The following is a 57,671-nucleotide window of genomic DNA, read 5'->3' as shown; positions in this document are numbered from 1 at the left end:
CCTCCTTCCCTATTGTGTGGATAACGTGTTGAAGAACAATCGCTAATGAGTAGCGGCAAGAGACAAATCCAGTAATGGTTGGGTTTTCCAGCAAGAATTGTTGGATTTTTTTAAGCTCTTCTTCAAATGCGGCCCCCTGTTCCTTGAAAACTAAATAATCTGTAACACTGCTCGTTAATATAATTTCTGGATTATACGGATACTGCTGCTGATGAAAAGCTTGCTGGTAACCCGTTAAGCGATCTGCCAATACTGTTGTCCCATCATCTGGAGGAGTAATATAGGCAACTTCCCTATGTCCCAGAGAGAACAAATAATTTGTCGCTACGGTAGACGCGCGAATATTATCTGTTAAAACCGCACTTGCTTGAATTCCCCGTAGATACCGATCGATGAGGACAAGAGGAAACTTTCTTAATACTAGCTCCAATATTTTCATGTTGTAATGTTCACCATGAACAGGCAGAATAATCAAGCCATCTACTCCGATATCCAAAAGTTCCTCTATCGCCTTTTCTTCTTCTACTACATTTTCTAATGACAATTTAAGGTATAATAATCCGCCGAGCTTCGTAATTTCTTTCTCAATTTGTTTCACTAACGTCACACCAAAGCTTTCTGAGAAGTCGGAAATAATCAGCCCGACAGTAAAAATATCCTTCCTAAGCTGGGAATTTGCTTCTAACGTTACAGAAGAGTTACTTGCTGCCCCCTTCGTAACAAATGAGCCTTTCCCCTGAATACGCTTAATCCGTTTTTCTTGGGAAAGTAAATCCAAAGCTTTTTTAGAAGTAATTCTGCTTACGTTAAATTGATCTGCCAATTCCTTTTCTGAAGGAATTTTATCTCCATATTTCCATTCCCCTTCATTAATTTTGTTAAGAATACTTTCATAAATCTCTCTGTACAATGGCTTGTTCACACATTTCACCCTTTAGTCTTAGATTATTTATCCTGCATTATAAATGAATTTAACATAAATTTTTCTCTTCTCATGAAAAAACAGAAAAAACGATTATAAATTTTATAACTCTCAACTTGATATAACAACCACATCAACTTTAAAACATGTATTAAGGCAACCCTAGCACGCCCGAATTTAATTCAGAACAAAAGCGCAAGCGCCTGTTCAGCGACGTACAAATTTAAAGGCTTCTGACGAGATAAAGGAAACACGGTGAGGACGAAGAACGAACCGATATTGACTTATCGTAGGAAGAAGACGTAAATTTGCTAGTCGCTAGGCGCTGGAGCTGGATGTCAACCACAATATAAGCAGCTTATCCACAAGCTAGGATTTTATAAATTCCTAAGCAACAAAAAAAACAAGAGCCTCGCGATTGAACGAATGCTCTTGTTTTTATACTCGATCATCATAGCGACTATTTTGAGTTCTAGGTCGCATGAATTTTAAGATTGGTTTGTAGTCTTTTCCAGCAAGTCCTATGAGCTCTGCAAATAATTCAATGAGCAGTAGCAGGAGGGCTATGATGAGTAACGATCCCCAAATGGTTGCCATGGAGAAAATGATGGCTGCTAGACTAAACATAATGGCAATACCATAAATGATCAACACTGTTTGACGGTGCGAGAAACCAGAACTTAGCAGACGGTGGTGTAAATGGAGCTTATCAGCTGATGACAATGGTTTCTTTTGCATAAATCGGCGCATCATCGCAAAAAATGTATCGGAAATGGGAACACCGAGAATAATAATTGGGATGACGAATGACAGGAACGTAACATTTTTAAATCCGAGTAGGGATAATACAGCTATCATATAGCCTAAAAATAAGGCACCTGAATCTCCCATGAAAATTTTCGCTGGATAAAAGTTATAAGGTAAAAATCCAAGTGTACTGCCCAGCAATACAAGAGCGATTGTTAAAACGAAAAAATCTCCTTGGATTAAAGACATAATACTCAATGTTACAAGGGCAATCGACGAAACTCCAGCTGCCAGCCCATCTAATCCATCAATAAAGTTAATGGCATTTGTAATACCAACAATCCACAGAATGGTAAGTGGGACAGAAAGGTATCCGAACTCCATTTGTCCGCCGAACGGGAGGTTGATGAATTCTAAGTCAAAGCCTCCAACTAAAGCAACGATAGCCGCAAGGAGCTGGCCGATGAATTTATAGCGTGGAGCAAGGTCATAAATATCATCCAGAATGCCCGTGATGATAATAATCCCACTTCCGATGATAATCGGCCATAAATATGGACTATCTTCATGAGATAGGATCAGCCCTAGAATAAAACTTATATAAATAGCAAGCCCACCCAGGTAAGGCATGGCTTTACTATGTACTTTCCGATCGTTCGGTTTATCGGTTACATTCCATTTGATTGCAAATTTTTTGACGATAGGTGTTAAGATGATTGAGGCAACAAAGCATATAAAAAAATAAAGCAGATCCAATTTGTAACCCCCTTGCCCTTACTATTGCACATTTTATCGTAACTAGACATATCGATTAATGACATTTATCCCATTATTAGGAATTATTGCGTATACGCCCTTTTCGTAGCTGAGCATGGCTTTATTGCTCCACAATGTATCATTGTATTCAATAAAAGATCAAAGGCTAGATTCGCGACATTCTGTCGCAACGCCTTTGTGAGCAACATCCTGTTAGCCACATGGAAGCATTTACGCTATATTTCTTTACAAGTATCAGCTGTCATAAAATAATCATTTTCTGCTTAAAAAAGCCGAATTTTGCCTAATCACATAATAGCCGAAATAAAGCTCGTTTTCAACTAATCTTATATTCTTTGACGATCGGAAAAAGAAAAAGTTACATATTATCGGAACTTTTTCTTCTATATTGAAACATTTTTTTCACAAAAGTCGGCAATGCGAGCATTCTCTTCCAACGTGTTGGCTGTTGAATCAGCCGATATAACCATTCCAGATTTAAATTCCGCCAAAATCCAGGAGCACGTTTCACTGTTCCTGCTAAAATATCAAAACTACCACCAATTCCCATAAAGATCCCTTTTTCAAAGGAATCTATATTTTTCTGAATCCATTCTTCTTGTTTTGGGTATCCTAAAGCAACAAAAACAAGATCTGCTTTGGCTTCTTTTACCATCTGCTTCACTTTATGCTCATGTCCTTTGAAAAATCCGTGATGATAACCTGCAATCACTAATTTTGGATAATCCCTTTTGATCTTGGGAATCATCTTCTCCAGTGTTTGCTCGCTTGCACCGAGAAAAAAGACACGTAACCCTTTTTGATTGGCGATAGATAGTAATTCTATCATTAGATCAAAGCCTGCAATTCTTTCCGGCAGAGGCTGGCGAACAATTTTCGAACCTAATATCACTCCGACTCCATCTGCAATGATATGATTGGCGAACTGTAAAGTATGCATATATTGAGGATCCTTATTAGCATACATGACAATCTCGGGATTCGCAGTCACAACAAAGGCTTTTTTATTACGCTCGATTTTATCCTGTAAAATATTCAATATTTCCTGTTGAGTGGTAAAGTCAAACTCCACCCCAAGGATATCCACTTTTTTCAATATGGTTAACTCCTGTATCACAATTTATTGACATACCTTTATAGTATATCATTTCTAAACCAAGTATGGATATGGTAGAACTTCACTCATCAAAAATATTATTTCCTTATTGCGCACATCATCTTTCAAAGTTTGTTTTTGCTTCATCCTCAAGGATCAAAGGCTAAAGTCAAGGATGAACAGCTAAGTACGCGCCGTCCTGGCGCAACGCTGTTCTGACTCACATCCTGTGAGCCTCCGTTCTGGCGCAACGCCTTTGTGATCAACGTCCTGTTGACCTTAGGTCCCTTTCATTCTATCTTATTTTTATGTCTATTTAATGACGAATTGTTTAAATTTCAAAGTTTTTTTGCTTGGAAATAAACGAGCTGAATCGTTAGAGCAAGCACTTTTTTCCAATTATTCAAGGCGAACGTTAAGCAAGGGGCATAAAAGCCCCTTTATATATCATTTTAGCGCTTTCATTTATAAAGGATAATGCTTACTCATAATATGTTTCCGCGCGGCTAATGCATCGAGGGTCAGAGTCTTTTGTTGACATTGAATACTAAAGGACGAAAAGATCAGCACTTTTATTTCGTCCGGCATACATAAGCCTTCACCTATATCTTCTATGTAAAAGAGCCAATCCTTTAAATCAATGATCATTCTTATATCCCATTCCATGTCTTTTACTTTTACCGTTAAATCAAGGACTGTTTGGACAAATAAGGATGGTGATAAAAGCACAGTAGTTTTTAGAATAGATCTCATGGAGTTCTGTAAAGGATCTACGAAGTAAGTCACGGGGCTTAATATTATTTCTCTATGATTCTCCACGTCTCCGTGGCAAACCAGTCGATATCCCCTTCCCGCAATTTTTCCATACGTCATTATTCGTCTTATTTCAACATGCATACTCAAAGTTCATTCCTCCTCTAAGGTTAAAAAGACCTATCTTTAGTTAAATGTACCTATATATTAACTTCCCTGTATGTCATTTACTTCCTGTTATCAACTTGTTATGTTATTTTTCATTATGTTTTGTTATAAAGCCCTCTTCTTTCCTCTATTGTCGGTATCTTTAACAAAAAAGCTAAAATGGGGGAAGTAGTATGGCATTCCATCAAGAACTAAAAAAATATCGAGAAGAAATCTTGGGAATTAGTCAAGATGAAGCAATCAAACGACTCCATATGACACAGGCTGCCCTTTCCAATTACGAACATGGGAAACGCCAAATCTCTATTGAAACATTACAACAATTCCAGCGTGCCTATGCCATTCCACAAGACCATTTAATGCGCATTCTATTTGGTGAAGAGACAGGAAAGGATTACACCCCGATGATGCTGCGAGAGCACACGAAGGATTCAGAGCTAAATAAGATTCTTGACATGATTGAAAACAACGAGAACCTATATAAGTTCCTCGTTTCCCTCTCTTATTCCGACGAAAAAACGCAACGAGACGTAAGTGCTTTTCTTCCACAAATACTGAAACTCGTCCAACGCTAATCGTAGTTGGACGGGCCCATTGCTTCCAATCCGGAAATCACTGCTATCAAGCACTCCTTTCATCCTATCATTCCTATTCATCACCTTCGAAAGTCCCTGTTTTGAGAATAATAGAAAGAATTTTAACATCTTTGTGTGAAAATCATTTAAAATAGAGATGTCGACTTTTGAAGCGGGGGATTTCTTTGATCTATGAATTAAGAATTTTTAAAGGATTGTTTTATCCAAATCAGAGTTTCTTTAAGCTAGCGAAAGCGGAAGTAATCGAAGGGCTACGCTTACGTATTTTTTGTCTATTATTGGTGAGTGCGGCACTTTTCGCTTTTTCTGGGTGGTTTGGAATTGGAAGTCATGTTCTTTCTCCAACATTATTGCGTGAGTCGCCGATCGAATATGAAAGTTTAAAAGGATTTTTTGTCATAGGTCGTTTCTTGCTGGGACTTTTCTATGGAGGGATGATTTTAACATTACCTTCCCTTTGTTTTTGGCTTTTTTCGCAAGAGATTTATGCAAAATTTGTGGTGATTCAAGCCTTTATCTTGCCGATTTTATTATTGGAACAGGTTTCATTTATTATTTTAGCGATTGGCTTTGATCTGCCATGGTATTCTTCTCCTTTATCTTTAGGCGTGATCGGGCAGTATCTTTTAACACATAAATATGTGATTTTTTTACTCGGTTCTATTTCTATTTTTAAAGTATGGGCCATGGTCATACAATATCGAGGGATAAGAACGATGAGCTCTTTAACTCCTTTTCCCCTTGTGCTCATGGTTTTAGGCATTCATTTGGTTTCGTGGTGTTTCACTTCTGCTGTGGCTGTTATTAATTTTGTAATCCTTTTATAATTATCGCCCTACTACATAAAAAGCTGGTGATTCTTGTGAAAAAAAGCTTGCTCTTGCTTATGGTAGTACTTTTTATCGGCCTCAATATCTTTTTAATCGAGAAAGATGAGGGCAAGGTCAAACGTGTGACACATCTTTCTGAATGGAAGCCTTTAGTTACTGGGAATCTTGAGAAAACCCTTCAGACAGAAGGGGTCGTCGTCGCCGATGAAAAACACCCTGTTTTTATTGATACACACGTTCCGTTTAAGCAGTTCTTGGTGAAAAAAGGTGACGTCGTAGAAAAAGGGACACCGCTCTTCGAATATGAAAGCTCTGACCAAGAAGAACAGACAGCATTGTTAGAAGCAGAGATCACACGTTTGGAAGCAGAGAAGAAAAATGTGATGACCTATATTGAAGAGCTTGTCAAAATGAAATCAAATATATATCCAGTGAATTCTTTCAAAAGAACGAATGACGACGCAGAGGATACTCGTACGGCAGATTCCGTGGAGGCAGCTTCAATCCGGGAGGTCTCTTTATCGATTGATCAAGTGATCGCTGAAAAAGAACTGGATCAAAAGAATATAGAGGAACTGATCCGCCAATATGAAACACAGCGAAGCTCGATTCAAGAAGGGATAAAAGGTTTGACCGTTTTCAGCCCGTATGAGGGGAAAGTGGAGACCCTTTCTTTTGAATTGGAAAATCCCATCATGACTGTCACATCTGAAAATCCGATCATAGAAGGACGACTATCAGAGAATCTGGTTGAAAAAGTGGAACCTGATATGCCAGTAAAACTTCACTCTAGCCAATCCGCTGGGCCAATTCCTGGGAAAATAGGCATCATTGAAGATCTTCCTTTGGAGGAAGTAGCCTTGGACCAAGAGAGTTTTTACCGATTTACAGTGGATCCAGAGTCTACAGAGGAAAAATGGCGGATCGGTCATCATCTCCAAACTGAAATTATTTTAGCCCAAGCAAACAATGTCCCTGTTGTTTCAAAAAGGAGTGTGGAAAAGTTAGAAGATCAAGCTTTTCTATGGGTTCTCACGGAGGATGGAAAAATTGAAAAAAGGATGGTCAAACTAGGTTTACACGTTAACAATCGCCAAGAATTAACGAGCGGCATTGAAAGCGGTGAATACTACGTTCCCGACCCTAAAGAAGTCAGTGAGGCTACCCCCTTTATTACAAGTTTCCAATGGGACAAGCAAATTCTTAGTACTTGGAAAAAGGCCAGTTCAAGAAAAATAATCAAATATTTATTAGTTGGACTGTTACAAAAATAAGGGGACGGGCTTCTCACGCTGTCCCCCTTGTTACACTTTTCTGCAAATATAGGGACGGCCAGCCTTCGCGCTGTACCCCCTTTTACACTTTCCCACAAATACGGGGACGGCCAACCCTTTCGCCGTCCCCCTTTTTACACTTTTCCGCAAATATGGGGACGACCAGCCTTCGCGCCGTACCCCCTTTTACACTTTTCCACAAATAGGGGGACGGCCAGCCTTCGCGCTGTCCCTCCTTTTACACTTTTCCGCAAATAGGGGGACGGCCAGCCTCCTCGCTGTCCCCCCTTTTACACTTTCCCACAAATACGGGGACGGCCAACCCTCGCGCCGTACCCCTTTTTACACTTTTCCGCAAATAGGGGGACGGCCAGCGTAGATACGCCCGCGCTCACGCCCCTAATTTAGAAAGAGTGGCGAGGTTCGCTCACCAACTCACGATTATTTTAGTTTTCCTGCTGCCGCCTCATCTAAAATGATCGTTACATTTGGATGTTTTTGTAGAACGGAGGCGGGGCATTCCTCTGTCACTGGACCTTCGACCATCTGCTGAACGGCCTCTGCTTTGGCTTCCCCAAATGCCAGTAGAACAATGCTTTTCGCAGCCATAATCGAGGCAATTCCCATGGAAATCGCATGAGTTGGCACGTCTTCTACTTTTTCAAAAAAACGTTTATTTGCTTCAATTGTTTCCTTCGTCAGCTCAACGACATGTGTTTTTGTATCAAAAGAGGTTCCAGGTTCGTTAAAGCCAATATGTCCATTGGTTCCAAGACCAAGAATTTGCAGATCTACTGGGTGCTCCTTTAAAATTTGTTCGTAACGTTCACATTCTGCATCTAAATCAGCAGCCATCCCATTAGGTAAGTGAGATGCTTTAAAATTCAAGCTGTTAAACAACTTATTTTCCATATAATAATGATAGCTTTGTGGATCATCTGCTGCTAAACCGATATATTCATCAAGGTTCACCGTTGTGACATTTTCAACGTTTGGTTTTGCTTCACGCATTTCAGCGTAAAACTTTAATGGTGTGCTGCCTGTTGCTAATCCTAATGTTTGAATCGTTCCGTTTTCTAATCCTTCTTGCACCAAATTAAATGCTTTTACAGATGCTTCTTCAACATTTTTTGCTGTAATAATTTTCATTCTCCATCCCCCTCATATTGATCATTTTCCTGAATCATCCAGTAGTATTTTAATTGATTTTGCCAAAACCTGCATTTACTTTTTAAAGCTTTTTCCAAGCTGATACGTGTTTTCAACTTCGAATTGCGGGTTCATTAATACAAAATCTGCATCCTTCCCAGCTTCTAAAAGACCTTTTTGGGTTAATCCAAATTCACGTGCTTGGTTACTAGATGTCATTTGTACAGCTTCAGCAATCGAACAACCGGTGAACTCGATGATATTGCGAAATGCGCGATCCATTGTTAGAACACTACCTGCTAGTGAACCATTTTCCAAACGGGCTTCTCCACCAACCACGATCACCTTTTGACCGCCTAACTCATAATCACCATTTTCCATCCCTTTCGCCATCATCGCATCAGAGATTAAAGAAATACCTTCTGCCCCTTTAATGAGATAGGCCAGTTTAATCATATCTGGATGAATATGAATGCCATCTGCAATGATTTCTACTTGCAAACCTTCCGTAATTAACGCATGGCCAGCAACACCCGCTTCACGATGATGAAGCCCGCGCATGCCATTATATAAATGTGTGGCATGTGTTGCTGCACTTTCAAGAAGTTCTGCACGAATAGCATCAGAATGTCCGACTGATGGAATAATTTCCCGCTCTTTCATCACTTGTTCGAACTCTCGGGCTCCTTCTAATTCCGGTGCATATGTCACAAGCTTAATCTGATCACCGGACGCTTCATACCATTTTAGAAATGTATCAATCTGGGCAGGCCCCATAAACTGAGGATCTTGGGCTCCGGCCTTTTTTGGATTAATAAAAGGACCTTCTAGATGAACCCCCTCGATGTGCGCTCCCATCTTTTTAGCTGTTTGAATGGTCTCCATTGCTCTGGTAATATTATCATACGTCTGTGTCATCGTTGTCGCAAAAAAGGAAGTGACCCCTTCCTCCATTAGCTTATCACTTAACTCTACATTTGCTTCAGGGTTGGCATCCATAAAATCAATGCCATGTCCACCATGAATATGAATATCAATCATACCAGGAATAAGGAGATTTCCTTTGGCGTCTATAACCGTTTCGCCTTCCTGTTCTTTATACTCATTCATAGTGCCTACTTCTTTAATTTGTTCAGAAAAACGCATATACCCCTGCTTAATTAGCTCAGCTTTTCCTCCTGGGTAAATCTCAGCATTTATAACAACCTTTTGCTTCAAACTTTTTCACCCTACTTTCTCCAACAAGTTTATTTACTTCTATTATAAATCTAGTACGTTATTATGACAAACATCTCTCTGAAAAATGAAATAAGACGCATTATAGGTTTAATATGAAAATTTTAGGGGAAAGGAGAATGTAGTTTTACAAAAAATGGCTTTTAAGTTAAATTATTGTTACAAATTGTATACATAACATTATTCATGGGTCGTTTGTGCTAAAATTGGTATATATTGTATATGATAGGGGGATTACATAGTGCGCAAGACTTTAGTAGGTACAGCTACGGCTATTATGCTAACAACATCTTTCACTGGCACTGCGCTTGGCGCAACACATGAAGTTAAACCTGGAGACTCTCTATGGAAGATTGCATCGAAATATCAAACATCTGTCTCCCAATTAAAAGATTGGAATCATTTAAAAAGTGACTTAATTTATCCTAAGCAAGTCATCATTGTCACTCCTGATGAGGCGAAGAAACCGCAAACGCAAAAACCAAAAGCGAATTCGACAAATGGAAACAAACAGGCTGCTCCTTCAACTTCAGCTAAGACCTATGTCGTGGTCTCTGGTGATAGCTTATTTAATATTGCGATCAAACATAACATTTCTTTAGCTGATTTAGTAGCTTGGAATGGTTTAAAAGGTGACTTAATTCACCCAGGGCAAGTTTTAAAAGTTTCAAACTCATCAGCAACTGTAAAACCAAACGGATCATCGAATGAAAGTTCAAATCAGACAAGTCAAAAAACAGATACATATAAAGTCGTAAGTGGCGATACGTTAAGTGGGATTGCTGCTAGATATGGTACAACGGTAAGTAAATTAAAGTCTCAGAATGGATTAAATTCCGACTTAATCCGCGTTGGACAAGTTTTGAAAGTTTCGAACTCAACAACAACCAAACCGGCTGAAACAGTAAAACCAAATGAATCAAAGAATACTAGTTCCAATAATAGTAGTCAAAATACAAGTACGTATAAAGTCGTAAGCGGCGATACGTTAAGTGGAATTGCTGCTAGATATGGTACAACGGTAAGTAAATTAAAATCCTTGAACGGCTTAAGCTCTGATTTCCTTCAGGTTGGTCAAGTTTTGAAAGTAAATGCTAGTTCATCTGCTACACCTGAAAAATCACAAACAAAACCCTCACAAGGTAAGAATACAAATACGGGTTCATCATCTAAAACCGAAGCTACTAACGCAGCAAAACTAATTAGTACAGCAAAAGGTGTACTTGGAAGCCCATATGCTTGGGGCGGTACCTCTCCTTCGGGTTTTGACTGCAGTGGTTTTATCTATTACGCATTTAGCCAAAGTGGACATAACGTACCCCGTACAAGCTCTGAAGGGTATTATGATCGTTCTTACTATGTAAAAGATCCTCAACCTGGCGATCTTGTCTTTTTCAGAGATACATATAAGCCTGGAATCTCGCATATGGGCATTTATCTAGGAAATGGTGACTTTATTCATGCCAATGATAAAGGTGTAAACATCATCAATCTCAGCAACCCATATTGGAAGAGTAAGTTTGACGGGTATAAGAGATTCTATTGATCTTGTTCATATCCATCTTGAGTCAACTAGTTAATTCTACTCATAGAAACTAGGTTTGAATAGCTTTTACCAATAAAACAAGGGAAAAACACTGCACGGTGTTCTTCCCTTGTTTTTCTTTGCTTCTGCTCGTTATTCGAGCGTCAAAATGGTCTCGACCGTATTTGTTGAGTCATTTCCTACCATTATTTTTATGTTTCCGGGTTCTACTACAAACTTCATTTCAGGATTCCAAATAGCTAGTTCTTCCTTGCTTAATTGCAGGGTGACCGTTTTTTGTTCGTTCGGTTCCAACCAGATCTTCTGAAATCCTTTTAATTCTTTTACTCTTCTGGTGATACTTGCTTCCATGTCTTTAATATATAGTTGAACAACTTCCGCACCAGCTAATTGGCCGATATTTTTCACATCTATCTGGACCTCAATAGGGGTACCTTCATTTACCTGTTTTAATGTAATATCTACTGGACTGATTTGAAGATTACTATATTCATATTGCGTGTAGCTTAGTCCATAGCCAAATGAAAATAACGGTGTTCCAGGTGAATCGATATATTGTAGCTCTCTCCCTTGGTCTTTCTGGTTATAGTAAACAGGTAATTGGCTGGATGAGCGTGGCAAAGAAACGGGCAGTTTTCCACTTGGGTTCACTTCACCAAATATTATTTCAGCCAAAGCTTGTCCACCTTCTTGACCAGGGTACCAACCGCAAAGAATAGCATCACAATCATCCACGATATCTGTGATCGCATGTGGTCGCCCTTGGATTAATACCGTGACAATCGGCTTTCCTGTTGCCGCTATTTCCTTCACCAATTGCTCCTGAACGCCACCTAGCTTTAAATCAGCAAGGTCAACACCTTCTCCACAATCCATATCTGTCGGATTGTTAGAAACAATCGCCGCTCCATTGGAATCAAATTCAAGATCAAAATTCCGCATACTACTGCCACCTAACACAAGAATCACGACATCCGAATTTTTAGCAGCGGCAACGGCTTCTGGAAAGCCTGCTTTTGATTTCCCCCGTACAGAACAGCCCTTTACATAGGTGACTTCTCCCTCAGCCATATTTTTTATCCCTTGAAGGAGCGTGGTCCCTTTTCCATCCTTTTGAATGGCTGTATAATCGCCTAGCTGATTATAAATTTGATTTGCATTTGGACCAATTACGGCAATTTTCCCCGTTTGCTTGCTTAGTGGTAAAAGCTGATCTTGATTCTTCAGCAATACGGCCGACTCCCGTGCGACTTGGAGATTTGTTTTTCTAAAAGATTCATTCCCCACGATCTGCAAAGCTTTTGTCTCGTCTGTATAAGGCTGGTCAAATAGGCCTAGAGCAAATTTCAAGTGCAGGACTCTTCGCACGGCACGGTCAATCCATTCTTCGGTTGTTTTTCCTTTTTCAACGGCCTGTTCTAAAGTTGTAAAAGCTGTATCCCATAAACTAAGGTCAACACCTGCTGAAAGGGCCAAAGCAGCGGCTGATTCATAGTCACCCGCAAGCTGCCTTAAGCGATCAATGGCGACTCCATCCGCCATAACCATTCCTTCAAAACCCCATTCCTCGCGAAGTATATCTGTTAATAATGTTGTATTCGCATGGCATGGGATTCCATCAATTTCATTATAGGCTGCCATACACCCAAGGGCACCAGCTTCTACCCCAGCCTTCATTCCAGGTAAGTGGATTTCTCTTAACTCTCTTTCCCCGATATTGGCTGGTCCAGCATTATGTCCTCCTTGGCCTTCTCCTTGACCAGCGAAATGCTTTAATACTGCCACAATTTTATTATCTTGGATTAATTCTTCTCTGCCTTCCCCCTGCAGGCCTTTCACAGCGGCCTCTGTCATTTTTGCGGCCAAATAAGGATCTTCACTGTAACATTCCTCTGATCTTCCCCATCTTGGATCACGTAAAATATCCAACGTAGAAATTAACCCCAAATGAGCGCCTCTAGAGCGTACCTCGGCCGCAACAAATTGATAAGCTTTTTCCATTAGCTCAGGGTTCCAAGTACTCCCCGCTCCAATATTTGTCGGGATCAAGGTCCCATCTAAAGCTTGGTGTCCATGGGGGCATTCTTCCGATAATAAGACTGGGATTCCTAAACGAGTATTTTCAATAATATATCGCTGAATTCTATTGGCTACTTTAGCATTTTCATGGGTAGGAATGCCATTTTCATACGTAACAGCTGACCAGGGATCCGAACGAAATAACCCATAAAGCGCCCCCATACCATCTCCTAATGCCACTTGCTCTTTAAACGCTTCTGTGAGTTCAATGCCTTTATCTGTTTTTTTGTAAGCTTCCCATCCATACATTTTTTGATTAAGCTGGCCAACTTTTTCTTTTACTGTCATTCTTTGCAATAAATCTTCTACCCGTTCCTCGATAGGGAGTGAACTGTTTTTATATTTCACCAACTCACCTCCATTTCCTATGTTTTTATATCACCCGTTCCTATTTGGAACTTTTTTTACAAAACCAGCCATGGACTGGACTGTTATTGCTCCCGGGTTTTCTAGTACAAAGGCAGATTGACCATTATCCCGTGCCGAAAATGTGATCTTTTTCGAAATGCCAGGAATTAAATCAAAATAATTATCCGAAAAAATTCCTTCCTTTTCGGCATCCAACCAAACATTTTTGGCTAACACATTGGTTGTAAGGACGAAAGCATGATCTTGGTCCTTTACTTGTTCGATTAAAATGAGCGGTACTTCCAAGTCTATATCTTTCGTTTTCACAAAATAATGCTCTTTTTGATCGATGGTTTGCCCCTTTGTTTCCAATGAAGCCTGCAGGACAACCTTGTTTGCCTCATGGTTCTGTAAGATGTCTTTCACAGCTAGTTTATCAACCATTGTGACTGTATTACTTTTCACCTGAATCTCTTGATCATATGTCCAAAGCTTTTCCCCTGAAAAGTCATATAATGTCATCTGTAATGAGCCGTCAATATCTTGAAGTCGATCAGACACAATCATAAGATTCAGCTCTTCATCTACTTGATCCAAAAGAACGATGACATCTCGATAACTCCTCTTAGCAGTATATTGCACTGCTTTCCATCTTCCGTAATAATCCATGCTGGACCATGAAGCTACAGGCCAACAATCGTTCATTTGCCAATATAAGGTTCCCATGCAATAAGGCTTTTGGGCTCGGTGCGCTTCAATGGCGGTTTTGATCGCATCTGCCTGTAAAATATGGCTCATATATAAGAAGGCTGGAAAGTCTTTCGGCTCTTGATAATACTGATCCATATACTCCTTAATGAGTTGATTGCCACGGCCATTTTTTTGATGATGAAGCATTACAGGCGATTCTAATTCAAGCTCTGTTTCTTCCGCATAGGTTTGAACCGTTTTTAGCTCAGGGAAGGATTGGAATCCATATTCACTCATAAAGCGGCCGACGACTTTTTTATAATCCTCTAACGGTTTCGCGCCATGCCAGACATCCCAATAATGCATATCCCCACTAGTTGATGTATACGTCGTATGCTGGTGTTCATCTCCTGTTAATTCACTCATTGGAGAGGATGGCCAATAATCAATCTCAGGTGCATGATCTTGCACGACTTTCGGTAATATATGATGGAAAATTTCCTCATAATCAGCCCAGATTTTCTCGCGGATTTCTTGCGTATATTCTTGCTTCCAACCCCAGCCAATATGTTCAATATAATGGGCCCAAGCTGAATCCATTTCATTATTGCCACACCACAACGCAAGTGAAGGGTGATTTCTCAATCTTTTTACATTCTCTTCTGCTTCTCGTTTCACATTGTCAAGGAAGGCTTGGTCTCCAGGATACATGCTGCAGGCAAACATAAAATCTTGCCAAACCATAATCCCGTATTCATCACATAATTCATAAAATGTATCATATTCATAAATGCCACCGCCCCAAACGCGCAACATGTTCATATTAGACTCCGCCGCACTGGCAATTTCATGACGATAGTGTTCATAGGTGATATTCGTTAGAAAACTATCATTTGGAATATGATTCGCACCCTTGGCGAAAACAGGCACACCATTCAATTCAAAGTAAAAGCTTTTTCCCACTTCATCTTTTTCTTTCACTAAGCGAATCGTACGCAATCCTGTTCTTACCTTCTTCTCGGCAACCGTCTTTCCCGCCTTTGAGAAACTGATTAGAAACTGATAAAGATTTGGCTCCCCAAGGCCGCGACACCACCAAAGTTTAGGGTTTTCAAGCTCGAATTCTAGCTCGATCGTATGATTTCCTTTTTGGATCGATACTTCTTTCTCTAAGTTTAAGCCTTCCGTTGCCAGCTGCAACTTTCCTTCCCACTCTTGGTCTGCTTCTATTTCCACTTTTGCAGTCAATTGGGCTGTCTGAGTGGTTACTACGTTTTGCTGAATATAAAGATCTGTTATTTGCACTTCAGACCAACCATAAATTTGCACGGGTTTCCATATTCCACTTGTGACAAATCTTGGTCCCCAATCCCAGCCATAATGGTAGGGAGCTTTACGAGCAAAAATACTAATCCTCTTTTCTCCTAACCCGCCATCCTCTGAATGATCATTGGATGCTGGTAAACCATATCCAAGACTTTCCAACTTCGGAAGGTCTTCTTTTACTGGAGATCGAAAGGATACAAGCAATCGATTCTCCTCTTTTTTCGCATAAGGCTTTATATCTGCCTTCCACGTACGAAACATATTATCCGCAGATAGAATTTTATTTCCATTGAAATAAACATCCGCATACGTATCTAGGCCCTCAAACACAATTTCTAGATTTTTTTGCTGAAAAAGCTCCTCTGTTAGATCAAAGGTCGTTTCATACTCCCAATCTTGCTTATCAATCCATTGCAAATCTAATTCGTTTTTTCCATAAAAAGGATCTTCTATTTTTCGATTTTCCCATAAATCTGTATGTACACAGCCAGGTACTTTAGCTTGAAGCCAATTGTCTTCGCCGCTCTGCCTGAAACGCCAATTTTCCGCTAGAAACATAGAATATTTCATTTGTCTCTCCTCTCTTGTTTAACGATTGTCTTCTAATAAATCCTATTGAAAACGAAATACATGGGCAATAGGGGCATTTTTACTTTTTTCTGCAGCAGGAAGGATAATCGCTACTCCTGTATCCGTTTGTTTAAAGTCTACTTGTCTAGAACCTTCTACCATTTCTACACGATGAACTTTTTCAGGATAAGGTATAAAAACTTCCTGCTGTACAGGTGTATCCTCATTCTCATACATATAAAAACAGTAAACGGTATTGTCTTTTTTGGTGAAAGCTATATTCCCTTGGAAGTAAGGAGCACACATTCTCGTACCGTATACGGCTTCACCGTGTACTTTTAACCAGGCTCCCATTTCTTTCATTCTCTTAATAGCCCCTCTTGGTAAACGTCCATCAGGTTGTGCTGCCACATTCAAAGCAAGATTGCCACCTTTGGAAATCACTTCGATTAATAAATGAATTAATTCTCGCGTTGATTTATAATCATCTTCATATCTAAACGAAAAGGCTGATCCCATTGTAATGCAGCTTTCCCATGGTACATCCATTGGCTTCTCTGGTACCGCTTGTTCTGGAGTAATAATATTTTCATAAGGACCACCGATCAGTCGATCAGCTGCCAGTAGCCATGGCTGTTTTTCCCGGGCTCTTTCCACTAATTCCCCTAGACGTATATCTTGCTTACTCTTTGCAGATACCCAACCTGCATCTAACCAAAGTACTTCAATTCGTCCATAATCCGTTAGTAATTCCATCATTTGCTCATGTGTGAATTGCACGAATTTCTCCCATAATTCCGGATGTTTTTCTGGATCATAGGAAGGCCCTCTCCACATTTCTGTTCCCCGCTCCATATTCGGTGCCCAGTATGTCGGTGTATGCCAATCCGCTTTCGAGAAATAGGCAGCAATCGGCAAACCTTTGTCACGGAATGCGTTAAAAGCATGTTTCACAATATCGGCATATTGATGTGTATGGAATGGACAACTTGGATCTGTGATTTTGTAATTCGTTGTCTTTGTGTCCCACATACAAAAGCCATCATGGTGCTTTGTCGTAAAGAGAAAATATTTAAACCCTGCTTCCTTCGCTAACTCTGCCCATTCCTCCGGCTGGAAGCGGATAGGATTGAAACTTTTATTCAAGTCCACATACTGGCGCTTAAAAACCTCAGGATCTGATTCCCAATCGACATCCTCTCGTGACCAATCAGCATCATCATCACTCAGCGCCCACGATTCGACTAATCCTAATTGCGAATAGGGACCCCAGTGCATCATAAAGCCAAGCTTTTGGTCCTTAAACCATTCTAATTGTTGCAAAAGCGCAGGTTCCTCTGGTTTTATCCAGTTTTTTTCGCTACTGTAATGATGGACACCGTTTTCAATTTCCTCCGTTTGTTCCGTTTTATCGATTTCATCATGTGTGTTTGCCATTTTCATTCCTCCTTAAGATTCCCAAATTTTATAACGCTTCCATCTTGCTGTAAATATGATTTTTTAATGCTTATTTTAGCTTTTGAAGGGAAACACCCGCCTTCCGCGGCAAGGTTGCGTTTCCCTTTTAAAGTCTAGCTTATCTATTTCACACTTTCATACCATTCGTGTAGATCAGCTTTCATTTGCGCGACCAATTCAGGATATTGTGCAGCTAAATTGTTGCGCTCACTAGGATCTTCTTCAAGATTGGACAGATGAACTGTATCCTCCACTACTTTCTCAAAATCTAGTTTTCCATTTAAAACGAGTTTCCATTTTCCTTGGCGCACAGCAAGTTGGTCATTGTATTCCCAAAAGACCTGGTCATGCGGGCTTTTTCCATTTTTCGTGATCATCTCGACAATCGTATCGCCATCAATCGTTTCTTTGTCAATGGAGATATCGGCAAAGGACATAAAGGTTGGGAAGATATCCATCATCACGCCAATTTCATCGGAAACTTGCCCGCCAGGGATAAGGGATGGACAGCTTAAAATCGCGGGTTCCCGGGTGCCTCCATCAAATAAACTTCCTTTGTGACCTCTGAAAATCCCAGCGCTTCCACCATAATACTTATCTTCTGTACCATCTAGCCAGTTTCGTACTTCTGCAGATGGGCCGTTATCACTGGAAAAGAAAATCATCGTATCTTCATATTTCCCTACTCTTTTTAGCGCATTGACAATGTCACCGACCCCATCATCGACAGCGGAAATCATCGCAGCCATGACTTGGCGATCCCATGGCAAATGAGCAAATCGTTCCATATATTTTTCTGGAGCATGCATAGGATAATGGGGAGCATTATAAGGAACATATAAGAAGAATGGTTGCTCCTGTTCACGCTCATTTTGAATAAATTGGACCGCTTTTTCCGTAATTAATTCTGTCATATATTCGCCATTGTTCCAGACCTCTTCTTCATTATGCCAAAGGTCATGAACAGGTGGGTTTTCCCAATAAAAAATATGAGAATAGTAATCTATGCAGCCCGCATGAAAGCCATAGAACTCATCAAAGCCATGCGCATTGGGCCGCGTTTCTGGAGTCGTTCCCAAATGCCATTTACCGAACATGGCTGTGCGATATCCATTGGCTTTCAATTTGGAAGGGAGGGTTTCATGGTCTGCTGATAATCCAGCTGCCCCCCTTTTCCCACTTAAAATTTGATCGACCTCTGTACGGGCAGGGTATTTTCCCGTTAACAAAGAGGCTCTAGATGGTGAGCATACCGGAGAATTGGAATACCAATTCGTAAATCGAATTCCTTCTTCCGCGAGCTTATCGATATTCGGCGTTTTCACATGTTCTGAACCATAACATCCTAAATCACCATATCCTAGATCATCACAATAAAAAATAATAAAATTTGGTTTCGTCAAAATGAACCACCTTCCGAATTATATTGAGGCCAACAGGATGTTGGTACAATGGCGTTGCGCCAGGACGGAGGCCCACAGGACGTGGGTCAAAACGGCGTTGCGCCAGGACGGCGCGAACTTAGCCGTTTATCCTTAAATTTTAGCTGCTCATCCTTGTGGTTAGCCGTTCGTCCTTATTATTTAGTTTGTACGCCGCTAAACAGGCGCTTGCGCTTTTCTTAATGGTTAAGGAAATTATAAAATTTGTCGCTTGTGGATAACTGTTTACGTTGCGGTTTGACATCCAGCTCCAGCGCCCAGCGACTAGCAAACTTTCGGTGCCTTCCTACGATAAGTCAACATCGATTCACCCTTTGGGTTCATCGTGTTTCCTTTATCTCGTCAGGCCCCTAAAAAGTTTGTACGTCGCTAAACGGGCGCTTGCGCTTTTGTTCTTAGAAACGTAAATCTTTGTATTGCCCTAAAGCAAGATCATTATGTTCTTCCATCCAACTTGCCAGTAATTCTCTCATGTTTATAAGAGTATCTTGATAGTCTTTATTATCTATTTCGTTGCTAAGTTCATGGGGATCTTTTTCCAAGTCATATAATTCATCGGTATCTCCACAATTAAAAATATATTTCATTTGCCCGTGGCGAATCATCCGTTGGGTATATAGGATTTCGGCAAGGCCATTGCCTTCAGTTACAGCATAATCTGGCCAATCTTTTATATCTTCATTATCGATCAGTGGGACAAATGATCGGCCATCACGGGATGTTTCCGTTGGATCTGCTCCAGCCCAGTCTAAAATACTTGAATAGTAATCACAAGTGCCCACAAACCGATCCACATATTTCGTTTCCGTTAACTTTTCCTGAGGCTTTACAATCAATGGAATCCGGCAAGTTTCTTCATACATAAAGAAGTTTTTATCACATAACCCACCGTGAATCCCTAAGGACTCGCCATGGTCAGCAGAAAAAATAATAATCGTATTATCATATAAATCATGCTTTTTTAAATAGTCGATTAAGCGGCCAATTTGTTCATCAATTAAACTGACATTCGCAAAATAATGCTTCACATAGGGTTCAAACGTTTTCCAGTCCGTAGACTTGGCCCTTTTCAAGTTATGAATGGCCGGCTTATTGGTCGATTCATCAATAAAATTAGGCCATGGTTCCAGATCGAGATCACGATAAAGATCTAAATGTTTCGTTGGTGCTACATAGGGTTCATGCGGCCCCCAAAAGTTTAGTTGAAAATAAAACGGATTTTCTCTTTGTCGGAATTGATCGATATAGTGAATCGCTTGATCGGTTAAGAAGTACTCCACGGTTGTTTCAACAGGTGAGACAACTTCTGCTGCCCAATGACCTTTATAATGTCCGGATATTTTATTTTCAAGCTTTACTTCTAGTCCCTTTTCTTTTAAATAATTATGATATTGTTCATAACCATGCCCTCCAGCACCATGGCCTGGAAAATCATCCCCCTCATAGCCAACCTTCGTTGGGCCCCAACCTAGATGCCATTTGCCCGTATAACCAACACTGTAGTTTTGCTCCTTTAGTTTGTTGCTAAGCAAATCACTTGAATTCGGCAAGCTGTCATATTTACATGCTGGTTCTGAGGTGTTATTTCTCATTTCATGATTATGTGGATACAATCCTGTTTGTAAGGATGCACGTGCTGGCGTACAAACTGGGCAACTGGCGTATGTATTGTTAAAAACAACACTTTCCGCTGTTAAACGATCAATATTAGGTGTTTGACATACTTTTCCACCATAAGCCTTTAATGTATCCACACGTTGTTGGTCTGTTAAAATAAAAAGGATATTCGGCTGTTTACTAGACATATTCATCCTCCTGTAGTTGATTACACTCAATCATTCCTAATAGGCATTCCCGTAAAATGAAATAGCAATCAGCGAGGAGGGTCTTGCCTTTCTCACTGATTGTCCATTTCTACTTTAGTTTACCATGTTTACCAAGGTGTTTTCCTTCAGATTAGAAAACGCTTTTGCAGATTTTTAGCTTTCTTTCCAACGATCATAGGCATCTTGATGGATTTTTACGTATTCATCAATTTTCATGTTTTCGATTGTTTTGACGTATTTATCCCAGTTTGATAGTGGCTCGACCCCTGTGATAAATTTCGCTTCCATCTGTTCGACATACGATTCCAAATCGACTTGAATATTATTCGCTGTTTTCTGTTCCTCTTTAGTTAAATAGACGAGCGGGAAAGGAACTTCTGCAAAGGGTTCTATTTTTTCATTTGTTTCCGTTTCGATGAATTTGTCAAAATCAGACTGCTCTTTTCCTTCAATTGGACCAGTAAGGGCAGGTGCTGAAATACCATAATTAGGCGTGATGGAACCGCGGTAATCCTCCATTGATTTGAAACCTTTAGGTGGTTCTTCCAAGTACTTCTTCTTACCATCTTCTCCTTTTTCCCACAAATGTCCTTCAGGTCCCTCTGTCAAGAACTCAAAGCCTTCGCTTGAGTAAAAATAATCAATCCAACGCATGGATGCTTCCGGATATGGATTATTTTTCGTAATCGAGAACGTCCCTCTTGAAATAGCTGGATTCCTTGGAACGACTGTTTCAGGCGAAACTGAGCTTGTCAATGGATGGAACATTGGGTTGTTCATCGCTTCCTCTTCTGTTTCACCCGTTGTAAAGAAGGAAAAGAAATCTGTGAATGCACCTAATCGATTATCTTGCCCTTTGGCTTTCTTCTGTTCAGGAGATTGCGAGAATGTTTCTGGATCAAGCAATTCTTCTTTATAAAGCTTATTCATAAAGGTTAAATATTCCTTGTAATTCTCTGTGATTGGTGTATATCTTACTTTGCCATCGACCTCCTCAATGCCCCATTCTTTCATACCAAAGGCTGCGAGTAGCCATGGGCGCATCGAATTCAATTTGACATCTGTTAATGGCACTTCATCGGCTTTACCATTTCCGTTAGGATCTTCATTTTTAAACCGTTTTAAAAGTTCATAAAATTCATCTGTTGTTTTTGGCAATTCTTTCACATCAAGAGCTTCTAGCCATTTTCCGTTATACCAGATGGGGCCGATATACCAAGAGGAGGTTGCACCTTCCGACACTCTAGGAATCGAATAAATATGTCCATCAATGGTAGTGGCTGATTTTTTGACATCAGGCCGCTCTTCAAATAGTTTTTTAATATTGGGCGCATATTCATCAATTAAATCTTCCAGCGGAATTAAGACGCCCTGTTCTCCATAATCGACTTCCATTCCTGGCGTTAGATTGTTTGTGCCAGCTCCATAAATGATGTCGGCAATATCTCCACTTGCAAAAGCCAAATTCAATTTTGTTTGGAAGTCGCTTATTGGGGGTGTATTGTATTTAAAATCAATATTCGTCATTTTTGCATATTCTTGCAGGGTCGGCATGTCTTTCCATTCTGCCAGGCCTGTTCCTGGCGCCATCATGCTTAATATGATTTTTTCATCGACGATCGGGAATCCTTCCTTATGGACTTCCACATTTTTTGCTTTTGATGTCGCATCCTTTTTGTCGTTATCTCCTGATGATCCACAGGCACTGAGTAGAAGTGTGGCTGATAATACACCAGTCAGAGCTAACTTAAATGATTTTCTCATCTATATTCCCCCTTCTTAAAGAGCAATCAGTGGGATGTAAGTGGTTTTCCCACTGATTGTTTTTTTGCTGCTCTTTGGATCTTTAGCTTTCTTTCCAACGATCATAGGCATCTTGATGAATTTTCACATATTCATTAATTTGCATATTTTCGATTGTTTTTACGTATTTATCCCAATTCTCTAGCGGCTCAACGCCTGTGATAAATTTTGCTTCCATTTGTTCGACGTAGGATTGTAAGTCTACTTTAATATTATTCACTTTTTTCTGTTCATCATTTGTTAGGTACACAAGTGGGAATGGTATTTCTGCGTACGGCTCAATTTTTTCCGTTGTTTCCTTTTCTATGAACTTTTCGAATTCAGATACTTCTTTTCCTTCAATAGGACCTGTACGGGTCGGTGCATTAATTCCGAAATCCGGTGTTAGTGTACCGCGATAGTCTTCCCGTGTTTTGTAGTTTGATGGAACTTCGAGATCTTTTTTCTTTCCATCTTCCGATTCTTCCCATAAATAACCTTCAGGTCCTTCGTTCAGGAATTCAAAACCTTCTTTAGAATAAAAGTAATCAATCCAACGCATGGTCGCTTCTGGATATGGATTATTACTTGTAATCGAGAATGTTCCCCTTATAATAGCAGGATTTCTTGGAATTAGCGGTTCAGGCGATACTGAACTTGTTAATGGGTAATACATCGGATTATTTACAGCATCTTCTTCTGATTCTTCTGTTAACATATATGAATACCAAGATGTGAACACACCTAAGCGATTTTCCTGTCCTTTTGCTGTTTTTTGTTCATCTGATTGTGAAAATACTTCAGGATCAAGTAATTCTTCTTTATATAATTTATTCATAAATGTTAAATATTCTTTATAGTTTTCTGTGGTAGGTGCATATCTTACTTTTCCATCTACTTCTTCAATCTCCCATTCTTTCATACCAAAAGCACCGAGTAACCAAGGACGAATGGTGTTCATTTTCACATCTGTCAGTGGGATTTCATCTGCTTTTCCATTTCCGTTTGGATCCTCTGTTTTAAACCTTTTTAATAACTCATAAAATTCATCTGTTGTTTTGGGCACATCCTTTACACCTAGTGCTTTAAGCCATTGACCATTGTACCAAATCGGCCCTAAGTACCAGCTGGAAGTCGAGCCTTCTTGTACTCTTGGCAAGGAGTAGATATGTCCATCAATTGTTGTCACTGATTTTTTGACATCTGGTCTTTCTTCAAATAATTTCTTAATGTTTGGTGCATATTGATCAATTAGATCTTCAAGCGGAATTAAAACACCCTGCTCCCCATAATCAACTTCCATTCCTGGGGTTAAGTTACTGGAGCTTGCTCCGTAAATGATATCAGCAATATCCCCACTTGCGAAAGCTAAATTCAATTTTGTTTGGAAGTCACTCATGGGTGGTGTATTGTATTTAAAGTCGATATTGGTCATTTTGGCATATTCCTGCAATACAGGCATATCTCTCCATTCCGCTAAACCTGTTCCAGGTGCCATCATACTTAATGTGATTTTCTCATCGACAATCGGAAACCCTTCCTTATTAACCTCTACACTTTTCGCTTTTGACGTGTTTTCCTTTTTATCACCACTTCCTGATGACGTTGCACAAGCACTTAATAGAAGTGTCGCTGATAATACGCCTGTTAAGGCTAACTTAAATGATTTTCTCATCGATATTCCCCCTTTCTTAAAGAGCAATCAGTGGGAAGCGAGTGGTTTTCCCACTGATTGTTTTTCTTGCTGCTCCCCAGGTTTTTAACTTTCTTTCCAGCGATCATAGGCATCTTGATGAATTTTCACATATTCATCAATTTGCATATTTTCGATCGTTTTCACGTATTTATCCCAATTCTCTAGCGGCTCAACACCTGTAATAAATTTCGCTTCCATTTGCTCAACATAAGATTTTAAATCCACTTGAATATTATTGATTTGTTTTTGTTCGTCCTTTGATAAATAGACGAGTGGAAAAGGGACTTCTGCAAATGGTTCAATTTTTTCAGTTGTTTCCTTTTCAATAAATTGATCGAAAGCAGATTCCTCTTTTCCCTCGATTGGTCTTTCAAGGGCAGGCGCCGAAATTCCGTAAGCAGGTGTAAGTGTACCACGATAGTCTTCCATTGATTTGAAATTTTCTGGTGGTTCTTCCAAGTACTCTTTCTTCCCATCTTCCCCTTCTTCCCAAAGATATCCTTCAGGTCCTTGGTTCAAAAATTCATAGCCTTCTTGGGAATAAAAATAATCAACCCAACGCATTGTTGCCTCCGGATATGGATTATTTTTCGTAATCGAGAAGGTTCCTCTTTGAATAGCCGGATTCCTTGGAAGAATCGGTTCAGGCGAAACCGAGCTTGTCAATGGATAGTACATCGGATTGTTCATTGATTCCTCTTCTGTTTCACCGGTTGTAAAGAAGGAATAGAAATCTGTGAATACGCCTAAGCGGTTATCTTGCCCTTTGGCCTTCTTTTGTTCGTCAGATTGCGAAAAAGTTTCTGGATCAAGCAATTGTTCCTTATAAAGCTTGTTCATAAATGTCAAATATTCTTTGTAATTATCGGTAATCGGGGCATATCTTACTTTGCCATCGATTTCTTCAATATCCCATTCTTTCATGCCAAAAGCAGCAAGCAGCCATGGACGCATCGAATTCAGTTTAACATCTGTCAAAGGAATTTCATCCGCTTTTCCATTGCCATTTGGATCTTCATTTTTAAACCGCTTTAGCAATTCATAAAATTCATCCGTTGTTTTCGGCAATTCTTTCACATCCAAAGCTTCTAGCCACTTGCCATTATACCAAGTTGGTCCAATATACCAGGCAGCTGTGGTAAGTTCATTCACCGTAGGCAAGGAATAAATATGACCATCAAGCGTTGTGATTGATTTTTTGACATCTGGTCTGTCTTCAAGCAATTGTTTAATATTGGGCGCATATTCATCGATTAAGTCTTCAAGCGGAATCAGCACGCCTTGTTCCCCGTAATCCACTTCCATTCCGGGAGTTAAATTCGTGGTTCCAGCGGCATAAATCACATCCGCAATATCCCCACTTGCAAAAGCCAAATTCAATTTTGTTTGGAAATCACTTAGCGGTGGTGTATTGTATTTGAAATCTATATTCGTCATTTTTGAGTATTCTTGCAAAGTCGGCATGTCTTTCCATTCTGCCAGACCTGTTCCTGGTGCCATCATACTTAAAGTGATGTTCTCATCAACAACCGGAAATCCCTCTTTATTTACCTCCACATTTTTCACTTTTGGAGTAGTTTCCTTTTTCTCATTACCTCCTGATGATGAGGAACAGGCACTCAGCAAAAGTGTCACTGATAATAAACCCGTTAGAGCTAACTTAAATGATTTTTTCAAGATAAAAACCCCTTTCTTCATTAGAAATTGATCACTAGAAAAAGCCACCTAACGTTTTTTGGAAATTGGGATAGAGAGCCGCTCTGGGGACGCAGAAACCCATTTTTTCCATGAGAGGCCCATTCTTGAACGAAGAAACCCATTCTCCCCATGAGAAACCCATTCTTGAACGGAGAAACCCATTTTTCCCATGAAAAACCCATTCTTGAACGAAGAAACCCATTCTCCCCATGAGAAACCCATTCTTGAACGGAGAAACCTATTTTTCCCATGAGAAACCCATTCCCGAATGGAGAAACCCATTTTCCCAAGATGAAACCCATTCTTGTTATCCTTTTAATGATCCAATCATCACCCCTTTTACAAAATAACGTTGTAGAAATGGGTAGACAATAATAATTGGTAATGTTGATACAATCATAACTCCATACTTAATGACTGCCGCCAGTTGTTGTTTATTATTCATGGCTTCTGCCAAGCTACTCGAAATCTCCGTTGAATTAGAGGACATTTCTTGTAACACGAGTATTTCCCTTAAGACCAGTTGCAATGGATATAGTTGTTTATCAGACAAATAAATTAACGCATTAAAATATCCGTTCCAATGCCCAACTCCATAGAATAAAGCCATGACGGCAATAATCGGTGCCGATAAAGGCAAAATGATCTTGGCAAACATTTTAAAATTGGTACATCCATCAATAATCGCGGCTTCTTCCAATTCCTTTGGAATCGACGTTTGAAAGAATACACGGGCGACAATGATATTCCAAACGGCGGCTGCATTCGGTAAGACCATCGCCCAAATCGTATCAATTAACCCTAAGTTTCGAACAACTAAATACGTAGGAATTAACCCGCCGCTAAAGAACATGGTTAATACGAACATTCCCATTAATAAACCACGTCCCGCAAAGTCCCTTCGCGAAAGCGCATAAGCTGCGGGGATCGTGATCGCTAAATTAATCACTGTCCCTAAAGCTGTATAAAAAATCGTGTTCAGATAACCTTTCCAGATATCGGGATTATCAAAAATTAACTTATAGCCTTCAAACGTAATCCCTTTCGGAAATAGCCACATTTCCCCGGAATTAACAGCCTTTGGATCACTCATCGATGCACTGACGATATAAATCAAAGGATAAAGAACAACAAGCATCGCTAATGTTAAAAAAATAAAGTTACAAACCTTAAATATTTTATCAGCCTTCGTATCTTTAATCACAGATGCCAAATTAACCTACCTCCTTACCAAAGACTGGTCTCACTTGTTTTTTGGGCAATTTTGTTTACAACAATTAACAAAATAGCATTAATCACTGAGTTAAATAGACCAACTGCAGCAGAGAAACTATATTGTGCATTCAATAAACCAGATTCATAGACAAATGTGGCAATCACATTGGAAGACTCTAAGTTTAGTGGATTTTGCAAAAGTAAGATTTTTTCGAATCCCATGGCCAATATATTTCCGACATTTAGAATCATAAGAATGACCATTGTCGGGAAAATCGCTGGCAAATTAATATGCCAAATCCGTTGCAATCTAGTTGCTCCATCGACAATCGCGGCTTCGTGATGCTGTGGGCTGACGCCCGCAAGTGCCGCCAAGTAAATAATCGTTCCCCAACCGGTGCTTTGCCAAACCCCAGATAAAACATAAATGGTTTTAAACCATTTGGGATCTTCCATAAACGGAATCGGCCCGATGCCAAACAAGCCAATAATATGATTAATAATCCCTGTTTGTGGGGATAGAAAGGAAATAATCATCCCTGAAATGACTACGACAGCAATAAAATGAGGTGCATAGGTGACCGTTTGTACGAATCTTTTATATATTCCATCCTTTGCCTCATTTAAGGCTAAAGCTAAAATGATCGGTAATGGAAAACCGACAATTAATTCATACACACTAATACCTAATGTGTTTTTTAATAAATCCCAGAAATAATAGGATTCAAAGAATCTAGTAAAATGTTCAAAACCGACCCATTCACTCCCCCAAATCCCTAGAGTAGGAATGAAATCTTTAAATGCAATTTGGACTCCGTACATTGGTACATAATGAAAAATCAAAAAGTATAAAAAAGCCGGTAAAACAAATACGTATAATTGCCAATTTTGTAAGGCTTTACGAAATTTGGGTGCTAAAGACCGACTTTGCAGCTGTACTTTTTGCTGAGTTCGCTGCGTCTCCGTTGTTGTATTCGAGCTCATTCGATTGCCTCCTTCAATTGAAAGTGTTTTCAACGTGCCTTTATTTTATTTTTTCGACAACTTGTACACAATATGTCGATTTTAATGAAAGCGCTCAATATATACAGTTGGCAATAGCCCGAACCTTGATAATAGCGGGCTTCACGAAGGTCGAATATGTACCATTTAATCTAATATGTTCGTTTTGCTTTACTTAAAATACTTTATTCTAAAGGAGATAATGTCGAATCATGTTTAACAAATTGGATAGGTCCTACTCTTAAAATGAAATAAATAATCTCGCACCCCTTTAATAGGTACGAGATTGGATTTCAATTCTTTCATTATCGATTTAATTTTCGATATTGTCCCGGTGTGACTCCCTCTAGTTGTTTAAAACGCCGTGTGAAATTTGCCACATCCTTGTATCCGACATTGACTACAATCTCCTTAATAGGTTGATCGGTTTCCCTCAATTGTTTCTTTACTTCTTCCATCCGCAAAGATAAAACGTATTGGGTAAATGTTTCACCTGTTTGTTCTTTGATAAATTTACTAAGGTAGGGAACGGATAATTCAAAATGATAGGCAAGTCCTTCTAAACTTAGGTCATAACTTTTGTAATGTTTATGAATATACTCAAGAAGGTCTCTACGTAAATGATGGCTTCGTTTTTCTGTCTTATCCTCTACTCTTTGACAAATTTGCATAATAACGGGGCCTAATCGTTGACCAAGCTGTTCCACAGAATGGAATTCTCCAATTTCCTTAAAATCATCCAAATTTCGCGTTATTTGCAGCTCCATCGCTGTCTTAATCACGGTGTTGATAATATCAAAACAAATGTATTTTAATGCCTGAATCGACATTTCTGCTTGTACCAAATTGGATAGCATCGCATGTAAGGTTTCCAAGGCTACTACTTGATCTCCCTGTTTCAAACTTTGCGCCAATTTCATTTGATCCTCTCTCGGGTAACCAAGCGCTTTTTCACTTGGAGATCCTAAATCTTCAAAAAACACAAGACTCCCCTGTGGAACGGCAAACTTATAATCTAAAGCGGCTAAAGCCTCGATGTAGGAACGATTAATATGATTTTTCTTTTCGTAGCTTGTTCCAACCGTCACAATGACGACTTTTATCGGTGCGTGTTTCTGAATATACGCCCGAAGGCTTTCCACAAGCAAACGACGTTGTTGCTTATGATCTTCTTTTTCTTTTAGACTAATAATAAAAGCAAGAGCATGTTGGTATAGTAAATCAACGCCGTGAACGGTAGCATTTGGTAATGTTAGATTAGAAAGAGAATTAAGCAACTGATCCCACTTCTGTTGGTTCTCTTCATATTGTTGCTTTTGAAATTCCACGATCGCCACAAAATGAGGGCCTTCATTCATTTTCATGTTTAATGCTTGCATCATCGACTCAATTTCTTGCTCATTCGGAAAACTTTCTTTTAACATTTTCGCCAATAATTGTTCTTTTGCATAGGGCTTCTGCAGATCAACTGTTTCTGACAAGCTTTTATGATCTTTAAAAATATCGGTGATCGTTTGCCGGATGGCGTCAAGTTCATTTTCTCCATCCCAAGTCGTCGTTTTCGTACTACTCATTTTAGCGAATTCGAACAAGCCTTGAATGGGCTGATATTGTTTTTTCCCTAATAAAATGGCGATAACCAAACCGACTAGGAGTAAGATGATCGACAGCACGATGATAAATGTTTCCCGATGAACGACACGTTCGAAAAATTGCCCCGCATCCATAAGTGTCACAAAAGTCCAACCACTCACATCTGAGGTTACAGTTGCCAAGGAATATTTCTTTCCATTGATTCGGATCGTCTGAACCCCTTGTTTTTGGATAAGCGCTGGATCAATCTTGTCGAATGAGACTTTCTCCCCTTTTACTGCTGAAACAATCGGTTGCTGTTTTTCATCAAGAATGTAAGTATTTCCTTTAAAATCGCCGAGAATATTTTCAATCATATTGGTTAAAACCGATTCTTTGGTAAAATACATCACAGATCCATATGGGTTGGGATTATTGGGGGCGATTGGAAAGATAAAAGCAATCATTCGATCTCTTACGCCATTTTTCAGGGTCACATCGCCAACAGGCAAGATGAGTGGTTGGGTTGAATGTAATTGTTTCACCATGCTTTCTTTTCCCCATGTATCAAATTGATAAATCCTTTGGGTAAGCGTAGTAAAAGAATAAAGTCCATTAGAAGAATAAATCGATTGATCCTGACTATAAAAATACACAAAAAGCTCTTGAATAATCGAACTATTTTCTTTATATTTTCTTAATTCATCTTGTGCCTCTTTCCCATAATACCCGTGCTTCATCATGTAGGGAGTTAATCGAGGATCATAGGCGATACTTGAAGCAATCTTATCCAACTCTTTAATCCGCTCATTCGTCATACTCTCAACTTGCTCTAGTTTATTTATATTGGATTGCTCAATTTCCTCGCGCAGGCCTGAAACCGAATTATAATAAATAAAAACACTCATAAAAACAAAGGGAATTAGAAAAACAAGTAAATATGAGATGATATATTTATAGACGAGGCTCGATTTGCCTATTTTTCCAAGCATATTCTATTCCCTCTTTCCACATCACGATTTCTTTCTTTCAATTCCCATGAAAGCACGCATAGCGAACCACATCACAGGATAGGCCACCATTGCCGCCCCCATAAATACATATAAAACTGGAACAAAAACGAAAACATAATAAAGAATCAGTAAGCAAAGAATCATAGCAATCGTCTCAAACGGCCTACTAATGGCGATGAAAAAAGCCTGTTTTATATATTGAAAGCCTTTCAATTGATAACGAGCAAAAACGGGATAGAAATAGAGAACAGTAATGAAGTAGAGAAAGCAAAAAACAAGTAGAATGACATGTAAAAAGGCAGACTGAATCACCTGTTTTGAAATGCTTATATCCCAATACAAAAAGAGCCCGAGTGCTGTAATCATAAGCCCAAAACCATTAGCTTTTAAAAATTGATTTTTATAAGTTGAATAAAAAGTGCGGAAGACAGACTCTTCCGTCTTTCGTTCGATTGATTTATGAATCACTGAAAACAATGCTGTTGTTGCCGGAAAAAAGCCAAAAACCCCAAGTCCTAAACAAGTAAAAAGCACCCAAAGAACGTGTAAATAAATCAACTTCGCCAATACGTTACCGATTTCATATAACCATTTAAATAAACCCGATACATGTTCCATCCTCTTAATTCCTTTCAATAAGAAAAGCGCAAGCGTCCGTTTAGCGACGTACAAACTTGGATAATAAGGTTGAACGGCTAAAATCGCGCCGTCCTGGCGCAACGCCGTTCTGACCACCATCCTGTTGGCCTGAGATAAAGGAAACACGATGAGCCACGAAAAGCGGAAGGCGGCTGCTTAGGGGCGACAAGCAAATGTTCCTGAACCTATGAAGGGCGGTTTTCCCTTCATAGGTTCAGGGTTATTTGTCCTCGAGCCCCTGCCGCCTGTAGCTAGACACCGAAGGGTGAATCGATGTTGACTTACGCAAGCAGGCACCGAAAGTTTGCTAGTCGCTGGGCGCTGGAGCTAGATCCAGTAATAATCCAAATTTATATTTTCCTATCCTAGTCAAAACTTATACTCTCTCTTAAATCTATCATAGAAATAGTTTTTTTCTTTGTCAATGACAGGCAAGTTAGCCTTCATAACCCCACCCTCTTTTTTATTTTTCCAAATCACGGTATAATAAGGATTTGGAGGTTTGTGATGATATATAATCAGGGCTTGTTAAAATCGATACAATCTTATAGTGAAGAATTACAGAATCTGTTGGATCCAAGGACAGAAGTGCATCAACGATTGGTTCAAAGAGGGATGATGCTATTTCGGGAGCAGAATGTGTATAATGTCAAGTTCAGCCATAAGAAGATGGTCGGTCATGTACGCGATGTGACGACCGTTTTTGTCGAGCTATATTTTAAACAAATGGAAAGAAATACATGTTCTTGTCCGGAAGAAGGCATATGTCGTCATCAACTTGCTCTCTTTTTCGCGATTTTAAGCAAAGCACAAAATATTTTTACTTGGACCCAGGAATGGAAAGCTCATTGGGAGGTTGAAGATATCCTTTCTAGCTTAAAGCGTGGATCTGATCTATTACAGCAGCCATCATCTAATCCGGAGAGTGGCCCATTGCAATGGGTCAAGCGCATTCAACAAGCTTATTCTGATGTTCCTCCACAAAATATTTATCAATTACAGGAATGGGTCCGGACTCGCTACCAACGATTGCTTGGACTCGCACCGATTGAACGGGAATGGCGGCCATTATTTCAACTGTTTGCCGCTTTTGAATCTTTAAATATGATCGATTCCATTGCCACAAGTTCCGCAGGAATAAATGAAATGTCTTTTTTCGCGGAAAAAATGGTGGAAGAAGCAAAAGAAGCGATCACCACTTTGTCGGCAACGGCTTCTCCATTCGCTTTTGATGAATACTTGCATTATTTACGAAGTCATAGTACCCGTTTATTAGAAACGGAGACAGCTTTTGACGCAAGCTTTACGCTCATGTACTTATTAATCTGGACATCGCTTTTTAAAAAGAAACAAGAAAGAGCAGCGGAATGGAATCATCTACAAAATAAAAGTGATCTCACAGAGCCACGTATTCAACTTGGACTTATTCATTTATCGATTCTATTGGAAAAAGATGAATTGGCTCTACAAAAAATAAAAAATTACGGTGCCAATATTGCACCTTATTTATTGAGTTGCTTTGAATGGTTACCGAAAGAGCGACTTACTCCTTTTATACCTGAATTTATCAGACAAATTGAGCAATATGTTGCAAGCTTGACGTTGCCACATGAAAAAATTCACTTTACTCGTACATTATACGAAACAATGGATCAGGAGACTTTAACGAAAATAGATGCTTCCCTAATCGAAAGACTATATACCACTTTATTACCCTATAGTCGTTTCCGTTATAATGAATACTTGCTAAACAAGCAAGATTACCGAAAATGGGTAGCTCTTCAGGTTTATATGGGAGATACGATTGATTTTATCGATCGTTCTACCCTTGAAATGGTTGCCAAGCAAGACCCTGTCGCGATTAAACCACTTTATCATGCCGCGGTTATGGAGCAAATTGATCTTCGTAACCGGGATTCATATAAAAAGGCGGTACGTTACTTAAAGAAATTACGAACCGTATATCGAAAAGAAAAGAATTTAGATCAGTGGGAATTTTATTTCGCCACTTTATTAAAGAAAACCAAACGATTACGTGCTTTTCAAGAAGAGTGCCGGAAAGGAAAGTTAATTCATGAGGAATAATGATCCGTTACAACTGCATATCCGCCCACTCGCTTCTGATGCATTCTTCCTTTATGCTGAAAATCAACAGGGAGAAGCGATAGAGGACTCTTATTGGCAGTCAAATCTCTTTCTTTGGCATGAAGAAAGCTTTTACGGTTCTTTTTTAAATCGAGAAAGCCATCAGCAAATAGAAGGCATTAAACTGAATAGTTATGAACTTTTAACCCTCCTAGGGAGGGAGAGCTTTAGCCCATTTATTCATTGGATTTGGGAAGAGCCAGAAGAAGCTATACTAAATGTGGCCCCCATTATATTAGAGGCGATTCAAAGTGGAAACTGGAATCCCCATTTTTCTGACGAGGAAGAGACCTTATTTATCTGGAAAGTCCCTTCCCTCGTTTGGGATGAATTTCAGGAAAGTTTTTGGGAACAGGAAATATTTGGTGAATCCATTCGATCGTTCATCTCTAAATTTTATCACCATGCCTTAACCCATTATCTTGAGAAAGGCTTTCACCATCCTCAGCTGGCAGAAAAGTTAGCCGCTTTACACGAAAGTCCTTTTACAGCAGAGGAATTAAATACGTATTTCGATGAGGAGAAATGGAAAGAATGGGCGAATCTTTCTGAGGAAAAACTTCCCTTCACGATTGGGCTTCGTTTATTAGAACCTGATACAGATGAAGAACCATGGGGATTGGAAACCGTCCTTCGCGATGTAAGAAATCCGGATAAAATCTATGCAACACATGAAAAAGTTCCAAAACGCTGGCAGCCCTATTTAGCTGAAGTAGCAAAGGAAGAAAAACGCTGGATCGAGTTATTTCCTTGGTTAGAAGGGGAAACAGGCCTTACAAAGATCCTTGAAGAAACAGCAGCTTGGGATTTTCTCACAGAGGCAAGTGAGAAATTACTCTCACTTGGTGTGGATATTCTCCTTCCAAGCTGGTGGGAAGCGATGCGGGAAGCGAATTTAACCGTGAAAGCTCGCGTGAAACAAACGGCTGCTCAATATCGTCCTTCCTTTGTTGGATTAGATGCCATGCTTAATTTTAACTGGCGCTTTTCTATGAATGGGGCTGAGTTATCGGAGGAAGAGTTTCAGAAACTTGTTCAGGAACAACGCCGCCTCGTAAAGGTTCGCGGGCGTTGGGTGAAGCTTGATCCGAAAATGATTGCCCATCTGCAAGCATTGATGGCTCAAGCCAAGAAAGAAGGCTTGCGGATGCAGGATATCTTTGCTATGGAGGCTGAGGAAGAACTGGCTTCCACTCCTGAGGATGAATTCGATCCACGAGCCTTTGCGCAAATTAAGATCGAGCTAAACCAATCACTAAAACAAATGCTCAAGCAACTTCATACATTGGATGAAATTCCTTCTATTCCAATATCGCCTCAATTATTGGGCGAGTTACGTCCTTATCAGAAACTTGGTGTTGATTGGCTTGTGTTTCTCCGTCAATTTGGATTTGGTGCCTGTTTAGCGGATGATATGGGCTTAGGAAAGACGATTCAACTTATTGCCTATTTGCTTCATGTGAAGAACAACCGTTTAAGTAAAGAACCTGCCCTCATTATTTGTCCGACAACAGTGCTTGGGAATTGGCAGCGTGAATTAGAAAAGTTTGCACCCAGTCTAAATGTTGTCCTTCATTATGGATCGAATCGACCAAAGGGAGATGCTTTCTCCCCGAGCATTCAAAATGCGGATGTGGTGCTGACGAGTTATGGCTTAACCCATCTTGATTTTGAGGAGTTTTCAACCATTGATTGGGGAACGATTGCCTTAGATGAGGCACAAAATATTAAAAATGCGGAAACAAAGCAGTCACGGGCGATTCGAAAATTAAAAGGTGCTCATCATATTGCCTTAACAGGAACACCTATGGAAAACCGCTTGGCTGAATTATGGTCGATTTTTGACTTTATTAATCACGGCTACTTAGGAACCTTTGGCCAATTCCAAAAGAAATATATTTCTCCGATTGAAAAAGATAATTCCGAAGTAAAAATTAAGGAATTGCAGCGGTTGATCAAACCCTTTTTATTAAGGAGAACGAAAAGAGATCCAGAAGTGGAATTGAATCTACCAGAAAAGCTAGAACAAAAGGAATACTGTGCCTTAACAGCCGAACAGGCCGCTTTGTACGAGGATTTAGTCCAAGAAACCTTTGCAAAAATTGAAACCTTAAGCTTTTTCGAGCGTAAGGGATTGATTTTACAAATGCTGAATCGATTAAAGCAATTATGTAATCACCCTGCTCTTTACTTAAAAGAAGAACAGCCTGAAAAGATCCTCGACCGCTCGAATAAAATCAAAACACTGGTCGAGTTAGCCGATACCATTGTGGAAAGAGGAGAGGCCGGGATTATTTTTACCCAATATATCCAAATGGGTGAAATGATTCGTCAACTTTTACAGCAACGATTTTCAATCCAGGTCCCTTTCTTAAATGGAAGTATGCCTAAAGGAAAAAGAGATGAATATGTGGCTCGTTTTCAAGCAGGAGAATATCCTTTCTTCCTTTTATCTTTAAAGGCCGGTGGAACAGGGCTGAATTTAACAGCCGCCAACCATGTGATTCATTATGATCGTTGGTGGAATCCTGCTGTTGAAAATCAAGCTACTGACCGCGCCTATCGGATTGGGCAAGATCGTTTCGTTCATGTCCATAAATTTATAACAACCGGGACATTAGAAGAACGAATCGATATGATGTTAGAGAAAAAGCAAGCACTTAATGAAGAGATTATTCGCAGTGATCAATGGATGACGGAATTATCGAATGATGAATTGCGTTCCTTACTAGCGTTAGCATAAGAAAGGAGAGCTTCCGTATGGCGAGCGATTCTTTAAAACAAGAGCGAATAATTAAGCTGTTAACCGTTCTAAAGGAAAGAGATCAACAATTCCAGCAAGATAGACAAGAATTACGAGCTGATTTTCTCGTGCGAGGAATCTGTGAGAAAGAAGTGGATGGATTATTAGATGATCCATCTTTATTCCCAAAAACATGGCTGCCATGGCATTTGCGGTGGGATGCGATATGTTCGGCTGGAGAAAACCTAGCTGAACTTCTTTTAGAAGCAGAAAAGCTTGTATATGGAGAGACATCTGCTCACATAAACTTAGCTCAAGCAAGAACTTTTATAACAAAAAGCTCTCAAGATGGTAACAAATAAGTTTTTGTAAAAGTGCGTGTTCAAAAAGGAGGATGAAAAGGACCCGTCGGCTAAAGGCGCTGACGTCCTGTCAGCAACGCCGACACTAGCACATCCTGTGCATCGAAAGTTCGAGGCGGCGCAGAAACAAGCCAACGAAGAAATTCGCAGTGTCATTTTTACCGGACTTTTTGAACATCCTCTAAAAAGGAAAAGGCTGTGCCATTCCACTTGGTACAGCCTTTTAAATGGGGTCAAAAAACGAGGAGCAATCAATCGGCACATATGGAGGAGATTTATTGTGCCATTTTTCTCTCTAAATTGAGGGTGGAATCTGGGGAACTCTTTATGATCGGTTTCTGCAGGAGACTTTCCAGGTAATCCACTCTAGCCTTTAATTCGTATAGTTCATGATTGGCTTTCCCTAACATCAAGATAAGATCACCAACCAACATTTCGACCGAATGATATCCTTTTTCACTAACCAAGTATTCACCTCCAAATAGATATTTTCCGAAAATCCTCGGGGTGCCAGAACCCTAAAAGGCTTTTTCCTCTGTTGGTTTTTTATCCATAAATTTTACTGACTCAGCCAAAACCTCTGTAACATAGACTCGCTTTCCATCTTGGTTTTCATAATTTCTCGTTTGGATTCTCCCTGTAATGCCAATTAGGGAACCTTTTTTGCAAAATTTTGATGTGTTTTCAGCGGTTTTCCCCCATAAAGTACAAAGGACAAAATCTGCGTCATACTCTCCTTGGGCGTTTTTAAAAGTTCGATTCAGGGCAATCGTCACATTGAGCACAGCTCTTCCTTCCATTGTATAGCGAAGTGTGGGTTCTTTCGTTAAGCGCCCAACCAATGTTACTTGATTAATCACCATTTCCTCCTCCTTTTCGACAAGATATTCATATCATAGCGGACATTTTTTCATTCGTAAAATCAGCAAAATCCCATTTTCTCGCCTACCTTCTGTTGAAAATTTGAATTTCCACCGCCAAAATTCAATTTTGCTAACGCATTTACACTGAAAAATCCCTTTTTGAAGAAATTTTAAAAAAATAGGCGAGTAATGCTATAATTTTAAGAAAGGGCTGAACGGGAGGGATACATTTGAAAAGCTTTAAAATTATCGCTCTTCAATTAATCGATCAACAGCAAGCCATTGAGATTCCTTTAACAGATGGATTGGTCATTAATATGGAAAGTGAAGATGGGGATTGGATTATAGAGGCGTACATCGATAAAAAGTTTAAGAAAAGATTCCAGGCAAAATGGGAGAACAAGGATATATTTGAAATTAGAGTCGTCATTACTCATCCTGGCAACGATCCCGCGCCATTTACTGTGAAAATCATAACCATTCGCGAAATCGGCAGCCATATTAGCGTATTATTTCAGGGAACTCTTAGGAAAAGACGGAACGAATATCCTGAATTGTTATTAAATGATTTACTTAAGGAAGGATACAGCGGGGATTTATTAATGACCGAATTCAAAAAAAGAATGAGGGCAAAGCAAAAATGACGAAGCCTCCGTTCTTTAAAGAACGGAAGCTTTTATTATAAAATATAAGTTTCCAGTAAAGCTGGATTATTGATTAACGCTTTCAATAATTTGTTTATATATAACCCATTTGCTTCGATCGACAAAATTGTCGCCCAGGTGGTAAATATCTTGTAATCGTTGGCATGATCGATTAGATAATCCCATGCCTGTTTCCGGATTTAAAAGTACCTATTGTTTTCCGTTAAATATCCCATCTTATCCTTCACTGACATCGTTTTAAAAACCTTTTCATAATTTGGCAGATTAAACTCACTGATTTTAGACTTCATTTTTTTCACAACTTTTTCTAATTCGGGATCAATGCTCTGTCCTTTTTCCCATATTATTAAATCATCTAGTTCTTTCACATCGTACTCTTGTCCGTCTGTAGTATTTGCTTCATTATCTGCTATTATTTTTTCCATCTTTTCCTCAATCAATTTATCCAATAGATTGTCCTGATGTCCATTTACAATCATATGTCTCCTCATCAACATAGTCGTCCATAAACGGATAGGATTGAATAAGCTGTAATGTTTCCTCATAAACTTCTTCCCACGCTTTTTCCTCAATATGGTGCGGCATGATGTCCATAAAAAGGTAAACTCCCATTTTAATCTTTCCTCTCTCATTTTTATTTGAGACAATTAGTTCTATTGTCCTTTATTATTATACTTTTGACATAAATCGCAATTTTCCTTCTCTTTCAACATTTCCCGTCGACAGGAAACCTACGTTCCGTTATAATGGTATATATTTACTACATAATCCATAAAAGGTGTGATAAAATGTTAGCAACAGCAGTCGTTCAAGAAGAGAAATCAAACTACACGACAGCGAACGAGATTGATTATGATGGCTTATGGAAAAAATTAATTGGCGAGCTATTCGAAGAATTAATTGCTTTTTTCGCACCAGATTTACATGATTTAATTGACTTTTCCCATGCTCCTGAGTTTCTTCAGCAAGAGCTGCATAAACTGATGATGGATGACAGAAAAGGCAAAGGCATTGTGGACCAAATCGTAAAGGTTCACCTGAAAGATAAAAGTGAAAAGTGGATATTGGTGCATATCGAGGTACAAGATAATCCGGAAGAAGATTTCCCAAAACGGATGTTTCGATATTTTTATCGAATTCTTGATCGGCATCAAACGGAAATTTATGCCATTGCCTTAATTACAGGCCCGAAACAATCTGTCCCGAAGAATTATTATCATTACTCATTTCACGGTACGCAATTGGTTTATACGTATAACGTATATCAGTATGATGAAAAGAATTTGGAGACGCTAAAGAAATCAGCCAACCCGTTTGCACATGCAATTATTGCGGGAATATATGCAAAAAAGTACAAAGTAGATGAAGAAGAAAGGGCCGAGGTAAAAAAGGAATTGTTAAAGCAAACCTTACAACGTTTTGCGGTTAACCATCAAAAAAGCGAGTTATATATAGAAGCATTGACCTATTTTATCAATTTCTTGTTACGTCTTCCGAAACATTTAGACGAAGAGGTTTATTCAGATATTAAAATTTTTATGAATAAGGAGGATTTGAAAATGAGTACGAATATGTCTGAACGCTCACCGTTTTTGGCTGAATTGGGAAGAAGACTTGGGGAAGAGGCTGCAAAAGAAGCTGCAAAAGAGGCTATTAAAGAAGAAAAAAGAGAAACAGCTATCAGACTAATTCATAGAAACTTTACTGATGAAGAAATTGCGGACATTACTGACTTATCAATTAGCAATATTGGCGAAATAAGAAAAACAATGAATCATTAATTGACCATTACAGATTTAATTAGCTGCCTTCTTTGCCAATCGAAATTCAGCTCCCACCTTATTATCGATCGGTTGCCTTACATCCTCTAGGTGGGAGATATCTTCAGCTATGAATTCGTTATCTCTCCGTTGCTCCTGATCTTTTATAGCTAAGTTCACTATTCTGCTGTTCATTTTACATAGGAAAAGCAGGGGAGTTTCTCCTGCTTATTTCCTGTCATCATCATTCATATTGTTGTCATTATTCATATCATTATCGTTGTTAATATTGTCATTGCCGTCCATATCGTTATTCATGTCCGTGTCATTGACGCCATTGTCATTTACTCCGTTGTTGTCATTCACGCCATTGTTGTCATTGTCATTGACTCCGTTATCATTTACCGGGGGTGGAGGATTTTGATCATTATCATTATTCGCACACCCTACTAATAATACCGAGGCCAATGCCGCTGCTCCTACATACTTCGACCATTTCATGTTCATTTTGGTAAGCTCCTTTCAGATTTGCCCAATATAGGCGGGTTTTTTCGGCTTTGTTATACAAAATATAACATTGCACTTAGCCTGACATTAGCTTTCCCAAAATCGGAAAAACCTTGCAAAAAACTTTCTATAATTTTAAATTTAATATTTGAAGCTTGTTTCTACCCATACTATATCCACTTTTCAACAAATAAAACATCCTTTCTAAGCAAAAGCTGACAATCCGATCGTGGATTGTCAGCTTTTTCCCATATCATTTACTTTATAGCAAACATGATTTCCGCTTCGCAGACGAGTTCGTCTTCTACGGTTGCCTTAACATTCGCTTTTGCAATGGATCCTCTCATACGCGTAATTTCTGCTTCAAGCTTTAGTTGATCCCCTGGAACAACTTGACGTTTAAAACGGCACTTATCAATACCGGCAAATAAGCCGAGCTTCCCTTCATTTTCTGAAGTTTGCATCATCGCAATGCCACTTGTTTGCGCTAAGGCTTCCACAATTAGAACTCCTGGCATGACAGGGTATTCCGGAAAATGCCCATTGAAAAAGGGCTCATTTGCGGTCACATTTTTAATGGCAACAGCTTTTTTCCCCGCTTCCACTTCCAAAACCCGATCTACTAACAAAAAGGGATAGCGATGAGGAATAATTTCCTTAATTTGTTGAATATCCAACATCTCAGTACCTCCTTACTTTTAAATCTAAAGATAATGTAAAGCATAAGCTTTCATAACTGAAGTCGCGTCATAATAAGAAGGTTCAATAGAATTACTTATCTTCGACAACGACATCAATGATATGAGTCCATGTTTTCTTTTTAAAAACGTCCTTGGGATTGCCATCACCCATCACCCCATAACCAATCATCAGGCCACCAGCAAGACTTGCTGCGACAAAGATTATGAGTAAAATCAAACGAAGCCATATGGGAATAAGCCTAATTCGAACTCGTTTATTAGACTGCTTCTCCTTTGAGCTTGATTGCTTTTTGATCTTGTTCTCATGCTTTTTCTTTTTCCATTCTTGTTTTGACTGGACTTTCTCTTGGCTGATTTGATTGGCCATCTTGCGATAAACTCCTTTGTTTTAATCAGTAAAAATAATTAAAACGAAAAATTTACTTGCTAAGTATTGAATGAGGGACAAACCTATGCATCTTTAGAAGATTTGTCCCTTCGAATAAAAGTTTCACTTTATCATATCATATTTTAACGAATATTGTTGATAATTCCCAACATTTGGTCTGATATAGAAATCGATCTGGATTGAAACTGTAAAGCACGTTGGACTATCATCATATTCGACAGTTCCGCACCAACATCTACATTAGAATTTTCAAGGGTTTGTTGCTGTATCCTGATATTCCCTCGTAGACCAGCATCCCCCGTTAAATCCGTATAGATCTCCCCTGCCTCGACATTGAGGTCATCCGGAAGACCAAGTAAGGAATCCCCTTTTTGTTCGAGTAATTGTGGTTTCTTTACTTCAATAATCCCCAAATGAATGGGAGCCGATAATCCTTCTGCCGTAAACTGGCCATGGTCATTGATTTGAATATTGCTTATATCATTCGGCAAAACAATGCGATTGTTGTTCTCATCAAGAATAGGGTGGCCATCCTGATTTACAAGCTGGGTGCCTTGTTGATTATCTAGTGGCATCAGATATAAAGCACCATTTCTTGTAAACCTGAGTGCACCTTCATCAGATACTTTCAAGAACTGATTTGGACTCGTAAATGCAATATCCAATGGTCGACCAGTTGTTTTTAACGAACCTTGCTGCATGCTGATCGGCAGTTTTGTCACCCTCGCTCCGACTCCTTGGCGAATGCCTAAGGGCGATATTCTCCCGATTTCCTTCTCTTCAGCAGACTGATTGTTAATAGATTGAACCATTAATTCAGAAAATGAAGCATTTTGCGTTTTAAAACCGGTTGTTTGGGAGTTACTAATATTATGACTGATCAGATCAAATTGTTTTTGTAATTGATTCATTGTATTTACTGCAGTTGACATCATATGACTCATCTATGACCCCTCCTTTAGCCCTTAAACCTCAGGTTACCCATTCACTTTGCCGACTTCGTTCACGGCTTTATCTAAGCTTCTATCATAGGCCTGTACAATTTTCTGATTGGCTTCAAATGATCGATAAGCACTAAGCATCTCGGTCATCGCTCGAGATGGGTCTACATTCGATCGTTCATAAAAACCTTGAGAAACACTAAAAGGCTCTTGATCGGCAAATGGAAGCTCTCCAGCCCCCTCTTCTGTACGTAAAAGGCCATTTCCTTCTTGAATAAGTTCTTGAGGGTCATCTGTTAATGCAATCCCTAACTGGGCAACTTGATTACCATTCATCGTAATCACCCCGTTTGATGTTACGGTGAATTGATCATTGTCTAAAGTAATCTGGTTCCCTTGTCGATCCAAAACAGGGAACCCCTCTGTTGTCGATAATATTCCTTCTTCATCTATGACAAGGCGGCCATTCCGTGTATACTTGACCTGATTTTGATCTTCCACTGTAAAAAACACGGTACCATTTGGTCCATTTGTAAGAGCTAAATCAGTGTTTTCGTTTGTTTGATGAAGGTCACCTTGTACATATCTTGGCAGTGTTTCCTGCATGTACACGCCCGTATTGATCGTCCCCACTTCTTTAGGAAGATTAGGCTTTTCGATCCCACCTACTTTTTGCAGAAGCATTTCTGGAAATGCCCGTATGGCAGATTGACTCTCTTTATATCCAGGAGTATTCATATTGGCTAAATTATTCGTAACTAGATCTGTCTTGCGTTGCTGTGCGTACATTCCGGATGCTGCTGTAGATAAACCTCTCAACATATAAACCTTCACACACCTTTATCGTTTTGCATTTATTAATACTTCTTATATCGACAGAGTGAACATTCCTTTTAAGAGGATGTTCAAAAAGTCCGGTAAAAATGACACTGCGAATTTCTTCGTTGGCTTGCTTCTCCGCTGCTCATGTATCTAAATGCATACATTCCGCTGCTCGAAGGCTGCGCCGCCTCGAACTTCTTGGTCCTTTTTATCCTCCTTTTTGAACAGACACTTTAAGTTCGTTAAATGATCGTTCGGCGTGTCACAAGATCTATATTTTTAAGCATAATGCCTGTTCCCATTGCGACTGCATCCATTGGATGTTCTGCGATCAGGACAGGTACCTTTAGCTGATCAGCTAACAGTTCGTCCATTCCATGAAGAAGAGCTCCGCCTCCCGTTAACATAATGCCTCTGTCAATAATATCAGCTGATAGCTCTGGTGGAGTTTTTTCTAAAACCATTTTAGCCGATTGCACAATAGTCTCAATGGGTTCATGGAGAGCCTCTTCGACTTCTTTAGAATGAATCGTAATGGTTCTAGGAAGACCAGAAACCATATCACGACCCCGTATATCCATTTCTTCCTTGCGAGAACCTGGAAATACAGTACCGATATTAATTTTGATGTCTTCTGCCGTACGTTCTCCAATTAATAATTTATATTGTTTTTTTACGTAATTTAATATTTCTTGATCGAATTTATCTCCAGCCATTTTGATGGAGGAAGATGTCACAATGTCGCCCATAGAGAGAACAGCAATATCGGCCGTTCCACCGCCAATGTCCACAACCATGTTACCACTAGGTTGGAATATATCCATTCCTGCCCCAATTGCAGCGACTTTCGGTTCCTCTTCAAGAAAAACCTTTTTACCACCACTCTTTTCCGCAGCTTCCCTAATTGCTTTTTGCTCAACACTCGTAATATTTGTTGGACAACATATTAAAATCCTTGGTTTGGATAAGAAACCTTTTACATTTAACTTATGTATAAAATGCTTGAGCATCGTTTCTGTCACATCAAAATCCGCGATAACACCATCTTTTAATGGACGAATCGCCATAATATTTCCTGGCGTTCTTCCGATCATTTGCCTAGCTTCCTCTCCGACAGCTAATACTCTATTTTGATTGCGATCAATTGCGACCACGGAGGGTTCATTTAGGATGATCCCTTGCCCTTTTACATGAATTAATACATTTGCCGTTCCTAAATCGATACCGATATCCTTTGCAAACATCCTTTTCCCTTCTTTCTAATTTCAATCCCTCGTACGGGCTATTTGTCATTTGTAGTTTGTATTTTTAAAAATCAATGCCTAAAAAAGCAGACTAAGTTCCTATTTTACGGTGAAATATACCGTTGGGTTTTGTTATAGAGTAAGCAGGTAAAAAGTCTCACCATATAATATTCCCTAATTGCTTATTTTACCACAATCCTCCAATGAATACGTAGGTTTTTAGAAATAATTCAAGCAAATTTTAATTTCAGTGACAAATAGCGCTATCGAATACTTAAATGCTCCAAAAATGGTTCGAAATGCATGATTAATGAAATATAAAAACAGATGGAGCATATTACCATGCATCCACCTGCATAATGCGAAAAATTTACTTGATCGTCTCTATTTGATCACCTCCATCTTTGATTGCTCTTCTTTTTCATCTTCCTTTTTATATTTTTGTCTTGTCGCCTCTCCTCCTCGTAAATGTCTAATTGATTTATGATACTCTAAAATGGTTTTTACTTCATTTGCTAAGTCAGGATTAATATCAGGTAGTCTTTCTGTTAGATCTTTATGAACCGTGCTTTTTGATACTCCAAATTCCTTCGCAATGACACGAACTGTTTTTCTTGTCTCCACGATATATTTACCGATCTTGATTGTTCGCTCTTTGATGTAATCGTGCACACCTCTCGCCCTCCCCAAATTGGATGTGAGGAGTGTGAAATGAGACTCGTCTTTTTTATATCATTTCTACATCTGCTCGCGCTAGGTTTATCTCACCCTTTTCGCAACTGGTATTTGTTTAGTGAATTCTTTATTTGAAAGCCTTCTCTTTTTCTGGACCTAAGCATGTCTTCAACGAAATGTGGATGCCAATGAACGATCACTCACCTCAAACACTCACAATATTTTGTACAGTTTGTATATACTTATTGGCCTAATGGCAAATATATGCCTAAATTCGTAATAATCATAGGTGTTTAAGATAAGTGTTCAAGAGCTGACTTTCTTTTGGTAAGCTGCCCCGTTCAGTGGTTTATTTTCCGCTATTTTTCGCAAAATGAATGCCATTATTTCCCGAGAAATGACGGAAGATATCCAAAGAAAAAGACGAATCCGAATAGACTCCGGACTCGTCTTTTTATGTGAGTTACTCTTGAATTTCTAAATTTGAAGTTTCTTCCATTGGTTCATCACTCGTATTCATTTGATCATCTTTTTTTGCTTGATCATCGGATTCTTCCATATTAGAACCAGTTTCGCTTTCAGTGTCAGTTTCCTCGTCCATTTTTGAACTTTCATCAGCTTGTTCTTTTTCTTGAATTTCAACTTTAGATTCCTTTTCAAGAGAAGTAACAGGTTGTCCAAAATAGCTTTGCGGGTTCACAGCTTGATTGTCTTTCCTAATTTCAAAATGCAAATGTGTTTTTGCCTCTTTATTTAGTTGACTTGTACCAGCAGTTGCTAATGCGTCTCCTTGCTTAACAGAGTCTCCTACTTGAACCTTAATATTCTTTACAGATTGATATACAGTTGTAATGCCTTTGTCGTGTTCAATTTCAATGACATTTCCTAGCAAAGAATCATCGCGGACCGCTGTAACTTTCCCACTTAAAGCAGCGAGAACATCAAACTCTTTGTTATCCTTTTTAGCAATATCTACTCCAAGATTAGGATGATATTTGTTTCCATCCACAATAAGTGCTGCTTCCTGCTCTTCTTCAGATGCATTAATATCAAAAAATTCCGTGATGTACTCCACATCATCCTCATTCGCTACAGGCATGTCTACATTTTCAAGTGATTGTGTAACCTCGACTGCATCTTCATTATTTTTGCTGCCTAGTAAATCATCTGTATTATTTTCTGTCACACTTGGCGGATCAGCTACTTTTTTATTCGCCGCCTGGAACCAGAAAATTCCAGATATAATCAAGGCTGCACTGGCTAGATAAATTGCTGGATATACCCACCGCTTTTTTAGGACTTTTTTCCATTGAGAAGATTGATTCTTTTCTTCCTCTCTCATTTTCATCACCTCTGTCAATCATTCTGAACAGGAAATGAAAATATTATACTTGTCTAAAAAATTTTATCCAGTTATTTTTCGACAAAACGATTTTTTTATGCATTTTTTTAGAAATTGGGTAAAAGTACAGTCAATTTAGATATCGTGGACGGTCTGTTTCTTTTACTTTTTTTAAGAATAGGAGAGGCCAGGCTATGCGCTGTCCCCCTTTTTCCCTTTTTCAATCAATATGGGGACGGCCACGCACACCGCTGTCGCCCTTTTTCCTTTTTTCAATCATTATGGGGACGGTCGCACTCGGCGCCGTCCCCCTTTTTCTCTTTTTCAATCAATACGAGGACGGCCACACTCCACGCCGTCCCCCTTTTTCCCTTTTTCAATCAATACGAGGACGGCCATACTCCACGCCGTCCCCCTTTTTCTCTTTTTCAATCAATACGGGGACGGCCACACACCGCGCCGTCCCCCTTTCTCCTTTTTTCAATCTATACGGGGACGGCCACACTCGGCGCCGTCCCCCTTTCTCCCTTTTTCAATCAATACGGGGACGGCCACACTCCACGCCGCCCCCCTTTCTCCCTTTTTCAATCAATACGGGGACGGCCGCACTCCACGCATCCCCTTAAATTGGTTTTCCTTCGATTTTCTCCTAAGAGTTATACGCATATTGTTTATCAAATAATTGGTTCGCTTCAGATATATGGATATCATGGTAATAATGTTTCACAATATCTCGATAATTCTTTCCTGCTTGTGCCATCCCATTCGCACCATATTGACTCATCCCAACACCGTGCCCGTAACCTTTTGTCGTGATGGTGATCGAATCACCCTCCCGTATCCAACGGAAGTCCGTTGAACGAAGATCCAGTTTCTCCCTAATTTCTCGTCCAGAGAATGTTTTATCCGCAATTTGAACCGTTGCTACTTTATTTCCCGAGGTCTTGCTCGTAATCTTTCCCACTTCCTTTTGACTGCCTATGCTTACACCTAATAGCTTTTCAAATTCCTTAACTGGTATTTTTTTCACACTTTCAAAATTAGGTGCTTTACTATCCCAGGGACTTTCAACACTTTTCAAATACGGGATTTTATCTTTCCAATACTCTTCCGCGTTCTCCGTGTATCCATTACTAGTTGAAAAGAAGGAGGCGGTAATGGGTTTGTCTTTATAAGTAAGGATTTCTCCCTTTGTCGCTTGAACGGCTTCAGCGATTTTTTTATATTTCCAATCAAAGTCTTTTCCCCACAGTTCTTTCAACTCATCCCGGTCTTTGAAAACCTGATGAGTCACTGTATCGGTAATATTTGCTCCTTCTGGAACTGACTTTTCATCTGTTTGCAGTAAAAAATTTACAACATATGTCCTTGCCGCTAAGGCTTGCGCTTTAAGGGCTTCTACTTCAAAGTCAGCAGGCATCTCCATCGCTACAACCCCAGTCACATATTCTTCTAATGGAAAAGTCTCAATTTCTTTAGAGGCATCACGAAACACAGCTACATCTGGCTCTGGGACCTCCGCTTCTTCTTTAGGAGAATCGCCTTTTACTTCTTCCTGAACTACGGCTTTTTCATCTTTTGAAAATAACACGAGTAAGGAGGGGATGATGAACGTTAGAGTAATTAAAAGTGTAGCAGAAATAAGAATGGGTTTGATTGATTTCATTTGCCTTTCCTCCATATCCATTTTGTTAAAATAACTGTTCGTTCTTCTCCATGTATATGGGCTAGGACAAGCATTTATGTCTATAAGTGCGTGTCCAAAAAGGAGGATAAAAAGGACCAAGTCGGCTAAAGGCGCTGACGTCCTGTCAGCAACGCCGACACTAGTACATCCTGTACGTCGAAAGTTCGAGGCGGCGAAGCCTTCGAGCAGCGGACTTGTATAGGATGTACTGACTTCTGCGTTGCCCACAGGACGTGGGCGAATTTAGCAGAAGATCATTATCCTGATACATGAGCACAAGGAAAGCTTCCCCGAATCCGCATCGCACGCCGGAAAAGTGGTTTTCTTTTCCAAGGAGCGGAGAAGCAAGCCAACGAAGAAATTCGCAGTGTCATTTTTACCGGACTTTTTGAACATCCTCTATAAGAAAAAGGCTATATTTTTATCGATTGAACGATATGTATAACTTGCGTACACCTATAGGTTGGCAGCAAGATTGGGTGGAACGTCACTGATCACACATACCCCACTGACCTGAACAGGGATGTAGACATGAAAGTATATAAATAAACCTGAACCCATGAGAAATAAATGATCTCCTCAAGAATTCAGGTTTATTTGTGTTTAGCGTTATAATATTTCCTTCACGTTTGCCGGAATGACTTCCTCTTCTTTTACCTCTACTTGATCCGTAACCCTTTCAATATCAGCACCAAGAGCACGAAGTTTCAGATGGAGGTCTAAATAGCCACGATCTAAATGATGTAAATCTGTGACACGAGTGTAGCCGTCAGCCGCGAGGCCGCCTAAAATTAGTGCAGCAGCTGCTCGGAGATCTGTTGCTGACACCTCTGCTCCTTGCAGTTTGCATGGACCCGTGATAATAACAGAGCGCCCTTCAATTTTAATATCAGCATTCATTCTGCGAAATTCTTCCACATGCATATACCGATTTTCAAATACTGTTTCCGTAATAAGACTTGTGCCTTCCGCACACAAAAGCAATGCCATGATTTGCGACTGCATATCTGTCGGAAAACCTGGATGTGGCATTGTTTTAATATCAACTGCTTTTAAGCGTTCTGGACCAATTACTCGGATTCCATTTGGTTCTTCGTTAAACATTACATTCATTTCTTCCAATTTAGCGATGACAGACGATAAATGTTCTGGGACAGCACCCTCTATAAAGACATTTCCGCCTGTGATGGCTGCAGCGGCCATGAAAGTGCCTGCTTCAATTCTGTCAGGTATAATCGTATGGTCGGCACCATAAACCTTTTCAACACCTTCAATACGAATGGTACCTGTTCCTGCACCTTTCACTTGAGCCCCCATTTTATTGAGGAAATTAGCAAGATCCACAATCTCTGGTTCTTTCGCACAGTTCTCAATAATGGTTTCTCCTTTGGCCAACACCGCCGCAGTCATAATGTTTTGCGTCGCTCCAACACTTGGAAAGTCCAAATAGATTTTTGCTCCAGTTAAACGATCAGCTGTCGCTTCAATAAAACCGTTGTCTACCTTCACTTTTGCTCCCATTGCCTCGAAGCCCTTCAAATGTAAATCAATCGGTCTGGAGCCAATCGCACAGCCTCCTGGTAAAGCAACTCTCGCTTTCCCAATTCTACCTAATAATGGTCCCATTACTTGTACTGAGGCTCGCATTTTACGCATGTATTCAAATGGAGCTTCAATATTTAGATGATCCGTGGCATCAACTGTAATCTTTTTATTTTCGAATTCTACATTAGCATTGAGATGGCGTAAAACTTCGCCAATTGTATATACATCGGAGAGAGATGGAACATCCCGAATGATGCTTTTTCCCTCACTTGCTAATAATGATGCAGCGATCACTGGAAGAACGGCATTTTTAGCTCCTTCAACTTTTACTGTGCCATTCAATCTGTTACCGCCGCGGACGATGATTTTTTCCAAGAGAATTCCCCTCCGCGTCCGTAGTCCTTATATTAATATTCAATCGTCAAGATGGGTGTGCCGATCACAAAAGTCGTTCCATTGTCCAATTCACTATTTCTCAAGCCCAATTGTATATTCATTTGTTGTTCCGTTAATGCTAAAGTTTGGGTGAAAAGAGAGGAATATGCTGAAATGGATCGAAAATTATGTTCGGTAATCGATTCAATTTCCTTTGCCTGTAAAGATTGCATAAAAGTATTTAAAGATTGTTCGGTAAATTCATCTATTTTATGATTGAATTCGCCTTTAATACAAGAGAATAAAGTTGGTTCACCATTAAAAAGGGTCTTCATACGATGGCTAGCGGTTTCCGAAGCTTGCAACCCAGTGTCTTCGTCCCAGTCTGTTCCCGATAGCTCGTATGAAATAAATGGAGTGTTATTATGTTGATTGTTCATGATCTGAATGGTTTCACTATATGTACCAGTGTTTAATGTTCCTATTAAGGAATCCTCTCCAACCGTCCATTCCATCTCTGGATATTGAAGTATATATTGATCCACATTCAAAACTTGAACAGATTCTCTTGCATACAGAGACCATTCAATAATCGTTCCATCTGCTTTTTTAACTGAACTCGCTAATTGTTGAAGATCTTCTATATTTGTCTTCGCACTTAACTTATTCCCATTAAAAATTAAAATGAAACAAAAAGCAAATAAGCCAGTCATAATCAAAATCTTGTAAATGTTTGTTTTCATGCTCCATTCCCCCTTACTACCATTGTTTCCTTTAGGGGAAGAGTCATACATATAACATAACGCAAGATTAGACGAACAATGACTACTAGATCCGACAAAATTCGCACACATCATTACAAATGATATACAAAAGATTTCGGTTTGCAAACAGGTAAAAAGGACCATTATTCAATAAAAATAATACTTGTCAAGAATTGGACATATTTTGTTTGCAAGTTGTCATGATAGATAGATGGAGACACACGTGGGAAGACATGAGTTAGTAGCTCAACAACGACCGATGGATAACATTATATAACACTAAAAAAGTAATTGTAACTGCTTTGACCAATACAAATAATCAAGAAAAAAGTTACTCACGGTAGAACCAATTACGATCGTTAAAAGGACATATAGTAGTCTTGCCTGAAAAACTCGATTACCTCTAAGTAATTTATCAAAATGAAGAGCTTGTAAGGCAATGAATGCTATGCCAATGAAAAATAAATGTGAAAAGATATTGATTAATGCCTGTTGGCCTAAATTCTCAAGCATTTAATACTACCTCCATTATCTGAACAAACTAACAGCGCAAGGCATACGTCGCAACGCTGTTCTGACCAACTTCCTGTTGCCTAAAAATCAACACCCTCTAATCAAACGATCAGAAGGTGTTAGATTATCTAAATTACATGCCTATATTTTAGTGATGTTTATAAACATCTATACGATTCATTGCTCTTTTCAATGCCAACTGTGCGCGCTTAAAGTCCACATCATCCTGATTTCCTTGTAAGCGGCTTTCCGCACGCTTCTTCGCTTCCTCCGCACGGGCAATATCAATGCTGTCCGCTTTTTCAGCCGTTTGCGCTAATATCGTAACTTTCTCTTGTTGTACTTCAACGAAACCGCCATTGACTGCAACAAATTCTGTCTCATTGCCCTTGTTGAGGCGAACGGCACCAATTTGTAAGGGCGCAACCATCGGAATATGGCCAGGAAGAATACCTAGTTCTCCGGATTCAGCCTTCGTGGTGATCATCTCGACATCGCCATCAAAAACTGGGCCATCGGGAGTGACAATATGAACTTGCAATGTCTTCATGACTTTCCCTCCCTATTATTAAACTTCTACGCCCATTTCTTGTGCTTTTTTAATCGCATCTTCAATCGGTCCAACAAGACGGAACGCATCTTCAGGCAGATGGTCATATTTACCTTCTAACAATTCTTTAAACCCTTTTACCGTATCTTGAACAGAAACATATGAGCCTGGTTGTCCAGTAAATTGTTCTGCCACGTGGAAGTTTTGTGATAAGAAGAATTGAATTCTTCTCGCACGAGCAACAATTAATTTGTCCTCATCAGATAGCTCATCCATTCCTAGAATTGCAATAATATCTTGCAACTCTCGGTAACGTTGAAGTGTTTGTTGAACTTGACGTGCAACTTCATAATGCTCTTCCCCAACGATTTCAGGGGATAAGGCACGAGAAGTAGAGGCAAGTGGGTCCACCGCAGGATAAATCCCCATTTCGGAAAGTTTCCGCTCAAGGTTTGTTGTTGCATCTAAGTGGGCAAAAGTCGTCGCAGGTGCTGGATCCGTATAGTCATCCGCCGGAACATAAATTGCCTGGATGGATGTAACAGAGCCCACATTGGTTGATGTAATACGTTCTTGCAATTGCCCCATTTCCGTTGCAAGTGTAGGTTGATAACCAACAGCGGAAGGCATACGGCCTAGAAGGGCTGAAACTTCAGAACCTGCTTGAGTAAAGCGGAAAATATTATCAATAAAGAACAGAACATCTTGTCCTTGTTCATCACGGAAATATTCTGCCATTGTTAGTCCCGTTAGAGCTACACGCATACGTGCTCCTGGTGGTTCATTCATTTGTCCAAAGACCATCGCTGTTTTATTAATAACGCCAGAGTCTTTCATTTCGTAGTAAAGGTCATTTCCTTCCCTCGTACGCTCTCCAACTCCAGCAAACACAGAGATACCCCCATGTTCTTGAGCAATATTATTAATAAGTTCCTGAATTAAAACTGTTTTCCCTACACCCGCTCCACCAAATAGACCAATTTTTCCACCTTTAATGTAAGGGGCAAGTAAGTCAACTACTTTAATCCCTGTTTCAAGGATTTCAACTTCTGTTGATAACTGGTCAAATTTTGGTGCATCACGGTGAATTGGGTCTCGGCGTGTATCACTGCCAAGTGCTTCATCAAGGTCGATGTTTTCTCCTAACACGTTGAAAACTCGTCCAAGTGTCACATCACCAACAGGTACAGATATAGGTGCACCCGTGTTAATAACTTCCATACCACGCTGTACCCCATCTGTAGATGCCATCGCAATTGTACGGACAGCGTCATCGCCTAGATGAAGGGCTACTTCCAATGTTAAATCAATATTCACTTCAGATTCTGTCTGCGCCTTATACGATACTTTAAGCGCATTATAGATGTCAGGGAGTTGGCCGCTTGGGAATTTCACATCCACGACCGGTCCCATTACTTGTAGAACCTGTCCATTGTTCATCTTTTCCCCTCCTACCTGGGTTCATGTAAAATATTATTCTAAAGCTGCAGCTCCACCAACGATTTCGGTGATCTCTTGGGTGATCATCGCTTGGCGAGCACGGTTATAAGACAATGTTAATTCATCAATAAGATCAGAGGCATTATCTGTAGCACTCTTCATAGCTGTCATCGTTGCCGCATGTTCACTAGCTTTCGCATCAAGAAGTGCCCCATAGATTAGACTCTCAGCATACTGAGGGAGCAATACTTCCAAAATGGCCTCTGGAGATGGTTCATATTCATATGACATCAGTTTTGTAGAGGTAGCAATCTCGTTAAGTGGAAGTATCTTCTTAGCCGTTACTTCCTGGGTCATGGCACTTACAAAATGGTTGTAATACATATACAACTCATCAAAAGTCCCATCAGAGAACATTGCAACAGTTTTATTTGTAATCTCCATAATATCGGAAAAATTAGGTTGGTCTGGTAATCCATTGATCTCCAAGACAACATTCATATCATTTTTCAGGAAAAAGTCTCGTCCCATACGGCCGATCGCGATAATGGCATATTCATCTTTCGATTTATGACGTTCCCGAATTTTGTTATTTACGGCGCGTAGGACACTACTATTATAGGCACCACATAATCCCCGATCACCTGTAATCACTAAATAACCGGTTTTCTTCACTGGACGCGATTCTAACATCGGGTGAGTCACATCGCTACTACCTAAAGCAATACTTGCGACCACTTCCTGAATTTTTTCCATGTAGGGCACGAATGACTTTGCATTCATTTCAGCGCGGTTCAGTTTAGCAGCAGCAACCATTTGCATTGCCTTTGTAATATGACTCGTTTTTTGAGTGGAGGTAATGCGAGATTTAATATCCCGTAAGGAGGCCATCTAAGTTCACCATCCTTTCCCAGTATTTTGGACTCACACATAAATGGAACATATAAGAGGATGAAAAGCGTGAGGATCAAAGGCTAATTTCGCTACAACAATCGCCACGCCTTTGTGACCTACATCCTGCAGGCCTCGGTAAAAAATCCTCCTTTTTGAACACACACTATAATCAAAAATGTGTTCCATTTATGCTTGGAGCCATTTCCCTTAAACTAAATATATATTTATTCGCTTTTAGCAAATGTTTTCTTAAATGTGTTAATGGCATCCGCCATTTTTTGATCATCTGGAAGTGCTCCAGTCGTACGGATTTCTTCCAAAAGATCTGCACGGTTATGATCCAGCCAGGCAGATAAGCCGTCTTCAAAGCGAAGAATATCGTGAACAGCAATATCATCAAGAAATCCTTTCGTCAGTGCATATAGGATCATCACTTGTTTTTCAACTTTAATTGGTTTATTCAAATCCTGTTTCAACACTTCAACAGTTCGTTGGCCACGTGCCAATTTGTCTTGAGTTGCTTTATCAAGGTCTGAGCCAAACTGAGCAAAGGATTCTAATTCACGATAGGAAGCAAGATCAAGACGCAAAGTACCTGCTACCTTTTTCATTGCTTTGATTTGTGCCGCTCCCCCTACACGAGATACGGAAAGCCCGGCATTAATAGCAGGACGCACACCTGAGAAGAACAAATCAGACTGTAAGAAAATTTGTCCATCTGTGATGGAGATCACGTTTGTAGGGATATAAGCTGAAATATCTCCTGCTTGCGTCTCAACAAATGGTAGAGCTGTGAGAGAGCCCCCGCCTTTCGCATCACTAAGTTTCGCAGCACGTTCCAAGAGGCGGGAATGAAGATAGAAAACATCCCCTGGATAGGCTTCACGACCTGGTGGACGGCGAAGTAATAGTGAAAGCTCACGGTAAGCAGCTGCCTGCTTGGATAAGTCATCATATACAACTAGAACATGTTTACCGTTGTACATGAATTCTTCTCCCATTGTTACCCCAGCATATGCCGCTAAGTATAATAGCGGTGCAGGTTGTGAAGCAGAAGCTGTAACAACAATCGTATAATCTAATGCTCCATGCTTACGCAACGTTTCAACTGTTCCACGAACCGTTGATTCTTTCTGGCCAATCGCTACGTATACACAAATCATGTTTTGGTCTGCTTGGTTTAATATCGTATCGATTGCTACTGTTGTTTTTCCTGTTTGTCGGTCCCCGATAATTAATTCACGTTGTCCACGACCAATCGGTACAAGCGCATCAATCGCCTTAATTCCCGTTTGCAGTGGCTCATCAACCGATTTACGATCCATAACACCAGGTGCTGGTGATTCGATTGGGCGTGTTCTCGTTGTATTAATCGGACCTAGTCCATCTACAGGTTGTCCAAGTGGATTCACGACACGACCAATTAATTCTTCCCCGACTGGGACTTCCATAATCCGTCCTGTACGTCTAACTTGATCACCTTCCCGAATATCTGTATAAGGCCCTAGAATTACTACCCCGACATTCGATTCTTCAAGGTTTTGCGCCATACCCATGACGCCATTAGAGAACTCAATCAGTTCTCCTGCCATGACATTGTCCAGTCCGTATACGCGGGCAATACCATCCCCGACCTCGATGACTGTACCAACATCACTTACTTCCATATCAGCCTGATAATTCTCAATTTGCTTTTTTATCAGCGCACTGATTTCCTCAGCATTGATGCTCATGAATTTCACCCCTCATTTTTCAAAAGACTTCATCAAGTCGTTAATGTTCTTGCAAGACGATCTAATTGCCCACGAAGGCTTCCATCAAAAATACGATTTCCTATACTTACCTTAATTCCGCCAAGGAGATCAGAATCGACAATATTTTCGATATTTAAAGAGCGTCTCCCTACTTTTGCTGCAAATGTTGCTGAAATGGCTTCTGTTTCTGATGCTGTTAATGCTCGTACAGAATGAACCGTTGCTTCTGCCACTCCATGATCTTGATTCGCATATTCTATAAAAGAACTTGCCACATCTACTATGTGATCTTGGCGATTTCGATCAATTAAAAGCATGATTGTGTTTACGATGCTTGGAGATAGGTTAGCAAAAACCTCTTTCGCAACATTTTTCTTTTGCTGAATCGTGAGATTAGGAGAAGAAAGTAGTGTAATTAAATCTGGATTGTCCTTCACCGATTTACGCACAACACGAACTTCTTCTTCCCATTTGTTCACTTGATTTTGTTCTTTGGCTAGTTGATATAAGGCTAAACCATAGCGTTCAGCAACAACATTTTTGCTCATGCTTACTCTCCTGCCCTTTGAACATATTCATCGATCAGTTTTTGTTGATCTTCTTCATTCAATTCTTTTTCAATTACTTTCGAAGCAATCATGACAGACAATGAGGCCACTTGTTCACGCAAAGCAGCGATTGCCTGTTCTTTTTCTTGTTCAATTTCAATACGTGCGGATTCTTTCAAACGTTCAGCCTCTTGTTTCGCTAATTGGACAATTTCCTCACGTTGTACCTCTCCATGTTGTTTGGAGTTGTCAATCATTTCTTGTGCTTCTTGTCGAGCCTGTTTTAATAATTCTTTTTGTTCTTCCAACAATTTATTGGATTCAACTCGACTTTTTTCTGCCTCTTCAATTTCAGTGGCAATATATTCTTCACGCTTGATCATGATACCCATTAATGGGCCCCAAGCAACTTTTTTAAGTATGAACAATAATACTAAGAACGCTATCAAGGTGAATGCAATATCTCCACCATTAAAAGCCTGTCCTAGCACTAAACTTTTTGCAAGCACGTTATGCTTCACTCCCTTCAAAATCAAGGCAACTTTTTTCAAATTCATGGTTCAAAAACTAACATTTACATTTTGTAAATAAAGCAATGGCGAAGTTTTTAAGTAAGCTTCGCCATTTTCATCTAGTAATGAACTCCGCCAACTCAAAGATAGGCGTCTACTACATCATGTAAATGGACCGCCTCATCGGCAAATGGAGCATCTATTATCTTCCTTGAAGCATAAATGCAATAACGGCACCCATGATCGGAATCGCCTCAACGATACCGACACCGATAAACATTGTTGTTTGAAGCATTCCACGTGCTTCTGGTTGACGTGCCATACCTTCAACTGTTTTAGAAACGATCATACCGTTACCAAGACCCGCTGCTAGAGCTGATAAACCAATTGCGATTGCTGCTGAGATTGCATACATTATTATTTTCCTCCTCGTTTATATAAAAAAATATGTTTTCCGTTATTTAAAACGGGTATATATTAA

General features: G+C 39.7%; 52 protein-coding genes (2 of these 52 cut by a window edge). 9 read left to right on the top strand and 43 right to left on the bottom strand.

Annotated elements, in window-relative coordinates; translation table 11 throughout:
• The 4 genes from KI363_RS07755 to KI363_RS07740 form a co-directional block, all read right to left on the bottom strand.
• Positions 1-922 carry the 5' portion of a GntR family transcriptional regulator gene (locus tag KI363_RS07755; RefSeq protein ID WP_212966019.1) on the bottom strand. It extends 206 nt beyond the left edge of the window, so 922 of the gene's 1,128 nt are visible here — the first part of the coding sequence; its start codon is at positions 920-922; the stop codon falls past the left edge of the window.
• 438 nt (positions 923-1,360) lie between these two features.
• A complete protein-coding gene (locus tag KI363_RS07750) occupies positions 1,361-2,425 on the bottom strand; it encodes a glycosyltransferase family 4 protein (RefSeq protein WP_373306749.1) in 1,065 nt (354 codons plus the stop codon).
• Between the two features lie 379 nt (positions 2,426-2,804).
• Positions 2,805-3,533, bottom strand: a complete 729-nt coding sequence (locus KI363_RS07745; RefSeq protein ID WP_306345162.1) for a WecB/TagA/CpsF family glycosyltransferase — start codon at positions 3,531-3,533, stop codon at positions 2,805-2,807.
• Positions 3,534-4,007: 474 nt separating this feature from the next.
• The gene (locus KI363_RS07740; protein ID WP_212966018.1) at positions 4,008-4,445 is read right to left on the bottom strand and encodes a hypothetical protein; all 438 of its coding nucleotides are present in this window, start codon (positions 4,443-4,445) and stop codon (positions 4,008-4,010) included.
• A 191-nt stretch (positions 4,446-4,636) separates the two neighbouring features.
• Here KI363_RS07740 and KI363_RS07735 point away from each other — a divergent pair, with 191 nt between their 5' ends.
• The 3 genes from KI363_RS07735 to KI363_RS07725 all read left to right on the top strand — a co-directional run bounded on the left by KI363_RS07735 (position 4,637) and on the right by KI363_RS07725 (position 7,163).
• On the top strand, positions 4,637-5,038 hold the full coding sequence (locus KI363_RS07735; protein ID WP_158320753.1) for a helix-turn-helix domain-containing protein: 402 nt from the start codon (positions 4,637-4,639) through the stop codon (positions 5,036-5,038).
• Between the two features lie 185 nt (positions 5,039-5,223).
• Positions 5,224-5,886 carry a hypothetical protein gene (locus KI363_RS07730; protein ID WP_212966017.1) on the top strand — a complete coding sequence of 221 codons (663 nt, stop codon included), beginning with the start codon at positions 5,224-5,226 and terminating at the stop codon, positions 5,884-5,886.
• 35 nt (positions 5,887-5,921) lie between these two features.
• Complete coding sequence (locus KI363_RS07725) at positions 5,922-7,163, top strand: efflux RND transporter periplasmic adaptor subunit (protein ID WP_212966016.1); 1,242 nt, start codon at positions 5,922-5,924, stop codon at positions 7,161-7,163.
• 441 nt (positions 7,164-7,604) lie between these two features.
• Here KI363_RS07725 and nagB read toward each other — a convergent pair whose 3' ends face one another.
• Together nagB and nagA are read right to left on the bottom strand one after the other, a co-directional pair.
• Positions 7,605-8,312 carry a glucosamine-6-phosphate deaminase gene (gene nagB / locus KI363_RS07720; RefSeq protein ID WP_212966015.1) on the bottom strand — a complete coding sequence of 236 codons (708 nt, stop codon included), beginning with the start codon at positions 8,310-8,312 and terminating at the stop codon, positions 7,605-7,607.
• A gap of 75 nt (positions 8,313-8,387) precedes the next feature.
• A complete protein-coding gene (nagA, locus tag KI363_RS07715) occupies positions 8,388-9,530 on the bottom strand; it encodes an N-acetylglucosamine-6-phosphate deacetylase (protein WP_212966014.1) in 1,143 nt (380 codons plus the stop codon).
• Positions 9,531-9,789: 259 nt separating this feature from the next.
• Here nagA and KI363_RS07710 point away from each other — a divergent pair, with 259 nt between their 5' ends.
• Positions 9,790-11,094, top strand: coding sequence for a C40 family peptidase (locus KI363_RS07710; RefSeq protein WP_246516803.1), 1,305 nt, complete (start codon positions 9,790-9,792; stop codon positions 11,092-11,094).
• A gap of 132 nt (positions 11,095-11,226) precedes the next feature.
• Here the strand turns inward: KI363_RS07710 and KI363_RS07705 are convergent, their stop codons facing one another.
• The 12 genes from KI363_RS07705 to KI363_RS07650 all read right to left on the bottom strand — a co-directional run bounded on the left by KI363_RS07705 (position 11,227) and on the right by KI363_RS07650 (position 31,429).
• The gene (locus KI363_RS07705) at positions 11,227-13,461 is read right to left on the bottom strand and encodes a glycoside hydrolase family 3 N-terminal domain-containing protein (protein ID WP_246516805.1); all 2,235 of its coding nucleotides are present in this window, start codon (positions 13,459-13,461) and stop codon (positions 11,227-11,229) included.
• Between the two features lie 90 nt (positions 13,462-13,551).
• The gene (locus tag KI363_RS07700) at positions 13,552-16,107 is read right to left on the bottom strand and encodes a beta-mannosidase (protein ID WP_212966012.1); all 2,556 of its coding nucleotides are present in this window, start codon (positions 16,105-16,107) and stop codon (positions 13,552-13,554) included.
• A gap of 42 nt (positions 16,108-16,149) precedes the next feature.
• Positions 16,150-17,544, bottom strand: a complete 1,395-nt coding sequence (locus tag KI363_RS07695; protein ID WP_158320746.1) for an alpha-L-fucosidase — start codon at positions 17,542-17,544, stop codon at positions 16,150-16,152.
• Between the two features lie 143 nt (positions 17,545-17,687).
• The gene (locus KI363_RS07690; protein ID WP_212966011.1) at positions 17,688-18,968 is read right to left on the bottom strand and encodes a sulfatase-like hydrolase/transferase; all 1,281 of its coding nucleotides are present in this window, start codon (positions 18,966-18,968) and stop codon (positions 17,688-17,690) included.
• A gap of 434 nt (positions 18,969-19,402) precedes the next feature.
• Positions 19,403-20,812: a sulfatase family protein gene (locus KI363_RS07685; protein ID WP_212966010.1), complete on the bottom strand. Its 1,410-nt coding sequence runs from the start codon at positions 20,810-20,812 to the stop codon at positions 19,403-19,405.
• 174 nt (positions 20,813-20,986) lie between these two features.
• A complete protein-coding gene (locus tag KI363_RS07680; protein WP_212966009.1) occupies positions 20,987-22,597 on the bottom strand; it encodes an extracellular solute-binding protein in 1,611 nt (536 codons plus the stop codon).
• Positions 22,598-22,679: 82 nt separating this feature from the next.
• The gene (locus tag KI363_RS07675; RefSeq protein ID WP_212966008.1) at positions 22,680-24,290 is read right to left on the bottom strand and encodes an extracellular solute-binding protein; all 1,611 of its coding nucleotides are present in this window, start codon (positions 24,288-24,290) and stop codon (positions 22,680-22,682) included.
• A gap of 84 nt (positions 24,291-24,374) precedes the next feature.
• Positions 24,375-25,988, bottom strand: coding sequence for an extracellular solute-binding protein (locus tag KI363_RS07670; RefSeq protein ID WP_306345161.1), 1,614 nt, complete (start codon positions 25,986-25,988; stop codon positions 24,375-24,377).
• Positions 25,989-26,316: 328 nt separating this feature from the next.
• Entirely contained in the window at positions 26,317-27,222 is a 906-nt protein-coding gene (locus tag KI363_RS07665) for a carbohydrate ABC transporter permease (protein ID WP_158320739.1), read from the bottom strand.
• A gap of 14 nt (positions 27,223-27,236) precedes the next feature.
• A complete protein-coding gene (locus KI363_RS07660; RefSeq protein WP_158320738.1) occupies positions 27,237-28,208 on the bottom strand; it encodes an ABC transporter permease in 972 nt (323 codons plus the stop codon).
• Positions 28,209-28,531: 323 nt separating this feature from the next.
• Positions 28,532-30,790 carry a helix-turn-helix domain-containing protein gene (locus KI363_RS07655; protein WP_212966006.1) on the bottom strand — a complete coding sequence of 753 codons (2,259 nt, stop codon included), beginning with the start codon at positions 30,788-30,790 and terminating at the stop codon, positions 28,532-28,534.
• Positions 30,791-30,811: 21 nt separating this feature from the next.
• The gene (locus KI363_RS07650; protein WP_212966005.1) at positions 30,812-31,429 is read right to left on the bottom strand and encodes a YesL family protein; all 618 of its coding nucleotides are present in this window, start codon (positions 31,427-31,429) and stop codon (positions 30,812-30,814) included.
• A gap of 528 nt (positions 31,430-31,957) precedes the next feature.
• Between KI363_RS07650 and KI363_RS07645 the strand changes: the two genes are divergently transcribed.
• The 3 genes from KI363_RS07645 to KI363_RS07635 are packed head-to-tail and all read left to right on the top strand — an operon-like array spanning position 31,958 to position 36,700.
• Complete coding sequence (locus KI363_RS07645) at positions 31,958-33,535, top strand: SWIM zinc finger family protein (RefSeq protein ID WP_158320735.1); 1,578 nt, start codon at positions 31,958-31,960, stop codon at positions 33,533-33,535.
• A complete protein-coding gene (locus KI363_RS07640) occupies positions 33,525-36,338 on the top strand; it encodes a DEAD/DEAH box helicase (protein ID WP_212966004.1) in 2,814 nt (937 codons plus the stop codon). Before KI363_RS07645 ends, KI363_RS07640 begins: the two co-directional genes overlap by 11 nt.
• A 17-nt stretch (positions 36,339-36,355) precedes the next feature.
• Entirely contained in the window at positions 36,356-36,700 is a 345-nt protein-coding gene (locus tag KI363_RS07635) for a hypothetical protein (protein ID WP_158320733.1), read from the top strand.
• A gap of 275 nt (positions 36,701-36,975) precedes the next feature.
• Here the strand turns inward: KI363_RS07635 and KI363_RS07630 are convergent, their stop codons facing one another.
• Complete coding sequence (locus KI363_RS07630; RefSeq protein ID WP_158320732.1) at positions 36,976-37,167, bottom strand: hypothetical protein; 192 nt, start codon at positions 37,165-37,167, stop codon at positions 36,976-36,978.
• 51 nt (positions 37,168-37,218) lie between these two features.
• Entirely contained in the window at positions 37,219-37,560 is a 342-nt protein-coding gene (gene ssb, locus KI363_RS07625) for a single-stranded DNA-binding protein (protein WP_212966003.1), read from the bottom strand.
• A gap of 233 nt (positions 37,561-37,793) precedes the next feature.
• On the opposite strand from ssb, the gene KI363_RS07620 reads away from it, so the two are divergent.
• On the top strand, positions 37,794-38,207 hold the full coding sequence (locus tag KI363_RS07620) for a YwpF family protein (RefSeq protein WP_212966002.1): 414 nt from the start codon (positions 37,794-37,796) through the stop codon (positions 38,205-38,207).
• 200 nt (positions 38,208-38,407) lie between these two features.
• Here the strand turns inward: KI363_RS07620 and KI363_RS07615 are convergent, their stop codons facing one another.
• Both KI363_RS07615 and KI363_RS07610 read right to left on the bottom strand, forming a co-directional pair.
• Positions 38,408-38,707 (bottom strand): hypothetical protein, encoded by a 300-nt coding sequence (locus tag KI363_RS07615; RefSeq protein ID WP_212966001.1) that lies wholly within the window; start codon positions 38,705-38,707, stop codon positions 38,408-38,410.
• Positions 38,670-38,822 carry a hypothetical protein gene (locus KI363_RS07610; RefSeq protein WP_212966000.1) on the bottom strand — a complete coding sequence of 51 codons (153 nt, stop codon included), beginning with the start codon at positions 38,820-38,822 and terminating at the stop codon, positions 38,670-38,672. Before KI363_RS07610 ends, KI363_RS07615 begins: the two co-directional genes overlap by 38 nt.
• Positions 38,823-39,016: 194 nt before the next feature.
• Between KI363_RS07610 and KI363_RS07605 the strand changes: the two genes are divergently transcribed.
• A complete protein-coding gene (locus KI363_RS07605; protein ID WP_158320729.1) occupies positions 39,017-40,009 on the top strand; it encodes an RpnC/YadD family protein in 993 nt (330 codons plus the stop codon).
• A 15-nt stretch (positions 40,010-40,024) separates the two neighbouring features.
• Here KI363_RS07605 and KI363_RS07600 read toward each other — a convergent pair whose 3' ends face one another.
• The 21 genes from KI363_RS07600 to atpB all read right to left on the bottom strand — a co-directional run.
• Entirely contained in the window at positions 40,025-40,168 is a 144-nt protein-coding gene (locus tag KI363_RS07600) for a hypothetical protein (RefSeq protein WP_212965999.1), read from the bottom strand.
• 48 nt (positions 40,169-40,216) lie between these two features.
• A complete protein-coding gene (locus tag KI363_RS07595; RefSeq protein WP_158320728.1) occupies positions 40,217-40,495 on the bottom strand; it encodes a hypothetical protein in 279 nt (92 codons plus the stop codon).
• A 257-nt stretch (positions 40,496-40,752) separates the two neighbouring features.
• The gene (fabZ, locus tag KI363_RS07590) at positions 40,753-41,175 is read right to left on the bottom strand and encodes a 3-hydroxyacyl-ACP dehydratase FabZ (protein WP_158320727.1); all 423 of its coding nucleotides are present in this window, start codon (positions 41,173-41,175) and stop codon (positions 40,753-40,755) included.
• A 91-nt stretch (positions 41,176-41,266) separates the two neighbouring features.
• Complete coding sequence (locus KI363_RS07585) at positions 41,267-41,563, bottom strand: DNA-directed RNA polymerase subunit beta (RefSeq protein WP_212965998.1); 297 nt, start codon at positions 41,561-41,563, stop codon at positions 41,267-41,269.
• 143 nt (positions 41,564-41,706) lie between these two features.
• The gene (locus KI363_RS07580; protein WP_212965997.1) at positions 41,707-42,528 is read right to left on the bottom strand and encodes a flagellar hook-basal body protein; all 822 of its coding nucleotides are present in this window, start codon (positions 42,526-42,528) and stop codon (positions 41,707-41,709) included.
• 33 nt (positions 42,529-42,561) lie between these two features.
• Positions 42,562-43,347 carry a flagellar hook-basal body protein gene (locus KI363_RS07575; RefSeq protein WP_212965996.1) on the bottom strand — a complete coding sequence of 262 codons (786 nt, stop codon included), beginning with the start codon at positions 43,345-43,347 and terminating at the stop codon, positions 42,562-42,564.
• 242 nt (positions 43,348-43,589) lie between these two features.
• Positions 43,590-44,591 (bottom strand): rod shape-determining protein, encoded by a 1,002-nt coding sequence (locus tag KI363_RS07570; RefSeq protein ID WP_158320723.1) that lies wholly within the window; start codon positions 44,589-44,591, stop codon positions 43,590-43,592.
• Between the two features lie 384 nt (positions 44,592-44,975).
• Positions 44,976-45,263, bottom strand: a complete 288-nt coding sequence (gene spoIIID / locus KI363_RS07565) for a sporulation transcriptional regulator SpoIIID (RefSeq protein ID WP_158320722.1) — start codon at positions 45,261-45,263, stop codon at positions 44,976-44,978.
• A gap of 466 nt (positions 45,264-45,729) precedes the next feature.
• The gene (spoIIQ, locus tag KI363_RS07560) at positions 45,730-46,608 is read right to left on the bottom strand and encodes a stage II sporulation protein SpoIIQ (RefSeq protein ID WP_158320721.1); all 879 of its coding nucleotides are present in this window, start codon (positions 46,606-46,608) and stop codon (positions 45,730-45,732) included.
• A gap of 649 nt (positions 46,609-47,257) precedes the next feature.
• Entirely contained in the window at positions 47,258-48,274 is a 1,017-nt protein-coding gene (gene spoIID, locus KI363_RS07555; protein WP_158320720.1) for a stage II sporulation protein D, read from the bottom strand.
• Between the two features lie 630 nt (positions 48,275-48,904).
• Positions 48,905-50,215 carry a UDP-N-acetylglucosamine 1-carboxyvinyltransferase gene (gene murA, locus KI363_RS07550; protein WP_212965995.1) on the bottom strand — a complete coding sequence of 437 codons (1,311 nt, stop codon included), beginning with the start codon at positions 50,213-50,215 and terminating at the stop codon, positions 48,905-48,907.
• Between the two features lie 32 nt (positions 50,216-50,247).
• A complete protein-coding gene (locus KI363_RS07545; protein ID WP_212965994.1) occupies positions 50,248-50,958 on the bottom strand; it encodes a YwmB family TATA-box binding protein in 711 nt (236 codons plus the stop codon).
• A 300-nt stretch (positions 50,959-51,258) separates the two neighbouring features.
• Positions 51,259-51,492 carry a DUF1146 family protein gene (locus KI363_RS07540; protein ID WP_212965993.1) on the bottom strand — a complete coding sequence of 78 codons (234 nt, stop codon included), beginning with the start codon at positions 51,490-51,492 and terminating at the stop codon, positions 51,259-51,261.
• Positions 51,493-51,640: 148 nt separating this feature from the next.
• Positions 51,641-52,042, bottom strand: a complete 402-nt coding sequence (locus KI363_RS07535; protein ID WP_158320716.1) for a F0F1 ATP synthase subunit epsilon — start codon at positions 52,040-52,042, stop codon at positions 51,641-51,643.
• A gap of 18 nt (positions 52,043-52,060) precedes the next feature.
• Entirely contained in the window at positions 52,061-53,482 is a 1,422-nt protein-coding gene (gene atpD / locus KI363_RS07530; RefSeq protein WP_158320715.1) for a F0F1 ATP synthase subunit beta, read from the bottom strand.
• Positions 53,483-53,515: 33 nt separating this feature from the next.
• Positions 53,516-54,373, bottom strand: coding sequence for a F0F1 ATP synthase subunit gamma (locus KI363_RS07525; RefSeq protein ID WP_212965992.1), 858 nt, complete (start codon positions 54,371-54,373; stop codon positions 53,516-53,518).
• A 227-nt stretch (positions 54,374-54,600) separates the two neighbouring features.
• Complete coding sequence (atpA, locus tag KI363_RS07520; protein ID WP_212965991.1) at positions 54,601-56,109, bottom strand: F0F1 ATP synthase subunit alpha; 1,509 nt, start codon at positions 56,107-56,109, stop codon at positions 54,601-54,603.
• A gap of 32 nt (positions 56,110-56,141) precedes the next feature.
• Positions 56,142-56,678: a F0F1 ATP synthase subunit delta gene (locus KI363_RS07515; protein ID WP_212965990.1), complete on the bottom strand. Its 537-nt coding sequence runs from the start codon at positions 56,676-56,678 to the stop codon at positions 56,142-56,144.
• Between the two features lie 2 nt (positions 56,679-56,680).
• On the bottom strand, positions 56,681-57,187 hold the full coding sequence (gene atpF, locus KI363_RS07510) for a F0F1 ATP synthase subunit B (protein ID WP_158320711.1): 507 nt from the start codon (positions 57,185-57,187) through the stop codon (positions 56,681-56,683).
• Between the two features lie 205 nt (positions 57,188-57,392).
• A complete protein-coding gene (atpE, locus tag KI363_RS07505) occupies positions 57,393-57,605 on the bottom strand; it encodes a F0F1 ATP synthase subunit C (protein ID WP_057982634.1) in 213 nt (70 codons plus the stop codon).
• Positions 57,606-57,667: 62 nt separating this feature from the next.
• Positions 57,668-57,671, bottom strand: the end of a protein-coding gene (gene atpB / locus KI363_RS07500) for a F0F1 ATP synthase subunit A (protein WP_158320710.1). 710 nt of this gene lie beyond the right edge of the window; the window shows 4 of its 714 coding nt (coding positions 711-714); its start codon lies off the right edge, out of view; the stop codon is at positions 57,668-57,670.

Origin of the sequence: Lederbergia ruris (assembly GCF_018332955.1) — a bacterium.
GTDB classification, from domain to species: domain Bacteria; phylum Bacillota; class Bacilli; order Bacillales; family Bacillaceae_C; genus Lederbergia; species Lederbergia ruris.
The sequence above is the reverse complement of the archived record's forward strand: the minus strand, read 5'-3'. Positions and strand labels throughout refer to the sequence as shown.

Bases quoted from the DNA above. Each gene is read 5' to 3' on its own strand.
- KI363_RS07735 (WP_158320753.1), top strand. From the start codon at position 4,637: ATGGCATTCCATCAAGAACTAAAAAAATATCGAGAAGAAATCTTGGGA.
- nagB (WP_212966015.1), bottom strand. From the start codon at position 8,312: ATGAAAATTATTACAGCAAAAAATGTTGAAGAAGCATCTGTAAAAGCA.
- KI363_RS07705 (WP_246516805.1), bottom strand. From the start codon at position 13,461: ATGACAGTAAAAGAAAAAGTTGGCCAGCTTAATCAAAAAATGTATGGA.
- KI363_RS07700 (WP_212966012.1), bottom strand. From the start codon at position 16,107: ATGAAATATTCTATGTTTCTAGCGGAAAATTGGCGTTTCAGGCAGAGC.
- KI363_RS07695 (WP_158320746.1), bottom strand. From the start codon at position 17,544: ATGGCAAACACACATGATGAAATCGATAAAACGGAACAAACGGAGGAA.
- KI363_RS07685 (WP_212966010.1), bottom strand. From the start codon at position 20,812: ATGTCTAGTAAACAGCCGAATATCCTTTTTATTTTAACAGACCAACAA.
- KI363_RS07680 (WP_212966009.1), bottom strand. From the start codon at position 22,597: ATGAGAAAATCATTTAAGTTAGCTCTGACTGGTGTATTATCAGCCACA.
- KI363_RS07675 (WP_212966008.1), bottom strand. From the start codon at position 24,290: ATGAGAAAATCATTTAAGTTAGCCTTAACAGGCGTATTATCAGCGACA.
- KI363_RS07660 (WP_158320738.1), bottom strand. From the start codon at position 28,208: ATGAGCTCGAATACAACAACGGAGACGCAGCGAACTCAGCAAAAAGTA.
- KI363_RS07655 (WP_212966006.1), bottom strand. From the start codon at position 30,790: ATGCTTGGAAAAATAGGCAAATCGAGCCTCGTCTATAAATATATCATC.
- KI363_RS07650 (WP_212966005.1), bottom strand. From the start codon at position 31,429: ATGGAACATGTATCGGGTTTATTTAAATGGTTATATGAAATCGGTAAC.
- KI363_RS07645 (WP_158320735.1), top strand. From the start codon at position 31,958: ATGATATATAATCAGGGCTTGTTAAAATCGATACAATCTTATAGTGAA.
- KI363_RS07640 (WP_212966004.1), top strand. From the start codon at position 33,525: ATGAGGAATAATGATCCGTTACAACTGCATATCCGCCCACTCGCTTCT.
- KI363_RS07635 (WP_158320733.1), top strand. From the start codon at position 36,356: ATGGCGAGCGATTCTTTAAAACAAGAGCGAATAATTAAGCTGTTAACC.
- KI363_RS07615 (WP_212966001.1), bottom strand. From the start codon at position 38,707: ATGATTGTAAATGGACATCAGGACAATCTATTGGATAAATTGATTGAG.
- KI363_RS07610 (WP_212966000.1), bottom strand. From the start codon at position 38,822: ATGGACATCATGCCGCACCATATTGAGGAAAAAGCGTGGGAAGAAGTT.
- KI363_RS07605 (WP_158320729.1), top strand. From the start codon at position 39,017: ATGTTAGCAACAGCAGTCGTTCAAGAAGAGAAATCAAACTACACGACA.
- KI363_RS07595 (WP_158320728.1), bottom strand. From the start codon at position 40,495: ATGAACATGAAATGGTCGAAGTATGTAGGAGCAGCGGCATTGGCCTCG.
- fabZ (WP_158320727.1), bottom strand. From the start codon at position 41,175: ATGTTGGATATTCAACAAATTAAGGAAATTATTCCTCATCGCTATCCC.
- KI363_RS07585 (WP_212965998.1), bottom strand. From the start codon at position 41,563: ATGGCCAATCAAATCAGCCAAGAGAAAGTCCAGTCAAAACAAGAATGG.
- KI363_RS07580 (WP_212965997.1), bottom strand. From the start codon at position 42,528: ATGAGTCATATGATGTCAACTGCAGTAAATACAATGAATCAATTACAA.
- KI363_RS07575 (WP_212965996.1), bottom strand. From the start codon at position 43,347: ATGTTGAGAGGTTTATCTACAGCAGCATCCGGAATGTACGCACAGCAA.
- KI363_RS07570 (WP_158320723.1), bottom strand. From the start codon at position 44,591: ATGTTTGCAAAGGATATCGGTATCGATTTAGGAACGGCAAATGTATTA.
- spoIIQ (WP_158320721.1), bottom strand. From the start codon at position 46,608: ATGAGAGAGGAAGAAAAGAATCAATCTTCTCAATGGAAAAAAGTCCTA.
- spoIID (WP_158320720.1), bottom strand. From the start codon at position 48,274: ATGAAATCAATCAAACCCATTCTTATTTCTGCTACACTTTTAATTACT.
- KI363_RS07545 (WP_212965994.1), bottom strand. From the start codon at position 50,958: ATGAAAACAAACATTTACAAGATTTTGATTATGACTGGCTTATTTGCT.
- KI363_RS07540 (WP_212965993.1), bottom strand. From the start codon at position 51,492: ATGCTTGAGAATTTAGGCCAACAGGCATTAATCAATATCTTTTCACAT.
- KI363_RS07535 (WP_158320716.1), bottom strand. From the start codon at position 52,042: ATGAAGACATTGCAAGTTCATATTGTCACTCCCGATGGCCCAGTTTTT.
- atpD (WP_158320715.1), bottom strand. From the start codon at position 53,482: ATGAACAATGGACAGGTTCTACAAGTAATGGGACCGGTCGTGGATGTG.
- KI363_RS07525 (WP_212965992.1), bottom strand. From the start codon at position 54,373: ATGGCCTCCTTACGGGATATTAAATCTCGCATTACCTCCACTCAAAAA.
- atpA (WP_212965991.1), bottom strand. From the start codon at position 56,109: ATGAGCATCAATGCTGAGGAAATCAGTGCGCTGATAAAAAAGCAAATT.
- KI363_RS07515 (WP_212965990.1), bottom strand. From the start codon at position 56,678: ATGAGCAAAAATGTTGTTGCTGAACGCTATGGTTTAGCCTTATATCAA.
- atpE (WP_057982634.1), bottom strand. From the start codon at position 57,605: ATGTATGCAATCTCAGCAGCAATCGCAATTGGTTTATCAGCTCTAGCA.